The sequence below is a fragment of the Haloarcula argentinensis DSM 12282 genome, assembly GCA_000336895.1.
Lineage (GTDB): Archaea > Halobacteriota > Halobacteria > Halobacteriales > Haloarculaceae > Haloarcula > Haloarcula argentinensis.
In genome coordinates, this window is record AOLX01000017.1 from 278935 (window position 1) to 334133 (window position 55199).

Here is a 55199-nt window from a genome sequence, read left to right on the forward strand (position 1 = left end):
CCAGCCTGGCAGGGGTTTCTGGTGCTCGTCGGTAGCGGCGTCGCGCTCGCACTGGTCATCCGCGTCCTCGGTGACCGACTGCTCAAGCAGGTCACGCCTCACATCGAGGGCGACATCGACGACATCGTCTTCCGTGGAATTCACACCGCCGTGTACGTCACAGTCGGCCTCGGCGGTGCGTACGCCGGCGCGCAGATTTACGACATTCGCCCGGCCGTCGCTGTCTCGCTGGAGGCTGGGACGCTCTCGCTGGTCGTCATCGTCTGGATGGTGACACTGCTTCGAATCGGTCGTCAGGCGTCCGCCATCGCGACAGATTCAGCATACATTGACCGCCAGATGGTCCCCATCCTCCAGAACGTCTGGAGCGCACTCATCTCGGGCGGAGGCGTCCTACTGTTGCTGATTCTGTGGGACATCGACGTGACGCCGCTACTGGCCTCGGCGGGAATTATGGGTATCATCGTCGGCCTGGCGGCTCGGGACACGCTGGCGAACTTCTTCGGCTCGCTGTCGCTGTATCTGGACGGGACATACGCAGTCGGCGATTTCGTCGTCCTCGAAACTGGCGAACGTGGCCGCGTCGAGGACATCTCCGTCCGGTCGACGGTCATCCGCACCCGCGATGACATCCTCGTCACCGTCCCGAACTCGAAGCTCAACAACGCCGCCATCGTCAACGAGTCGACGCCGCGGCGCAAGCGCCGGATTCGCGTCCCTGTCGGCGTCGCCTACGGGACGGATATCGACCGGGTTGAGGAGATCCTCCTGGAACTGGCCGAAGCCGAGGACCTCGTGCAGGACCGGCCGAACCCGCGGGTCCGGTTCCGGGAGTTCGGCGACTCTGCGCTGAATTTCGAACTGCTGTGCTGGGTCAGCAACCCGGCCCTGACAGCCCGTGCGACACACGAACTCAACAGCGCTATCTACAAGCGGTTCCGAGCCGAGGCCATCGAGATCCCGTTCCCCCAGCGGTCTATCTCCATCGCAACCGATGAGATTCCGGGCGAGCTATTCGACCAAGCGCCGCCGACGGGCGCGGATGACGAGACCGTTACCGGGGAGTGAGGCCGACTCTCTCCCACGACCGAGAGGTCGAAACGCAATTACGGAGGCGACGCGTCGGCTCAGGCAATGAGTATACTCGAGGACGCCCGTGCGGCGCTTGCCACCGGGCCGCTGTGTGATTCCTGTCTCGGCCGGCTCTTCGCCGACCGAAGTTTCGGGCTGGCCAACGCCGAACGGGGCCACGCCCTGCGGGTGACACTTGCACTTGCAGACGACGACCCCTTCGAGGAAAGCGAGGACTGCTGGGTCTGTGAAGGAGAGTGTGACCGCTTCGACTGGTGGGCCGAGCAGGCCGCAAGCGCCGTCCGCGGTTACGAGTTCGACACCTACCAGGTCGGGACGAAGGTGCCGCCGCTACTCGAAGAGAACGACGAACTGCTCCGGGAAGACGTAGGCTTAGACCCCGACGCTGGTGAAGCGCTGAAGACCGAACTCAACCGCGAGGTTGGCAAGCGGATCGGCGACCTGACCGACGCGGAAGTGGAGTTCGGCCGTCCAGCAGTCCAGCTCACGCTCGACCTCGCAACGGACGAAGTAGAGACACACGTCAACTCGGCGTTCGTCTACGGCCGCTACCGGAAGCTCAAGCGCGACATTCCCCAGACGAAGTGGCCCTGCAACGACTGCAACGGGACCGGGCTGTGGCAGGGCGAGCCCTGTGACGGCTGTGACGGCAGCGGCTACCGCTACGACGAGAGCGTCGAGCAACTGTCCGCGCCCGTCGTCCGTGAAGCGATGGACGGCGAGGAAGCCGTGTTCCACGGCGCCGGCCGCGAAGACGTCGACGCACGGATGCTCGACTCCGGCCGCCCGTTCGTCATCGAGGTGATGGAGCCGCGCAAACGCGACGTGGACGCCGACGTGCTGGAATCCGACATCAACGCCTTCGCCGACGGGAAGGTCGAAGTGACGGACCTCCACCTGGCGACCCACGAGATGGTCGAGCGCGTCAAGGAACTGGACGCCTCGAAGACCTACCGAATGGACGTGGAGTTCGGCGACGCGGTCGACGCTGACGCCCTGCAGGACGCACTGGCAGAACTGGACGGGGCAACCATCCAGCAGGAGACGCCTCAGCGAGTGACCCACCGACGGGCCGATATCACCCGGACGCGGACGGTGTACGACGCCGAGGGCGAACTGACCGACGACCGCCACGCCGAACTCCGCATCCACGGCGAGGGCGGCCTGTACGTGAAGGAACTCGTCTCCAGCGACGGGGGCCGCACGGAGCCGAGTCTGGCCGGCCTGCTCGACACCGACGCCGTGGTGACCGCACTCGACGTGATCGACGTGCAGGGCGAGGACGAACCGTTCGCGACAGACGAGTACCTCAAGGAGTAGCGCGCTGGGTCACTGTCCAACCGGAAGCTGTTTTTGCGCCGCCACCGAGGAGACAGCCATGCGATTCGGCGTCGACGAAGCCGGGAAAGGACCGGTGTTGGGATCGATGTTCGCCGCCGCCGTCAGAGCCGACCCCGTGACCCTGCCCGATGGAGTCGGCGACTCGAAGGACATCAAGCCGGAGCGACGCGAGCGACTCGCCGAGGAAATCCGCGAGTCGGCAGACGCCGTCGGTGTCGCCGAGGTCCCGGTCGAACGCATCGACGCCGACGAGACGGACATGAACACACTGACCGTCGATGCACAGGCAACGGCGCTCTCGACGGTAGCCCGAGACAACCTCTCGGGCACGGTCGACGCCGGCGACACCGACGCGACGCGGTTCGGTCGTCGGGTCGCGGACGCGGTCGACGCCGACGTGACCGTGACCGCGGAACACGGGGCCGACGAGACGGACACGGTGGTCGGTGCAGCCTCAATCATCGCGAAGGTGGCCCGCGACGCACACGTCGCGGAGCTGGCTGTGGAGTACGGTGACGTGGGTTCAGGCTATCCCAGTGACCCGACGACGCGGGCCTTCTTGGCGGACTATGTCGATCGCCACGGAGAACTGCCCGCGTGTGCTCGCCGCTCGTGGTCGACGTGTGACGACGTGCTGGCGGCGGCGTCACAGTCGACGCTGGGCGACTTTTGAACGAGGCAGGCCGACAACGAGCGTGGTGTTCCCGGAACGAACTAGTCCTGTGTAATAGGCAGAAAATAGGAACCGCCCATACTGTTGGGTGTAACTGGGACAAAGTACTCGCGGTGGCGGTGTTCGTGAAAGGCGTACAGCCGACGGCCTCAGTCCTCGTCCAGCACGAGGTTTCGCAAGATGTCACCGTAGGCCGGGCGCGTCACGAGCACGCCGATGAGGACGCCGACGATCGTGATGATAGCGAACCCGGAGAGGTCGCCAAGGGGCAGGACCATTAGCGGACTCATCGCCATGATCGTCGTGGCTGCGGCCGCACCAATGACCCAGAACGCCTTGCGGAAGCGGCTCTGGAACACGCGTCCCGTCTCGACTTCCCCTTCCTGCAGGATCTCGTCGGCGATGATAATGAGGTCGTCTACCCCCGTGCCGATGACCGCGATGAACCCGGCCAGATGCGAGAGGTTCAGCGGATACTGCACGAAGGCGACGAACCCGAGGAGGATGAACACCTCGGACAGCGCCGTGACTACCATCGGGACGACAACCTCAACCCGTTTGTATCGCACGTAGACCACGAGACTGACTGCAAGGACTGCCAGCAGTCCGGTCAACAGCGAATTCTGCTTGAACTGCTCGGCAAGTGCCGGGTCCAGCGACGCGCCGGAGTCTTCCGAGAGGTCGAGCGGCGCGGGTAGCTGGCCCGCCTTGAGGTTCAGTTCGATCTCGTTGGCCTGTTCGGCGGGGTCCTGAGCTTCGTTACTGATCGGAATTACGTACACCGGGTCGTTGGCGAACTCCCCGTTCGCGAAGCTCTCACCGAGGTCAGTTCTCACCCCGCGGGCCGTGACCACCTCGCCGTTCAGCGTGTGGACCAGACAGCCATCGCCGGTGGTTTGCTGGATATCCGAGTGATTGTAGTTTTCGCATCTCGCGCCGTTGCCGAACCCGGCGTCGACCATCCGCTGGGCGAACTCGTCCGCGGCGTCTCGTCTGACAGTGATGTACACCGCCCAGCCGACGCCCTCCCTGTCCGCGGCCGAGACATCGTCCATCTGGGAGCGCTGAAGGACCTCCTCGCGAACGTACGAGTCGTCCTCACCGCCCTGATAGACAGCGTAGATCTTGACCACACCACGCTCGTTCAGGATGTCGACGAGTTCCTCGCGGTCCCGGTCGGGGGCGGTGATACTGACGAAGTGCTCCCCACCGGGGACGTTGACGATCTGGACCGACGCCCCGCTGAGCGCCGAGGTCCGGAGCTTCTCGTCGATCGTCTCGACCATCTCCTGGCGGGTCTCCCGCGTCACACCGTCACGGACGGTCTCAGGCTGATGCCCGCTGGCTTCGAGCGCGGCACGCAGTTCCTGCTGGGTGACGTTCTCAGTGACGACTTCGACGGCCCCCATCTGGCGGTCGTTGCTGATGGGGCGGACCCGAATATCGATAGTGTCGATACCGAGTTCGTCGGCCACCGTCTGCTCGAGTTGGGTCGCGTCGTTCGCGGTCACGTTGACGCCTTCGGCCGTGATGCCCACGATTGGCGCGCGGAGACGGGTCCCGCCGCTGAGCTGGATGCCGTAGTTGAGGTTAGTTAGCTGGGTTGCGCTCTCTGTCTGCGGACCGCCGACAGTCGTTCCCTCATCGGCGCTCGTTCCCGGCGGGACTCCAGGGACGAACAGGGCCGTGGCGCTGACCACGAGGAGGACGACCAGCGCGACGACGCGCCAGTTCTCACGGAGTGTGCTCATCGGTTCACCCCCTCGTACTTGTACCAGCGAAGCAGCGTCACGTTAAGCATGTACGTGTTCATCAGGTCAGCAGTCAGACCGAGTACCAATATCAGCCCGATGTCGGCCATCAGCCCGATTCCGAAGAACGTCGCCGAGATGGCCATCACGGCCATCGCCGCGATAGAGGTCAGCGTCATCGTCACACCGGTCCGCATCGCGCGGTAGGTCGACTCGTAGAACCCGCCTGAACGTCTGAGAACATGGTTGTTCAACAGAATATCCGAGTCGACCGAGTATCCGATCAGCATGAGGAAGGCCGCGACGATGCCGAGCGAGAGCTTGATTCCCAGCAGATTCATGATCGCGAGCGGGATCATGATGTCAGAGAACGCCGAGATGACGATGGCGATGCTGGGGACGAACGTCCGGAAGAACGCGAACGCGAGCAGGCTCATCCCCACGAACGCGACAGCGACGCCGATGACGGCGAGGCGCTGGTTCTGCGACCCGAACAGCGGCGACGTGGTCCCGCTCCCCAGCAGCGTCATCCCGTCTGTCGACTGGACAGCGGATCGGACCGCCGACACGTCGGCCGAGTTGTCGAACGTGACGACGTACTGGTTCTGGTAGGTGGCGTCCGAGGTCGTGGTGATACCCTGAATGGAGACCACCGGTTCGTTGAACGTTCCGGCGATTTCGTCGTTCGTGAGCGTGGAGTTCGACCCGATCGTCAGTTCCGTCCCGCCAGTAAAGTCGATGCCCCGGTCGACTGGTGCCCCGGTGACCGCCCACCAGCCGCCGATAACGGCGAGCGAGAGGACGAGCACCGCCAGCGGAACCGCCACCAGTTGGCGGTTCGAATACCGGGTGTAATCGACTTCCGGGACCTCGAACTCGAACATGACCGAACGATGTGAGACGGGCCCGAATAAGCCTTCTCAATCACTGCCGCTGACATCCAGCATGGCCGTACATCTATGGCATTCTATCACGTAGGTCTGGTATGTCCGAGCGCGCAATCAGGGTCGAACTCTCCTACCCGGCAGACCTCAGCGGGTGGGGCCGCGACAAAATCGACGGCTCGCCGTTCCGTGCGTACCTCGGGAAGACACACGACACCGCCGCGCCGGGCGACGTATGGACGGAGTTCGTCGGCGTCGGCTGCTGTGGCGACACGCTAGACTTCCCGCTCCGGGTCGAATCCGTCGACGGTGGCACGGCGGTGACCGAAGACACCGAGTTCGTGTACACTGAGCGCGAGGCGTGTGGCGTCGCTGGCGGTTGGCAAGTCCAGAGCGCCGCCGGGCCGACCGAATAGGAAGAGAGGAGTGAGAGAACGCGTCAGTCCGGCAGGTAGCGCACGCTGACGACGCCTTCTGCAGTCCGAACCTCGACACGGTCGACGCCGAGCCTAGCCGCCCGCGAGAGGGTCGCCTCGTCGTCGACGATATCCGCCGCGGCCTCGGCTGTCTCGTCTTCCGGGACCGTCAGGACGTGTATTTCACCCTCTCCGGCGCGTTCGACCGTCGTCAGCTCGCCGGTGGCCTGCTCGGCCGCGATTTCGGTCGCCTGTGTCGTCGGCGCGAGATCGGCTGTCTCGACGGGGATCGTTCGCCGCTCGGCGACTTCGGTGACGGTGTACGTGACCTCCATCGGCGGCTCCGGTTCGACTGTCCCCTCTACTACCTCGCCGGCCTCGATGCCGGGGTTGTCCGACACTGTCAGCACCTGTGAGTCCGCGACGTTCCGAAGCGTCGCCGACGCGTCGTCGGCGTTCGTGACAAGAAATGTCCCTTCAATCGCTGTCATAGACACAGATTCGTGGCGGGCGTTCTTGCCCGTTTCGACCCGGGGACGGACTGTCATGTCATCTCAGAAGAGCGGACAGCCGGGGGCCTGCACCGCTACTTCAATAGCCGGTGTGTGAGATACATCAGGACAGTCGCGAGCAGTGGCGGGGCAACGCCGGCAATCGGCGGCAGCGAGTAGAAGAACTCGACGACTGCGCTCTGTGTCGGCTCGCGAAGCTCCGCCGGGGCGGAGGTCAACAGCGCGAGGTATATCGACCCGATGAACAGGAACGCCGAAACGGCGAAGGCGCGGTCGTAGGCGACCGAGGACCCGGTCCGTCGGTGGCGACGGGCGACAGAAAGGACTGGGGCCAATAGCGGCGCGACCAGCAACAGTCCGATGAACAGGAAGAAGCTCCGCGAAAACGTGAACGTTCCGCCGCGGACGCTCCCGGTTTCGGCGAGTTGCGTTATCAGGCCGAAGCTGAACACGAGCGTAATCGCCACAGACAGCAACAGCGCGACCGGGACGTAGGCTTTGAACAGCAGCGAGTCGCTGGCCCGGAACGCGTACGGGAACGCGCCGGGGAGCCCGTTGTACGGTTCGGGCTTGTCGTCGGCTGTGACGGACTGTTCTGCCGTCGCGTCTGTCATACCTGTAGGTTAGGCGAGCGCGTGGTTAAGCGCGGTGTTGTCCGACCAGTGGTGGCAACGGAGCCACGTCTGCTGCTCGCCATGCCGTCCGGGAGTTGTTTGTACCCGCCCGTCGACACCCCCAGTATGCACGTCGATATCGGAGCCGCGCTCGCCAGTGCTGCCGACCCGGGCGTCGAGCGAGTGACGCTCGACGAACTTGACGAGCGGGTGGCCGCGGCCCACGACCGTATCGAGCAGGGGCGAAACGACGACGAGTTCGGCTACACGTCGCTGAACCTCCCCGAAACAACTGACGCCGAGGCCATCCGCGATGCCGTCGCGCCGGTCGCCGACGCCGAATCGGTCATCACCGTCGGGATCGGTGGCTCAGCGCTGGGAGCGAAAACCATCACAGAGGCGCTGGCCGAGGACCCGAGTAGTCACGTCGTCCTAGACAACGTCGACCCGGAACACGTCCGGCGGACACTCGACAGGCTCTCGCTCGCCGACACCGCTATCAACGTCGTTTCGCGTTCGGGGACGACGGCCGAGACGCTGGCGAACTTCCTCGTCGTCCGCGAGGCCTACGAGGACCGCGGCGTCGACTGGACCGAGCGCATCGTTGTGACCACGGGCGAGTCCGGCCCGCTCCGGGCGCTCGCTGACCAGCACGACCTCCCGACGCTGCCGGTCCCCGAGGGTGTTCCGGGCCGCTTCAGCGCACTGTCGGCAGTCGGGCTCGTCCCACCGGCGATTCTTGACATCGACATCGAGGGGTTGCTTGCCGGCGGTCAGCAGGCGGCTGGCGACCTCGCGCCGTCGCTGTATGACTCGCCGGCCTACGCCTACGGCGCGATGGCCTACGCGCTCGAAGAAGCGGGCGCGACGGTCAACGCCGTCATGCCCTACGCTGAGCGGCTGGAGTCCTTCGGCGAGTGGTTCGCACAGCTCTGGGCCGAGAGTCTGGGTAAGGACGGGCGGGGCCAGACGCCGGCGCGAGCGCTGGGCGCGACTGACCAGCACTCCCAGCTCCAGCTGTACCGCGCTGGCCACCGCGACAAGGTCGTCACGTTCGTCCGGCCGCGCGAGCGCACCGACGTGGCGATTCCCGACCCGGACCACGAGGACCTGTCGTATCTCGCCGGAACCGATCTCGGCGGCCTCATCGACGCCGAGTACGAGGCGACGGTGGCGAGCCTGCCGGCGACCGACCGGCCCGCCTTGGAGGTGGAGATCGACCGCCTCGACGCCGAAAGCGTCGGCGAACTGCTGTACGCGATGGAGGCCGCCTGCGTCCTTGTCGGCGAACTCGCGGATGTAGAGACGTTCACTCAGCCGGCCGTCGAGTGGGGCAAAAACGCCACGCGGGCGCTCATCCGCGGCGAGGATACCGACGAAACGGCGGTCATCGAGGAGCGCGAGCGGCTTCGGATCGGCGAAACGGAGTCCATTTAGGCCGGCGCAACGGACTGCCGATAATGGACGACACTGCCGCGAACTGGGGTGTTCTCGTTGCTGGCCTCGGTCTCGTCGTACTCGTCGCCACAGAAACTGGCGTCGTTGGCTGGATGACACCGGGGACGACGGTCGGCCCAGTCACCGCCCGACAGGTCGCCGCCGCCGGCTTCGTCGTCGCCGCACTCACCTTCTCACTCGTCCGTCATGGCGCACTCGACCGCAGACAGGCGGGCTTGGGCGCAGCAGGCGCGAGCATCGTCGCAACCCTCGCGACGCTCGTCGCCTTCTTCGGGCCGGAGTTCCGTACTGGCGTCGAGGCGACCGTCGGCATCGCGGTCTATCTCACGGTGCTGGCCGGAGGTGTGACGATTGCGCTGGGCTGGGCGCTAGCGACCGACGTTCCGAACGACCGGTTGTACACGGTTGCCAGAGCGCTCTCGGTCGCAACAGGAATCGGGCTGGCCGGCTTCCTCGTGGGCACGGTGTTCGCTCAGTTCGTCGTTCTCGGGGCCGCGGCGGGAGGGCTGGTCAGCGCCGCGGCGCTGGAAGGCGGGACTGTCACCGGCCCCGCGTATGTTACGCTCACTATCGGCCTCGGCGTCGGCTTCGTCGGCTTTGGGGCAGCCGTCGCCAGCCGACTAAACCGGACCTGGACCGATCTGGACCTGCAGCGCCCCAGTCTCCGTGACATCGGCTACAGCGTCGGCGGCGTCGTCATTCTCATGGTCGCGCTGTTTGGCTTCAGTTACCTCATTCAGGCGCTCGGGTTGGAAGCCGCGCGGAGCAGCGTCGAAGAACTGGCCCGCGAGGACCCGTCGTTCCTGCTCGTGATGGTCCCGCTCGCGTTTCTGACTATCGCACCGAGCGAGGAGTTCATTTACCGGAACCTCATCCAGAAGTACCTCTACGATGATTTCGGTGAATTCCAGGCGATTATACTCACCAGCGCCGTCTTTGGCGTTGTCCACTTCGGACAGTACGCCGCCGGCACGCCGACACAGACCGTTCTCTCGCTACTGCTAGTGTTCGTCCTCTCGACGCTGCTGGGCCTGAGCTATCTCAAGACCGAGAACCTGCTCGTGCCCATCTTTATTCACGGGGCGTTCAACGCCATCCAGTTTCTCACATTGTACATCGAGATTACAGGAAATACGGCAATTTGAGCCGTCTGACCCCTGTCTGACGGGTATTTATCCAAACGACTGCTGTAGGCGATGGCATGGCTCGGCGGTTCACTATCGTCTGTGATGACGACCAAGCGCGGATTATCGAAACGCTTGCGCGCCGCTACGGCATCACAGAGGAAGAAGTGCTGTCGCAGCTGGTCGACCTCGGGCTCGAAGCCCGGGACGAACAGACCGTCTAAGCCGGGTTCTTTCGCGAGAGTGAGCTCCCACAGATGGGACAGCGGTCGCGATTCTCGTCGAACTCGCGGCCACAGCCGGCACACTGGAACAGCCACTCACGCTGTTCGGAGATCCCCTCGCGGGCGATGACTTCGACCGCCACGTCGAGTTTCTCCGCGACGTTTTGCATCGCGTAATCGTCTGTGACGAGACGGCTGTCGAGTTCGAACGCGGCCGCGATCAGCCGGATGTCAGTTTCTGAGAGTTCCGCGAGGTCACCAGTTTCGCTGGCGGCGCGCTCGATGCGCTCGACAGTGTTGTCCTCGGGAATATGGAGATGCATCCCCGACCCTTCGAGGGCGTCGAAGCGATAAGCGGCCTCGTCTTCTAGTTCTTCTCTGACGAGTGGAATCGTCGCTATCTGCTCGTCGGTATGATACTCGTTGATAAATGCCGAGGAGTCAAGAACGTACATCTAGCGTTTGACAATCATGTGGTCTTTCACCGCCTTGACCCGCTCAACCGGGACAAGCAGGCGGCCCTGGTCACTGTACTCGAAGTTCGTGTTGCGGAGCGACTCCGCGGGGTCGATGACGAGGTTGTGCAGCGCGCCCGAGGAGAAGTCCATCGTGATGTTGTAGAGACTGCCGATCTCAGCGCCGTCAGTCCCCATCACGTCTTTGCCCGACAGGTTTTCCGCAAGTATCGCGGCCATACCCCCTTGTTCCGAACGAGGTTACATAAACGCCACGGGGATGTCCGAGAGGTGAGCGACGATCTCCAGCGATAGCGACGGTCACCGATAGAAGCCATGCGTCAGCGAGTGTCGAGATCGCCGGTGAAGCCGCTCCGTGACCGGGATCGGCACAGTCTCAGCAGGCAGCAGCCCTAAGCGACAGGCACCCCAGGAGTACGACATGGACCGGAACAGGCGTCAGTTCCTCGGCGCGCTCACGGCCGTCGTCACCGGGACTGTCGCAGGCTGCAGTGGTGGCGACAGCGGTGAATCAGCTCCAACAGAGACAGCCACCGCTACGCAAGCACCGACCCGGACTGCGACGGGAACGCCAACTGATTCGGTGACGTCACCAGCGGAGACCGCCACCCGAACTGAAACATCGACTGAGACGGCAACACCGACTGCCACGGCCACTGAGACACCGACACCCACCGAAACGCCGGTCGACGGCGACCAGGAAGTCGCCGTCGCGCCGGGAAGCTTCAGCTTTGACCCGGAAACGTTCGAGGTCCCTGTCGGAAGCACCGTCCTGTAGGTGTGGGAGGCCGGCGGCCACAACGTCAAGCCGACAGCGACGCCGTCCGGTAGCGACTGGTCCGGGACGCCCGGGGACGACGGGAAGACGTACAGTTCGGGCTACGAGTACGCCTACACGTTCGAGGTTCCCGGGGAGTACGAGTACCACTGCGTCCCCCACCAGAGCGTGGGCATGACGGGGTCGTTCACTGTAACCGAGTGACGCCCGCTTAGCCCCACGTTCGGTCGCGCGCGTCTGATGACGACGAACTTAACTGCCACCGACGACTCGGTTTTGACAACTTCTGGAGCCATCTATGTCTGACACGGACCCCACCACAGCCACCGACGACACCCTGCGGACGCCCATCGTCGCCGTTCTGGGCCACGTCGACCACGGGAAGACGAGCCTGCTCGACAAGATCCGCGGTTCGGCCGTCACTGCCGGCGAATCGGGCGCGATTACACAGCATATCGGCGCGACAGCCGTCCCGCTGGACGTGATTTCGGAGATCGCGGGCGATCTGGTCGACCCGACGGACTTCGACCTGCCCGGACTGCTGTTCATCGACACGCCGGGCCACCACTCCTTCTCGACGCTCCGCTCCCGTGGTGGTGCGCTCGCCGACATCGCCATCCTCGTCGTCGACGTCAACGACGGCTTTCAGCCCCAGACGCTGGAAGCCATCGACATCCTCAAACGAACCCAGACGCCGTTTATCGTCGCCGCAAACAAGATCGACACCGTCCCCGGCTGGAATCCCAACGAGGGACAACCGGTCCAGCAGACGATGGACGCCCAGTCCGACCGCGTCCAATCCGACCTCAACGAGAAGCTGTACGAGATTATCGGCGAACTCTCCGACAACGGCTTCTCCGCGGATATGTACTGGCGCGTCCAGAACTTTCAGGCCAACATCGGCGTCGTGCCGGTCTCGGCCGAAACTAGCGAGGGCATCCCGGACCTGCTAACGGTGATGATGGGGCTGTCCCAGCGGTACATGAAAGAGGAGATGGAGATCGACACCAGCGGTCCCGGCGTCGGGACTGTCCTCGAAGTGAAAGACACCCAGGGGTTCGGGACAACGCTCGATGCCATCATCTACGACGGGACGATACGCAACGACGATACCATCGTCGTCGGCGGACTCCAGGGGCCAATCGTCACCGACGTGCGCGCCCTTCTCCGTCCGCGTCCGCTCGAAGAGATCCGGACCGAACAAGAGTTCGAGCAGGTCGAGCAGGTCGCGGCCGCCGACGGTGTCAAAATTGCCGCGCCGGAGCTCGGCGACGCGATGGCCGGCGCGCCGATCCGCGTCATCCGCGACCGCGACCGCAGCGAGGTCATCGCCGAGGTGGAGGAGGAACTCGCCGAGATCGAGGTGACGACACAGGAAGAAGGGGTCGTCATCAAGGCCGACACGCTCGGGTCGCTCGAAGCTCTTTCAAGTACGCTCGAAGAGGAAGAGATCCCGGTGATGCGGGCCGAAGTGGGCGCGGTCGCCCCACGGGACGTACGAGTCGCCGAAACCGCCGGCGAGCCGACCAACCAGGCGATTCTGGCGTTTAGCGTCGACGTGCTCGACGACGCGCGGGACCTCGCCGAACAGGAGGACGTGGAACTGTTCGAGGACGACGTCATCTACCAGCTCGTCGAGTCCTACGACGACCACGTCACCGCCATCGAGGAGGCCCAGCAGGAGCAGATTCTGGAGAACATCACGCGTCCCGCGAAGTTCCGGATTCTGCAGGACCACACCTTCCGCCAGTCCGACCCGGCCGTCGTCGGCGTCGAAATCCTCTCCGGTGAGCTCCGCCGGAACGTCAACGTCATCAGGTGGGACGGCGGCGAAGCGAACCGCGTCGGGACCCTCAAAACGATTCAGGACGAGGGCGAGGACGTCGACTCGGCCCGCGCCGGCGAGCGCATGGCCGTCTCGATTCAGGGGCCGACCGTCGGCCGCCAGATCGAGGAGGGCGACGACCTCTGGGTCGAGATCCCGGAGAAGCACGCGAAAATTCTCGAACAGGAACTGAAGGAGGACATCTCCGTCGACGAGCGCGAGGCGCTGTCGATGTATCTGGAGAAACACCGGAACCGCGACCCCTTCTGGGGGAAGTAACGGTTATTTTCCCGACAGGATTTTGTACTGACCCAGTGTAGCGGAGCGTATGGTCTCCCGCGAGAACAAAATCGTCGGCGGTTTCATCATCGTAGCCCTCGTCCTCGGGTACGCGAGCACGATGTTGACGGATGTCCCGTCGACTGTCACACTCGCTATACTCCTAGGCGTCGGGGTCATCGCACCGATGCTTGTGACTAACTACCTTGATAGAACGGGGGCCGTCTGACGAGTGCTGAGCACCGAGTAATAATATTTAATTAGGAGGCGTGTCTCTGTACAGACACGAATGACCGGGTCTCCGTCGATGCCCGACCTCGTGCTTGCCAGCATCGCCCTCTCGATGCTGCTGGCGTCGCTTGGCGCAGTCGTCACCTCGATCAGTTTCGTGACTGCACTGAGTGCCGGCAGCCTCCCAGCGACCGGCTCCATCGGCTACGCGCTGTTTTACGACCCGCCGGTCCCGGACGGACAACGCTCCTGACGGCTGAGTGTCTCTGTCTACCCACCGCTTCGGCTTGAGCGTGTGATAGGATTATTAACAAACGAGTCGTCCCCCGTAGCTCCGATCATATTTCTAACAACATTTCCCGGGAATTGTTCATCACCACCTCTAAGAGACAGTGCCAGAATTGGATAATATGGCAAGAAAATTTGATAAATTGGTTCGAGACAAGATTCCAGAAGTGATCGAGGACAACGGGGAAACGCCAACAGTCTCGCTTGCAGGCGAAGACGAGTACTCCGAGCGGCTGGTCGATAAGTTAGAAGAAGAGGTGGCAGAGTATCGAGAAAGCCACGAGATCGAGGAACTAGCAGATATTCTGGAAGTAATCCACGCGATTCGAAAAGACAGAGGTCTAACCCGTGAGGAATTACAGGACGAGCGAGCACTGAAAGCCGAACAAAGAGGGCGCTTTGATGAGGGTATTGTTCTCGAACGAGTCGACGAGTAGAGGTTCTATATTACGTTCCTTCTGTGGGCTGAAATAGGAGTGTTTTGAGGGCTCTATTTGTCCATCTGCAACGACAAAAATAGCGGCTGTTACTGTGCTGTCGGCGACGTGTCGTCGCCCATCACTTGCTTGACCTGCAGCGCAGCGGAGGCAGCGATACCCTGTGCGAGGTCGTCGCGCTCAGCGTCGGAGATGCTCGCGCTCTCCGGGTCCTCGGGCGTGTAGTCGGCACTGACGACCGACCCGACCGGGGGCTGGACCGCGATTGTGGCCCGTGGGCCTGTCGTGCTGTTGCTGATTTCCGAGCCGACGACGAACTCGCCGGGCAGGAGTTCGCGGGTCCGGGCGGCGACGCTCGAGAGGTCCCGGCGAAGGTTCTCGCGCTGTTCCGCGGTCAGCGTCACTTCTTCCGTCTCCCCACCAAACGACGTATTACCGTACATGAACGTTCTCTGTTTCTATGGGGGGGAGCACTAAAAACCCAGTGTCGAGCACAGTCCTGACCGGCACCGTCGGCACACGCACTACACGACGGGGTGGCTCTCGCCGTAGGTGGCGAGAACGACGGCGCTCGCGTACTCGTCCTCGTCGGACGCCGACTCGACGTACACGTTCTCCTCAACGAACTCCCAGTCTCGGAGGTCCCGACCAGCGGCCAGTCCCTCGCGGATTTCCATCCGGACCGTGTCCTCGCTGGTGCCGTCGACCTCGTAGAAGATACCCGGCCCCTCCTCGCTACGGGCCCAGCCGATACCCGCCGCGCCGTGTTCACCCGGAGCGGCGGTTGCCGAGGACTGGACGACCTCTAGCGCTTCGCCGGGCGGTCCCAGGTCCGGCGCGGTCTCCACCACCTCGATAGTCGGCTCGGCGGGAATGACCGACGAAAGCGAGATGAGGTTGTAATTGTGGACGCCCGCCTCGGCGAGTGCCGCGTCGTACGCGGCTAGCGCGGTCGGGCCGGTCGCAGTCCCCCACACGACCCGGATAGTACTCATAAGCGGTTGTCGACGGTCCGCGGGCTAAGGGGTTTCGCTTCGCTACGTCGGGGTGAGCCCGTAGCACATCCCTGGACGGTCCGGGTCACCATCGGCGGCGCGCTCCGTGTAGTAGATGCCGTCGGCGGTCACCAGCGGTGCACTCGTTACGTGGCCACGGTTCTCGGTGGTCCAGGCCACCGCACCCGAATCCCGCTCCAGTGCGTACAGTCGCCCGTCGTAGGACCCGACGAGCACGTGGTCCCGGGTAGCGACGACACTCCCGATAACCCACCCGCCGGTGTCGTACCGCCACTGCTCCTCACCGCTTTCGAGGTCGAGTGCGTATACCCGGTCATCGTGGCTACCGATGTAGACGGTGCCGTCGTGAACCGCCGGCGCACACATCACGTCGGCGTCGGTCTCGAAGGTCCACAGTTCCGAGCCGTCAGTCACGTCGACAGCGGTGACCGTCTCGGCCCACGACGGCACGATGGCTGTCCCGTCGGCGACGGCAATGGGGGCTTTCACGTCGCCGCCGGTGTCGTACCGCCAGACCCGTTCGAGGCCCGGAAACGACCACGCGTAGCAGTAGCCGTCGTTGGAGCCAAACAGCAGGCGGCCGTGTTCGCGGTCCAGCGCTACCGTCGAGTGCGGGTGGTCGGTCGGGCGACTGTCGCGCCACTGCACGTCGCCGGTCGCGGCGCTGACAGCAACGATGCTGCCGCTCGGAGCCGCGTGCTCGACAGCGACGTACAGCGACCCGTTGTAGTAGGTCGGACTCGCACCGATCGCATCACCCAGTTCCGTCCCCCAGCGTCGCCGCCCGGTTTCGAGATCCAGTGCCGACAGCGCGCCGTCGTAGGCCCCGATGTAGGCAGTGTCGTTGGCGATGGCTGGCGTGCCGTGGCTCCCGCGCGTCGCCTGTGTAATCGTCGTCACCCACTGGACCTCGCCGTCCGGTTCGATGGCCCGCACGCGGCCGGTATCGTCGGCCAGAATCAGGTCGCCTGTCGGTGCCAGCGCAGGACTGCCTTTCGCAGCGGTGTGGTCCCCGCGATTGGTCGGCAGTTCCCAGGCCCGCGAAACGGCGTCCGGAACCGACACGTCCTGATATCCCTGGTTCAGGAGCCCCTGCCGGAACTGCGTGGCGGCGTGTTCATCGAGCGCCGTCGATGCAAGCGGATTGAACTGTGACTGACACCCCGCGACTGACCCGACTGTTGTCGCTGCGAGCGTCCCCAGAAACGCCCGCCGCGTCCGTCCGCACTCTGTCACGGGCACCGATACTGGGCGGGGTGGCTTAAATCGCGTGGGGACAAGCCGTGTGAGCAGATTGGACCATACATCGCTCAGCGTTCGTGGCGACTGTATAGTGGCGAGATTATATTCAAAGGAAGCATCCGCGAGCGTAACGAGCGGTTCACCGCGCTCGAACGCCGTGAGAGCGCGGCCTTTTTCGCCCACGTTTTTCGAGTCGAGCGGAACCTCCGGTTCCGCTGACCATGCGAACGGGCGCTTTGCGCCCGTGTGCAGAGAGCGGGTCGCGCGCTCAGCGCGACCCCGACGCTGAAAAAGGTGGTTAGGCGAACGCGACCGGAACGCTACTGGCGTCGTCGTCGGCCTCGATCTTCTCGAGGGCGTCGTGAAGGTCGGACTGCTGGACCGTCGTCCGGCCGTCGCGGATGGCGAACATCCCGGCTTCGGTCGCCAGCGAGGCCAGTTCCGCGCCGGAGAGGCCGTCAGTTTCAGTGGCAAACGCGCCCAGGTCCACGTCGTCGTCGAGGTTCATTTCCTGCGTGTGGATTTCGAGGATGCGCTCGCGGCCCTCGACATCGGGGTTCGGGACTTCGATGAGGCGGTCGAAACGGCCGGGGCGGAGAATGGCCCGGTCGAGCATGTCAAAGCGGTTCGTCGCGGCGATGATGCGGATTTCGCCGCGCTCGTCGAAGCCATCCATCTCCGAGAGCAGTTGCATCATCGTCCGCTGGACCTCGGCGTCGCCAGAGGTCTTCGACTCCGTCCGCTTGGCCGCGATTGCATCGATCTCGTCGATGAAGATGATAGCCGGTTCGCGCTCGGCGGCAAGCTCGAACAGGTCACGGACCAGTCGCGCCCCCTCGCCGATGAACTTCCGGACCAGTTCGGAGCCGGCCATCTTGATGAACGTCGCGTCGGTCTCGTTGGCGACGGCCTTCGCCAGCATCGTCTTCCCAGTGCCGGGCGGGCCGTGCAGCAAGACGCCACTCGGTGGTTCGATACCGACCTCGCGGAACTGGTCGGCGTTGACCAGCGGCTCCTCGACGGCTTCCCGAACCTCGCGGATCTGTTCTTCGAGGCCGCCGATGTCCGAGTAGGAAACGTCCGGCGAGCCGTCGACCTGCATCGCCTGCGCGCGGGCGTCGGTCTCGGGGTCGAGGATCTGCTTGACGCCGAAGGAGTCGTTGATCGCGACGCGGTCGCCAGCCTCCAGCCCGTCGCGGATGGACGGCGAGACTTCCGTCAGCACTTCCTGATTGTTGCCGTGCTGTTTGACGACGACGCCGTCGTCAGTCAGCTCCTCGGCCGTCGCGATGTACAGCGAGGAGGTCTTGAGTGTCTCGTTTTCCCGTTCGAGCTGGTCGACCTCGTCGGTAAGGTCGTGTTGCCGGTCACGGGCAGCGTCGAGCTGCTCAGTCAGCTGTTCGTTGACCTGTACTATCTCTTTGAAATGTTCCCGGAGTGCCTCCAGACGCTCGTCAGGCGTCATATCGGGATCAAGTTCCAACCGTGGTCGTTCCGGAAGCGAGGGACTGCGCGACATTTGGATGGTCGGTACTATACGGTTGAGACACAAAGTGCCTTCGGGTCACAAGGGGTGGAACAGTTATCCGTGTCGAGACGGGGCTATAGCGTTCGGTTAGGCCGGTGGCTCGAACAGCCGGCCAAACACCGAATAGCTACTGGCCACCCTACAACAGCTCGGCAAACTCGTCGAGGTAGTCGCCGTACGTCGAGAGCGCGGACTCAACGGGGTCCGGACTGGCCATGTCGACGCCGGCGTCACGAAGCAGTTCCAGCGGGTACTGCCGCGACCCACTCCGGAGGAAGTCGATGTACCGCTGGGCGGCGGGCTCGCCTTCGTCGAGGATACCGTCGACGAGCGCGACGGCCGCCGAGATGCCGGTCGCGTACTGGTAGACGTAGAACGCACGGTAGAAGTGCGGGATACGCATCCACTCGCGGGCGATGCGGTCGTCGAGCACCGCCGGCTCGTAGTAGTCGCCTTTCAGCTCCCGGTAGAGGTCGTCCAGTCGGTCGGGAGTCAGCGGCTCGCCGGCCTCGGACATCTCGTGGGTGCGGTGCTCGAACTCGGCGAACATTGTCTGCCGATAGAGGGTGGAGCGGAACCGTTCGAGGTACTCGTTGAGGATATGCCGGCGCAGGCGCTCGTCCTCGACGGTGTCCAGCAGGTGGTGAGTCAACAACGTCTCGTTGACCGTGCTCGCAACCTCGGCGACGAAGATCTCGTAGCCGGAGTAGACGAAGGGCTGCTCCTCGCTGGTGTACTCCGAGTGCATCGAGTGGCCGAGTTCGTGGGCCAGCGTGTACATCGACTCCACGTCGTCCTGATAGTTCATCAGGATGAACGGCTGGGAGTCGTAGGTGCCGCCGGAGTACGCACCGGACTGCTTGTGCTCGGTCTCGTAGACGTCGACCCACCGTGAGTCCAGCCCCTCGGCGAGCCGGGACTGGTAGTCATCGCCCAGCGGCGCGACGGCCTCGGTGACGTACTCGCAGGCCTGTTCATACTCGATTTCGGGCGATTCCTCCTGCACGAGTGGGGTGTAAAGATCCCACATCCGAAGCTCGTCCGCACCGATTGACTGACGTTTGAGGTCGGCGTGGCGGTGGAGCGTATCGAGGTTGTCGTGGACGGTGTCGACCAGCGTGTCGTACACCGCAACGGGGACGTTCGGGCCGTCCAGCGCGGCTTCGCGGGCGGTGTCGTAGTTGCGGGCGTTAGCCATCTTCACGTCCATCTTGACGGCGTTCTTGTAGGCCGTCCCGACAGCGTTGCGGACGGTCTCCCACTCGTCGTAGAACGCCTCGTAGACGCGCTGGCGGAAGTCGCGGTCGGGGTGTTTCTGGAGCGTCGTGAAGTTGTTGAGCGTGATCGGCTGCTGGTCGCCGTCGGGGTCCTCGACGGTCGGGAACGTCATGTCGGCATTGGCCAGCATGTTGTACACCTCGCCGGGCGCGCCGGTGACCTCGCCGAGTTCGGCGAGCAGGTTCTCGACCTCGGCCGAGCGGGTGTGGTCTTTCATCCGGAGCACGTCGTCGAAGTAGTGCTCGTACGGTTCCAGCGCCGGTTCCTCGTCAATCATCGCCCCGATGTCGTCGTAGTCCAGGTCTTGGAGTTCCGGGTCGAGGAACGAGGCCGCCGAACTGGCCTCCGACGAAAGCGACTGCGAGCGGGCGGTCAGTGCCTGATAGGTGTCGTCTGTCGTGTCCTCGTCCCGGCGCATCCGGGCGTAGGCGGCGACGTTCGACACCGTCCGCATCAGTTCCTCGTACGTCTCTAGCGTCGCAAGCAGGGTGGCGGCGTCCTCTGTGGCCCGTCCCTCGTAGGCGGACAGGTCCTCGATTAGCGCCTCCGCCTCCTCGTAGGCGGCTTCCCAGTCCTCGTCGCTGGCGTAGAGGGAATCGAGGTCCCACTTGTACGCCTCGTCGATGTCGCTCCGTGCGGGTACCGAACTCATAGCCCGCTCTTGGGACGGGGCCGAAGTAAGCCTTCGTTTCGGGAACTACAGCCCGTCGGTGATGTTGCCGGCAACCCGTGCAGTCGCGCAGGCGTTCGCACGCCGGTGTGCAAAGACCGTTCGGGCGTCAGCCACGGCGTCCTCGTCGCGGATGAAGTGCACGTTCGGATAGCGAACGTCGGTCAGCACCAGCGGTTCGGGCGCGGCCGGCGGAACCCCGTCAGGGCCGCTAACAGGCTCGGGCGAGAGGATGCGGTCTACCTTCGACAGCGGTGCCGAGCCGTCCGCGACAGCCGCCGCGAGTGAGACGAGTCGACGGACCAACTGACGGCAGAATCCACCAGCCGTGAACTGGACGACGAGGAACTGGCCGTCCCGTGCCCAGTCGATGTCGACGGTTCGATGAGTGCCGGTGTCGTCGGACGTGAGGTTGTGGAAGTCGTGTGTCCCAGTGAGCGCATCGACAGCGTCGGCCCACTGCCCGTCATCGACCGGTTCGTGTCCAGGTCGGTCGGTGTCCGTCGGCGCGTACAGGTAGTAGGTGTAGGTGCGCTCGGCGGCGTCGTGGGTCGCGTGGAAGTTCTCGGGGACATCAGCGCTTGCCCACACCCGAATGTCGTCCGGGAGTTCGCCGTTGAACGCCGCCGGTGAGAGCCACGCGGGCGCGTCGAAGGCAATTGTCTGTGCCCGCGCGGAGACGCCAGCGTCAGTCCGGCCTGCAGCCGCGTACCGTCCGGGCAGCCCCTCACCGCGCTCACAGACACTGAGGCGAACGAGCGCCGAGCGCAGTCGCCCCTCGACGGTGTCGACGTCGGGCTGGCGCTGGAACCCGTGATACGGTCGACCGTCGTAGGCCACGCGATAGGCGCGCATACAGATTTGTCGGCTGCGAGCCACTTGTCTCACCCGAATCTCAGTCGCTGGGAAGGATAGACGAACTTAGGCGTCCTGAGGACAAAGACAGGAGCATGTCCAACGCCGCCGCGGCGGATCACGACTTCCCTCGCCCGCCCGAAACGTTCACCGACCACGACGGGCGGACGGTGACAATCGAGGCCTATGAGGGCGACATCGACCCACTGGTGGAGATGTATGCTGATTTCGGGACTGAGTCCCGGTCACAGGGCGTCCCACCCCGGACTGAAGCGGACATCCGCAACTGGCTGCCGAACCTTGTCGAAGACGGCCTGAACGTCGTTGTCTGGCACGAGGATCGGGCCGTCGGCCACGCCGTCCTCGTCCCGTACCAGGACACCTCGGAACTGGCAATTTTTGTCCATCCGGAGTATCAGCACGCCGGTATCGGCTCACAGCTCATCCGCGTGCTCCTCGGATACGGGCAGGAAAACGGGCTCGACCGCGTCTGGCTCTCCGTCTCGAACACGAACCACGTCGCCCGAGCGCTGTACGAGTCGGTCGGCTTCGAGACGATCGCCAAAGAGCGCGTGGAGATGGAGATGGAACGGACGCTCTGACCGGACTGTCTCCCGAACGGCCTCAGGCAGGGATCGTGGTCACACGAAAGTAGTGGCCGGACTCCGTCTCATTCGGTTTCGAGACTGACTTCTCTGTTGGTTTCACGGACCTCGTTTTCAGTTCCGCTGTTCGCCGAGAGTGATTCGGTTTCCAGCAATCGGTCCAGTCGCCGCTCGAACTCGCTGTCAGTTAATTCACCGCGGGCGTACCGCTCCCGGAGCTGGTCGACCGGGTCTACCGTTGATTCCGAAGCCGTGGCCATGTCAGCTTCGTCCGAATCCGGCTCGGCCGCCGGCGATTCGATCATCGGGAGTTTCGATCCCAGAAGCGCGACAAGCGGGGCCAGGATGAACCAGCCGAGGATGATAAATATCGGAGCAAGCACGTTTCCGAGGCCAGCCGCACCTGCGAGCATGGCAAAGCCCATCGACAGTATCGCGATGGTTGCGACGAGCTTCCACCTCGGGAGGGCAATGGAGGGGAGCGTCATGTCGTCCACTCAACACGCCGGTCGCAAAAACTTACTGTCACAATCCGACCGCTAGGTCGCGCTACTCCGCGAAGTCTTCGAATGTCGGCCGGTCGTGGTCGCCGGGGAACTCGGAGATCGGGACGCTGATCTGCTCGCCGTCGTCCATCTCCTTGAGCGTTACCTCGTCGTTTTCGAGATCCTGCTCGCCAACGATGACGACCGTTTCGGCGTTGATACCGTCAGCGTAGCCCATCTGCGCGCCGAAGGACCGGTCGGCAACGTCGCTCTCGACGACGTGACCCCGCTCGCGCAGGTCACGGGCGATGCGGGCCGCGGTCGGGCGCGTGTCGCCGACCTGCAGGACGTAGTAGTCCGTCGACAGCTCCTCGGCGGGCCAGACGCCGGCGCGCTGGCAGAGCAACTGAAGCGTGGCGTGGCCGGGCGCGAACCCGACGGCCGGCGTCGGCTGGCCGCCGAAGCCTTCGATGAGGTCGTCGTAGCGACCGCCGCCGAACACCGAGCGTGACACCTCGCCCGTCGAGTCGAAGCACTCGAAGACGACGCCGGTGTAGTAGTCCAGCCCACGCGCGGTCGTTAGCGAGACAGTGAGGTGTTCGCGGACGCCGAAGTCCTCGGCCGCATCGAGCACTGCCTGCAGGTTATCGGTTGCCGCGCGGACGTCTTCGGAGCCGGTGAGGTCCGCGAGCGTTTCGATTTCCGCGGCGTCGATCTGCAGCATCTCGTCGAACTTGTCGGCCTGCCCGTAGTTGAGCCCCGCCTCGACAAGCGCGTCGAGGTAGTCGTCGTGGTCGACCTTCGCCCGCTTGTCAACCGCGCGAATCGCTTCGGGCACGTCCACGTCGGCCCCGAAGGACTCCAGCACGCCCGCGAGGATGTCTCGGTGGGAGACACGGATCTCGAAGTCCTCGGCGGTGAGCCCGAGGTCGGTGAGCATGTCCACGGCGACGGCCAGAACCTCGGCGTCAGCCGCCGGCTCCGCCGACCCGAATATGTCGACGTTGGTCTGGTAGAACTCGCGGAACCGCCCCTGCTGGGGCTCCTCGTAGCGCCAGAACGGTCGCGTCGACACCCACTTGATCGGCTTCGAGAGTTCCTGCTGCTTGGCGACGAACATCCGCGCGACGGTCGGCGTCAGCTCCGGCGTGAGCGCGACCTCGCGTCCGCCCTTGTCCTCGAAGCTGTACAGTTCCTCGACGATCTCCTCGCCGCTCTTGTCGACGTACATCTCGGTCGGTTCCAGCGCCGGCGTGCCGATCTCCCGGAAGCCGTAGCGCTGTGCGACGTCTTCCAGCGTGTCCATGGCCCACCGCCGAGCCTGCATCTCCTCGGGATAGAAATCGCGAAAGCCCTTGACGGAGTCGTACATACCCGCGTCTACAGCGAGCGCTCGCTTGAACCTGTTTGTTCACGCTGGCTACGACCAACAGACCGACGGCTGACACCTACCGGTAGAGAGTCGCTAAGAGGGGGCGACCGCTGCTCTTGCCAGCGGTCTACCCATAACTGTCGGGCGTGACTAACACCTGCCGGTAGGGAGCGGGCTAGAGGCCCACTGTGTAGAAGACGATCCGTGGTAGACGGTGGACAACAAAGCCACGCGGTACTGAGTCCCGTTGTATGGGATGGGCAGTGAACCGGTGGACGCCACGCGGGGTGAGACAGTGACGCAACGATTCGAGACGGGAGTTCGGGCGCTGGACCGGAAGCTCGATGGCGGCATTCCAGCTGGCAGCCTCGTCACATTGCTCGCTGAGCCGTCGAGCCAGGCAGAGCTGTTTCTCTCCGAGTTCGTCGCCCGGCAGGAGACGGTGTATCTCTCCGGCGAACAGGCACCCACGACGGTCACGTCGGCGCTACGGTCACAGCAAAGAGCCTACGACGATCTCACAGTCAGCCAACTGGACCGGGAGGCCCCGGTCAGTGATGCGCTTACTCATGTCGAGGGGCTGACGGAGCAGTCGCTCCTCGTCGTCGACCCGGTCGAGCCGCTTGAGCGCGCCGACACAGGGGAGTTTCGTGCCTTCCTCGAAGCGCTGCAGGCTAGACTCACACAGACCGACAGCGTTGCGGTCCTGTACGCGCTCAAACACAGCGCCACGCCGTCACAGCGCCACCGGACAGAGTACACAAGCGACGTCGTACTCGACCTCGAAACGAAGCGAAACGACGACGCTATCGAAAACAGGCTCTTCGTCCCGAAGTTCCGCGGGGGCCGCGCGCTTACCGAACCGATATGCCTCGACCTCACCGACCGCATCAGGGTGGACACCACGCGAGATATCGCCTGAGATGGCGAGCTACGTAGAGTAGACACCCGACACGGCTACCGCAGGCCCTGCACACGAGATTGCGTGTGCTCGGGGAAGATATCGGCTACAGCACCCTCACCATAGCGCTCCCGCAAGAGCGTGCGGAGTTCGACTTCGTAGTCGGCCTTCGGAATCTCGGCGCTGGGGCCGCTCTCGACGACGAGTTTGTCGGCGGCCATCGCGTCGATAGCGCCGCGGCCGATGCCCGCAAGCGGCGCGAGGTAGTCCACGTCGAAACGGTCCTCGATGCTCTGGGCGAACGGGCGGTCCACCGTCGGCACCCGGTCGTCGCGGCGGGTGCCGTCAGCCACGGCATCGACTGTGTCGATACCATCAGCATCGGCGACCCAGTCACCACGGGCAACGGTTTCGACGGCGTGTTCGTGGATCTGCTGGATGCCGTTGCGCGGGTAGCCGTCGTCGTACATCTGCTCGACGGCGTCGTGGGCCACGTCCGGGTCCAACTCGACCGTCGCGTGGTCGAAGCCGACGGCCGTTGCGCTCTCCTGTGCAGGGTCGGTGTCACAGACGCCGAAAGAGCCGCTGACGAGCGTCACGTCGTAAAAGGGGCCAAGCAAAAGCGCCGCCAGCGTCGAGTCCTTTCCGCCGCTGTACAACAGAGCACAGCGCATCTACCGGCGCTTGATATCGAAGCTCTTGGAGTCGGGCGTCAGCTCCGAGAGGAGTTCTTTCATCTGGTCCTCGTCGATCTGGCCCTGCACGCGGCCGCTACGGGCCAGCGCAACGACCTGCTGTTCGACCTGTTCGCCGACCTGCGGTTTCGACATCTTGACCGTGTTGAGCCGCTTGCGCGCGCCGTCAGTAAGGTTCTGTTTGAGGACGGCCTGTTTCTGGGCTTCAGCCTGCTGTTGCGCGGCCTCTTGGCCCTCGCCCTCACCGCCCTGCTGTTCCTTGAGCTGCTCCATCTTCTTTTTTCGGAGCTCGTCGAGTTCTTCCTCGCTGGGGTCGCCACTCATAGTTGTATAGAGATACTGGAGTCGGTCGGAAAACGATTTCGGAGCAGGAGCTACGGGGCGAGTGAAAAACAGCGAAAAAGGCGTCAGTTACGCGTAGCGTTCGAGTTCTGGACGGTCGAGTTCCGTCAGGAGGTCGCCTGCGGTGTCGTCGAGGAGGCTGCGGCCGTCACCCGTGACACGGCGGCCGTCGTTTTCGCTGGTCTCGACGTAGCCGGCGTCTTCGAGCTGCTGGAGCGCCGTCCGGATGATGTTGCCCGAGCCCTTGGTCTTCTGGTGTGGGCGGACGCGGTAGCGGGTCGTCCCCTGCTTCGAGGTGCCGTACTCGGAGCGGAGAGCGTTGACGCCGACAGGACCGTCGACGGCGACCTTTCGGAGGAGGCTGGCGGCACGTCGCGTCCAGAAGTCCTCCTGCTCAGGTGGGAGTTCGCGGTCGACACCGGTCTTGGTGAACTCGGCCCAGTCCGGCGCTTCGATGTCGTCTTCGTCTGCGAGCGTCTCCGTGAGCGCCTCGATGAGTTCCTCGGGGGGAACGTCGTAGAGTGTAGCCATTGCAGATTTCTTTCCGTCGCCGTCATTTAAACGCGTCGTTCGCAGTCGGCGGGCGTGAACCGTTCACTCGCCCATAGGCCAGCGATGCTCTCACTTCTGTCGGGAATCGTGGAGTCACTCCTCGGGCGCTGCAGCCCGGTCGACGCCGAGCGCAGCGGCGACGCCGCCGCCGAGAACCGTCGGCAACAGGTAGCTCCCGACGCGGTGGATCAGCACCCCTGAGGTGGCCAGCGCGGCCGAAACCGGGGTCGTCGAGACCAGCAGCGTCACGAGCACCGTCTCGATAGCGCCGGACCCGCCGGGAAGCGGTACGACGCTGGCGATACTCCCGACGGGGACGACAAGCAGGACAACTTCGACTGGTACTGGTGCCCCAACGGCGTACAGCGATGTCCACAGCGACGCCGACAGGCAGACCCAGCCAACGGCCGAGAGCCCGAAGGTCTGGAGAACGGTCCGCCGGTCGGTCGCGATGCGCTCGATGGCCGAAAAGAACCCCTCAATTCGTGCCTCGATGTTGGCCGCAGACGGCGGTGACCATCGGGGCACGACGTTCGACAGCGCGGCCAGAGTCGGTGCGACACCGCGAATGACCAGCGCTTGAACCCGGTCCCGGTGTCGCCAGCCCAGGACAGCAGCAGTAGGGATACCGACCGCGAGTGCCGCGACAGCACCGGCGGCAAATGCCAGATTCCGTGTTAGCTGGACCGCACCGGCGGCGACAAACGTGAAGCCGATGATGGCGTACCCGACCGACGGGAGGAAGTGGACTGTGTCGACGGTGGCGATAGCCGCCAGTCCGGTCTCGTACTCGGTGTCGGCGGCCGTCGAGATGAGCAGTGCGCTCACTGGCTCGCCGCCGGCCTGACCAAAGGGCGTGACGTTGTTCGAGAACACTGCGGCGACGAACACGAGCACGGCTGTGTGTGGCGCTACTGGTGCGCCGAGCGCTTGCAGGACCGTCCGCAGCGCCAGCCCCCACGAGACGAGCCAGAACATGGCGATGCCCGCAACAGCGAGAAGCGCCCACGGATCTGCCGTCGCGAGCGCGTCCACGGTCTCGCTGATGCCGACAAGCCACACCAGCCCTGCGAGGACGGCGAGCGCCGCCGCGAACCCGACGACAGTCGCCATCCGGTTCCCATCCATGTGGGTGGAATTGGCAGTCTCCGGTTTCAACCCACCGACCCTGTCCCGCCGGCGGATATCCCCGGAGGTTTTGCCCCGGGAACCCGACGACGGGGTATGGACGAGCGGGCCGCACTCGCCGAGATGGCCGACCGGCTTCCCGACGCAGGCGACGACTGCGCTATCGTTGACGGGCAGGTCATCACGACCGACATGCTCCACGAGCGGACGGACTTCCCGGCGGGAACGACCCGCTACACGGCAGGCTGGCGTGCTGTCGCGGCCTCACTGTCGGACGTTGCGGCGATGGGGGCCGAGGCAACGGCGGCGGTGGCCGCGTACGGCGCGCCGTCGTTCGAGGCGGACGAACTCGGGGCATTCGTCGACGGCGCACAGGACGTGTGTCACGCGGTCGGCGCGGAGTACGTCGGCGGCGACCTGGACAGCCACGACGAGTTCACCGTCGCGTCGACGGCTATCGGCTCCACAGCCAACCCGGTCCGGCGCTCGGGCGCGTCGGCCGGTGAGGTGGTCTGTGTCACCGGAACGCTGGGCCAGTCAGCCGCCGCCCTCGAACTGTTCGACCGGGGCGACACCGACCAGGCGAACGAGCTATTCCAGTTCGAACCCCGCGTACGTGCGGGCGTTGCGCTCCGACCGCACGCGACAGCGATGATGGATTCGAGCGACGGGCTGGCCCGCTCGCTCCACCAGTTATCCGAGGCCAGCGGCTGTGGCTTCGCTATCGAGGAGCCACTGCCGATGGACGCGCAAGTCGACGCGCTTGCGGAGACTGAACAGGAGCGCAGGGAGCTGGGTGTGTTCTTCGGCGAGGACTTCGAGCTGGTCTGTACGCTGCCCGAGTCCGACGTGCCCGAAGCCAGAGAGGCAGTACCGTGCCCGCTCCACCGGATCGGCACGGCCACCGAGCGCGGCGTGACACTCGATGGCGAGACGCTGCCAGACCGAGGGTACTCACACTGAGAGCGGTCCAGTCTCGACGCGGGCTACCGGTCAGATCGCGCTGATCTCGAACGGGACCGGCGTGAAACAGGCCAGTCCAAGCAGGAACGTAAACACGCCGAGCAGCGTCCGCCGCCGGTCCAGCGTCGTGTCCACGGTCGGTCTGGCAGGACCCGCATACGCGAGCCCGGTGGCGAACAGGCCCCAGAACACCCACAGCCCCCAGACGCCGAAGCCGATCGGCGGCGGGTCGCGGGTGAAATACAGGTAACCGGCGAGTGCGAACAGCGCGCCGGGCACCGCAGCGGCGACGGTCTCCTGACGCTGCCCGACGATGGACCGCACGATGTGGCCGCCGTCGAGTTGCCCGACTGGGAGCAGATTCAGGAACGTGAAGAACATCCCGGCCCAGCCAGCGAACACAATCGGATGGACTGACTCGCCGGGGCCGACCTCGGTCCCAAGCCCCAGCGCATTCACCAGAGCCTCGAGCGTCTGGAACAGGAGCGGATAATTGAACGTGATGATGACGCCGGTGTCGCTGTTTGCCACCCGTTCCGGGACCGTGATCGGGTCTATCGAGAGGCCGATGACCGTGACGATCGTCGTCGCGACAAGACCGGCCAGCGGACCGGCGACGCCGATATCGAACAGCGCCGTCCGGTCGGGGATGCGCCCCCGGATGTTGATGACCGCCCCCATCGTGCCGAGATACGACGGGAAGGGGATGAAATACGGGAGGGTCACGTCGACGCCGTGGTAGCGGGCGGCGGCGTAGTGACCCAGTTCGTGAATGCCGAGTACGCCCAGCATCGCGACCACGAACGGCCAGGCCTCGAACACGCGAAGCGGGTCCTCGGCGACCGGAATGTAGTACCAGGCGGTCGCGCCGACGTACAGCGTCGACGCGATAGTCGCCAGCAGGAGCCCGATGTTGAGCCACGGGACGCCGGAGTCCGTGTCCATGGGTTCCGCAATCAACGCGTACTGGTTCTGGCGTGCGTTCAACGAACCATTGGGAGTAATTGGGTCATCGGCGTCCAGATCGCCGACAACAGTAGTGCCCCCATTGCTCGTCGCAGCAGCCGTCGCAGCCGATTCGAGACCGAGTTCTTCGAGCCGAACGTCGTAGCCCTGCTGTCTGAACACCGGCCTGAGTTGCTCAGCGACGGCAGCTGGTGGCACTAGCGGGTCGCCAATATATTGGACCGTTCCGTCCACCCGCCGCACTGACGAGACGGAGAACACGCCGGCCAGTCGGTCAGGCGACGGCGGGTCGGCGGCGGAGCCACTCATCGACTATCTGTAAACGATGCGGGCACAAATACTCCGCGAACAATCACATGGGTTGCAGAGGTTCCGTCGGAAAACTGTACACGGGGACCAGTCGCCTACGCCGGCTCAATACGCCAGGTGGTCGCGCTCGTGTACGACCACTTTTCGACGTTGATCTCGGACGCGCTGTCCTTGAGCTTGACCATCAGGGCACCGATCTCCTTCGGGGAGAGACCGACTTCGTCAGCGATGAACTTGCTCTTGAAATACATCTCGCCGTCACTCGCCTTCTCTGCGAGGAACGACTTCAGTCGCTCTTCTTTGGAGGGCTCTTCCTCGCCGGAGGGCGTTGCAGTAGCGCTCATCTTTGTCACCTCACTTCTTCGTAACCCCGCCGGGAGTATATAAAGGGGGGAACCTTCAGGCCACTTCGGTCACTTTCAGGAGAAATCGAGCTAAAACGCATTTTTTACGACCGTTCCAGATTCTTTTAGACATTTTACAAAGGCCTCTAAGCAGATGAATTGGTTCTGGTCTCGTGGTGGTTTGAACGGTCTGTGAAAGAGAGATATCACCCTTTGTGACCCCAACAAACAGCATCATTCACTGGTAGCACAGCAGGTCTGTCAGACGTGCGTCAGCACGTCGGGCACACGTCATACGGGGATTCCTACCGGTGTGCGGCCGACAGCGGTCGCTGTGGGGACCAGAAGGGACCGAGTATAGAGACGGGAGTCAGTGGGCTTGACAACCCTTAAGAGTGCATCGCGGTTACGGCGGGCTAATGAAAGTCGTCGTCTCCATTGGCGGAAGCGTACTGGCCCCGGATCTCGACGCGGACCGGGTCGCCGACTACGCCGACGCCATCCAGTCGCTCGATGCACAGGGGCACACGCTCGGGACCGTCGTCGGCGGCGGCCCGACCGCACGTGACTACATCGGCAGCGCCCGCGATCTCGGCGCGAACGAAATCGAACTCGACCAGCTCGGCATCGCCGTCACGCGGCTGAACGGCCGGCTACTCATCGCTGCTCTAGACGACCGCGCCGCGCCGACGCCCGCGGAGAGCTACGACGAGGGCCGGGAAGCCATCCGTCGCGGAGATATCCCCGTACTCGGGGGCATCGTCGCCGCACAGACCACCGATGCCGTGGCGGCCGCTTTCGCGGAGTACGTCGGCGCTGATCTGCTCGTCTACGCGACATCCGTTCCGGGCGTCTACGATGCTGACCCGAACGAGGACGACGACGCGACGCGGTTCGACGAACTCGGCGCGAGCGAGCTCGTCGATGTGATTGCCGATATCGAGATGGATGCCGGCAGCAGCGCACCGGTCGACCTGCTGGCGGCGAAAATCATCCAGCGGTCCGGCATCCGGACAATAGTGCTCGACGGCACTGACCCCGAGCGCGTCGTGCGCGCGGTCGAAGACGGCGAGTACGAAGGGTCCGAGATTCTCCCGGAGGCATAGATGGCGGAAGACCCCTACGAGGTCGGCCGCGGCGGTTCCCGGGCGTTCTGGGCCGACTCCGTCGCCGACGCCATCGAGGAACGGGACCCCGACGAGCCGATCGTCATCAAGGGCGGCGTCTCCCCGTCGGGCGTCCCCCACATCGGCCACTTCAACGAGATTATGCGGGGCTACTACGTCGCCGAGGCCCTGCGTGACCGCGGTCACGAGGTTCGGCAGGTGTTCACCGCCGACGACAAGGACCGTCTCAGGGCGGTCCCCCGCCAGCTCGCCGACCTCGACTGGAACGTCGTCGGTCTCGGCGAAGTCGACGCTGGCGCGCTCGGGCGGAACCTCGGGAAGCCCTACACGGACATTCCAGACCCTTTCGGTTGCTGTGACTCCTACGGCGCTCACTTCACGACCCTTCTCCGGAAAAGCGCCGAACTGGTCGGCGTCGACGTGGAGTTCGTCTCGAACACCGAGCTGTACGCCGACGGCGAGTTCGAAGCAGTCACGCGCCGTGTGCTCGAACGTGCTGACCGAGCCCGTGACGTGCTCTCGGAATACCAGAACAAGGTCGACGACGACTACGTCCCGTTCCTGCCACAGTGTGCAGAGTGCGGGAAGATCACCGAGGGCGTCACGGCGGTCGACCTCGACGCCGGCGAAGTCGAATACGTCTGTGAAGACGTCGAAGCCGGCGACCAGACTATCGAGGGCTGTGGTCACGAGGGGACGGCGACGCTCCGGGATGGGAAGCTCCCGTGGCGGTTCGAATGGCCCGGTCAGTGGGAGATTCTGGGCGTCGACTTCGAGCCGTTCGGCAAGGACCACGCCGAGGGCTCCTGGCCCTCCGGCGAGGACGTCGCCGAGAACGTGCTGGACATCCAGCCCCCGGTCCCGATGGTGTACGAGTGGTTCACGCTCGACGGCGAGCCGCTCTCCTCGTCGTCGGGCAACGTCATCACCGTCGATGAGGTGCTCGACATCCTCGAACCGGAGGTGTTCAAGTACTTCTTCGTGAAAGACCCGCGGAAACAGCGGGACTTCTCCGTCGAGAACGTCGACCAGCTCGTCGACGAGTTCGACCGGTTCGAGCGGCGGTACTTCGAGGAAGTCGAGGCCAGCGAGGACGACGCCGAACTCGCCGAGCGGGCCTACCCGATGGTCGTAGACGAACCGCGCGAACAGCGGGTTCGGATTCCCTACACGTTCGCAGCCGTGCTCGGGATGACTGACGACCCGGAACAGCGGGAGCAGATCGCCCGGAAAGAGGGTCACATCCCGGACGATGCGCCAGAGTGGGCCGTCGAACAGGCGCTCGCTCGCGTCGAGCGTGCTCAAGAGTGGGCCAGCCTGACGAACAACGAGTTCAACTACGAACTCAAGCGAGCGGAGATGCCCGACGTGTTCTTCGACGACGCGACGGCGGCCGCACTGGACGAGCTGGCCGATTTCATCGCCGAAGGCCACGACGGCGAGACGATTCAGTCTGAAATATACGAGACGGCAAAGCGAAACGACATCGACATCAGCGAGTTCTTTTCGGCCGGCTACCGGCTGCTGTTCGACGATACCGAAGGCCCACAGCTCGGAACGTTCATCGCGAAACTGGATCAGGAGTTCGTTGTGGAGCGGTTCCGTCGGAACAAGTAGTCCGGAGTAGGACGGCCCTACCCGACCGAACGCGCCATCGAAACGGCGCGTTCAGGGCGACTGGTCCTGCGTGTCGACCCGCTCGAACATCGGTCCGAGCCGCTCGTCGTAACAGTCCTGACAGACGTACACGTCAATGACGCCCGTCTCGCTGTGCGTGTGAAACATCGCGTGGACGGTAGCGTCGAACGGGACCGTCTCGCCACAGATCCCGCAGGTTTCTGGCATTGTCCGGCACCGGGTTGTGATATGTTTCCACGATACATAGAACGGATGGTTTGTCCACTCGCTCAGGTCGAGCGGGGCGTCACTAGCACGGAGACATCGACAGTTCGGAGCAATTGCGACGTAACGCTGCCGAGCAGCTGGCGTTTCAGATTCGAGCGGCCGTGTGACGCCATCACGACGAGGTCGGTGTCGTTATCGGAGACATACTCTTGAATGCCGGCGGCGACGCCATCGAGCGAGGTCGTCTGTTCCACGGCAGTTTGGACTGATACGTCCGGAGCTATCTGTCCGAGTTCGTCAGCGGTTGCTGCGACGGCGTCACGTCCGCTGTCTTCCAGTCGTTCGATGAACGCCTCGTTCAGGCCACCAGCGTTGAACGCGCCGCCGGCGGCCTGGATATCGACGATATTGAGGACGTGGACTGTCGCATCGTACCGGTCTGCTACCGCCGCGCCGTGTCGCGTCGCCGTTTCGGCGTTCGCGCTGCCGTCAGTCGGGAGGAGGATCTGCGAGTAATCGAACTCATCCCTTTTCGCCTGTGTCCCGTCGGAAACGACGAGTACAGGCACCGCAGTTCGGTGCAAGATCTGTTCAGTGACCCCACCGAGGAGTCGCTTCCCGAGACCGGTCATTCCCTGTCGACCGAGGACGATGAGCTCTGCGTCGGTTTCGTGGGCGTACTCGTCGATCTGCACACTCGGTTTTCCTTCCAGCAATTCCGTCGTGACGGGCTGGCCGATATCGGCGGCGAGCGACTCGATGTCAGCGAGGACGGACTCGCCGTGTTCGCGGAGGCGTCCGCTCTCGCGGTCTGTTCGCGTGAGCCTGCGTGCTCGCTGGTCGACGACGTGAACCGCCTCGGCAGTCGCGTCGAAGTCCCTGGCCAGTGCAAGGCCACGCCGTGCGGCTGCCGTGCTTCGTCGCTCCCGTCGACGGGAATGAGAACGTGGTCGTACATTGCGTGGTCGTTTGCGGCGCGGTCACTTCACCGTTGGCTGCTGTGCCAGCAGTGTGTCCCAAACCAAACCCTCTTGCTTGGCTAAACCTATTTTCTGACAAATGGTGAGTACGCTGACGTGGGTCCTCGCGGGCCTTGTCGCCTACACCCTCCTCGCGATGGCGCTACGGACCCGCGGCGTTGTCCCCGAATATATTCGTTTTAGCGGCCCGATTACGACAATTCACACACAGAAGGGCAAGGCAGTCCTCGACTGGCTTGCACGGCCAAAGCGGTTCTGGCGCGCCTGGGGGAACCTCGGCGTCGGGTTCGGACTCGTCGTCATGGTCGGCTCGTTCCTCCTCGTTGCGCTTGGAGCCTACCAGGCGCTCGTCAACCCACAGCCCTCCGCACTGAACGAACCGCGGAACGCGCTGGCGATTCCCGGCGTGAACGACTTCCTCCCGCTGTCGGTCGCACCGGAAATCGTGCTCGGACTGTTGCTCGGCCTCGTCGTCCACGAGGGTGGCCACGGATTGTTCTGTCGCGTCGAAGACATCGACATCGAGTCGATGGGGCTTGCCCTGCTGGCGATCATCCCGATCGGAGCGTTCGTCGAACCAGATGAAGACGAACTCCTCCGCACCGACCGCGGCTCACAGGCCCGGATGTATACGGCCGGCGTGACCAACAACTTCGCGCTCGCGATCATCACGCTCCTGTTGCTGTTCGGACCGGTCGCCGGTGCTGTCGCCGTCGTCGATGGCGTGCCGGTCGGGAGCCCAATCAACGGAACCCCCGCCGCCGATGCGGGTATCGAGTCCGGTGACGTCATCACGGCGGTCGACGGCCAGTCTGTCGAGAACCAGCAGGCACTCGAATCGGTGCTGGCCGAAAGCGACGCACAGACTGTCGAAGTAGCCCGCAAAGACGCCGAAACCGTCAGCGTTGAGCGGTCCGTCGTCGTCTCTGCGGCCCTCCAGAGCGCGCCACTCGGGACTGGTGAGACGATTGTCTCTGTCGATGGAACTGCGGTTGCTACCCGAAGTGAGTTCGAACAGGCAGCCCAGAACCATCCCGTAGCCACACTCGAAACCGAATCCGGGGAGACGGTCACGACCCCGCTCGGTGCGTACGTGCTAGTTGCCGAGGACGGCCCGCTCGCTGGAGAGGGAGCACCAAGCGGCGAGGGCATGATTATCACCGAAGTCAACGGGGAACGAACACACAGCGGGGCGGCGTTGATGCAGGCCCTCGAGGGCGGCGAACCCGGTGACCAGGTGACGATCACCGGCTACGTCGACGGTGAGCGCGAGACCTACGAGGTGACGATGGCCGAAAGTGAGCAGGTGGACAACGGCATCATCGGTGTCAGCATCCAGCAGGGCATCAGCGGCATTCAGGTCAGTGACTTCGGCATCGACGCCTACCCCGCGGCGGCGTTCCTCGAATTCATCGGCGGGTCCCCGGACACGCCCACGTCAGTCTCCGAGTTCTCGTTCGCCCAGCGGATTTTCAGCACGCTCTTGCTCCCCTTCATCGGCGTCGCCGGCGGCTTCGGCTACAACTTCGCCGGCTTCACCGGGATCGCGACGAACTTCTACACTGTTCAGGGCCCGCTCGGGGCGCTCGGGACGACGCCGGTGTTCCTCCTTGCGAACGTCCTCTTCTGGACCGGCTGGATCAACCTCGTCATCGGCCAGTTCAACCTCATCCCGACGTTCCCGCTCGATGGTGGGCACATCCTGCGGGCATCGACCGAATCGTTCGTCTCGCGGCTGCCCGTCTCTGATGGGCGACGGGTGACGACGGCCGTCTCGATCGCGATCACGGTATCGATGATCAGCGGCCTCCTGTTGATGGTGTTCGGGCCGCGGCTTCTGACCTGAGGGGTTTCGTTACCCATTTACTCCCCGCCGCGAAAGCCGGGCGTATGTTCCTGCAGCTCCGTGCGGAGGTCGAGGACGCCCTCGCCGACGCACTCACAACCCTCGACCTGCCGGCCGAGGACCTCGGTATCGAGGAACCCCCGGAGGACGTTGACGCCGTATTAGCATCGAGCGTCGCCTTCCGGCTGGCCGGCGAGGTCGGTACTGCGCCGCCAAACGTCGCCGGCGACATCGCCGACGCGATCGACACCGACGACCTCACCTACGTCAGCGACGTGACGACACAGGGGCCGTACGTCAATTTCCTTCCGAGCGAAGCGTACTTCGCTGAAACTCTGCAGTCGGTCACAGAGAGCGAGTTCGGGCAGCTTCCCGACCGCGACACCAGCGTCGTCGTCGAGCACACCTCCGCGAATCCGACCGGCCCGGTCCACGTCGGACGAGCGCGCAACCCCATCATCGGTGACGCCGTCGCTCGCGTACTTGACTACGCCGGCTACGACGTCGACCGCCACTACTACGTCAACGACGCGGGCCGGCAGATCGCGGTGTTCACCTGGGCCTACGAGACCTTCGACGAGGACGACCTGCCCGAACCCGAACGGGAGTCCCCGGAGTACGAGATGGTCCGGTACTACCGCAAGGGCAACACCGTCCTCGAAGATGGCGACCCCGAGGAGGTCGAGGAAGCAGAGACCGAGATACAGTCGATTCTGCAGGGCCTCGAAGAGGGCAACGAAGAGACCTACGAACGGGTCTCCGAGGTGGTCGACACCGTGCTGGGCGGGATGCAGAACACACTCGGTCGCCTCCCGGCGGAGTTCGACGAGTTCGTCAAGGAGACGCGGTTCATGCGCAACGGCGACACGGACGACCTGGTCGACCGGCTGCAGGAACTCGACTGTGCCGTCTACGAGGAAGACGCCTGGCAGCTTGACCTGCCCGACTTCGAAAAGAACCTCGTGTTCCTGCGCTCCGACGGGACCTCGCTGTACACCACTCGGGACCTGGCCCACCACGAGTGGAAGTTCGACACCTACGACCGCGCCGTCACGGTGCTCGGCGAGGACCACAAGCTGCAGGCCGACCAGCTCTCGGCGGCGCTCGAACTGCTCGACAACGATACTGACCAGCTCCGGCAGGTGTTTTACTCCTGGGTGAACCTTCCAGAGGGCGGAATGAGCACGCGCGAGGGGACCGGTATCGACCTTGACGACCTGCTCGATGAGGCTATCGACCGTGCGCGCGAAGAGGTCGAGTCCAGACTCGACGACCGCACCCGTGGCGACCTCGACGAGGACGATATCGACCGCATCGCTCGTCAGGTCGGTATCGGCGCGGTTCGCTACGACATCGTCTCGAAACAGCCGACCAAAGGCATTACCTTCGAGTGGGACCGCGCACTGGACTTCGAGGCCCAGTCCGCGCCCTACGTGCAGTACGTCCACGCGCGGTGCTGTGGCATTCTGGGCGACGTGGAGACCGACATCCCCGACGAGCCGGATCTCGACCCGCTGTCGGAGCCGGAAGAACGCGATCTGCTTCGCGAACTGGCTCGGTTCCCCGCCGTCATCGAGGCGGCCGCGGACGACCTGACGCCCCACACCGTCGCCACCTACACCCGCGACCTCGCCGAGACGTTCAACGCCTTCTACCGGGAGTGTCCGGTACTCGATGCCGACCCAGAAACCCGCGCCGCGCGGCTCGCGCTCGTCGACGGGACCCGAACGGCGATTGCGAACGCGCTGGACGCGCTGGGCGTTGAAGCGCCGACTTCGATGTAGGCCCGGCCCACGCCGCATATTCGATGTGACAAGCGATAAGCGGCGAATCAGTCCGGCTGACCGAGCTATTTTTCGAGGACCGCGTCGACTTCAGCTGCGATCAGATCGGGTGCCTCGCCGGGACCGCTGTGGCTGACGCCGTCGAACTCGACGAATCGGCTCCGTGGCAGTGCGTCGTGCACGTTTCGCGCACTCCGCCGGAGGAAATCCGGCCCGTCGGTTCCGGAGAGAACGAGCGTGGGCGCGTCGACATCGAGACGGTCCGGGAGCCGGTACTGTTCGACAGAGCGGTTCATCCGGACGACCTCCTCGGCGAGGGCCACACAGTCGGGCCAGACGGGCCACTCCGCAAGCCAGGCGTCGAGGTCCTCAATACCGTCGGGGTGGAGAACCTGTTCGATGTAGCGTTTCACTGCTTCCGCTCGCTTTCCGTCCTGAATGAGCGACGCCATTCGGTCGGCGAGATCAGCGTCGGCCCGGTAGTCACCGGGGAGCACCGCCGGCTCGTAGGCAATAACCGCCTCAACCGACGTAGCCGTCGCGGCCTCGATAGCGGTGAGCGCGCCGTAGGAGTGGCCAAACAGGATCGGGTCTCCGTCGACAGTGTCGACAAGCGCCTGAACGTACTTGACTTCGCGGTCCAGTACCTCGTCAGCGCTCGTTTCCGTGGCGGAGTCGAGACAGGTACCGAACCCCGGCCGCTGGGGAACGACAGCGCCGTATCCTTCGAACGCCGGTACGACCGGTCCCCAGTACTCCGTAGGGGCCATCCCACCGTGCAAGAGAACGAGTGGCTGGCCGTCACTGTAGCGCTCGAATTCGACTTCGATCTCGTCTGCAGATTGTGTTTGCTGCATACAACAGTACGGTCGCGCGCCGTCGGGCTAAGCCGTTCTCTCAGTGATGGGGCCGTTTAAAAGGGATTGGTTTAGTAGGGGATACACTGTTCCGACAGGCGCTTTTGCATCGACGTAGAGCGAATTCGTATGGGGCTGACTGCAGAGTTTCAGATAGAATGCGGTGCGTTGCCGCTCGTGTCGGTTGCAGAGACGGTCCCCGAAGCGTCGATTACCCTCTCCCTCCAGTATAACCACGGTCGTCGGCCACTGTTTATCGCAACCGTGACCGGTGGCTCCGAACAGACTGTCGAGCGGGCACTCACCAACGCCTACGACGTGCAGGAATGGACGCGCATCGGGAGGGCCGGCGACACTCGACGGTATCAGGCAGTGCCGGCACTGAGTTTCGAGGAGCAACTCGGCGACCAAATCGACGACTTGGACGGACTTGAAGCACTTGCTACGGCAGACGCCATCATCGAACAGGTAACCGTGACTGCTGACGGGTGGGAGCAAATGGGCTGGTTCGCCGACCGAACAGCGTTCACCAAGTTTTCCTCGTTCTGGCAGCAGAACGCTGAGTTCGGCCTGGAGCGACTGACCCGGGATGCGGAGCCGAAGCCGCCCGGGAACGGGCTCACCGACCGACAACTCGAAGCGCTACGGACGGCGTACGAAATGGGGCATTTCGAAATCCCACGACGTGCATCACTGGACGCCGTGGCAAAGGAACTGGACATCTCTGCGTCGTCGCTCTCCGAGCGACTGCGCCGGGCACAGACCCAGCTCATTCAGGAAACGGTCGCAACGCTGTGGCCGCCGCTTCCGGAAACCCAGGAACAGTGAAACGCCGGCGGAGCAGCGGGCTGAGGCCGGAACAGCAAGCAGGCGCGGAGAGGTCAGTTAAAGATCCCGAACACACCGCCTGAGTCCTCGTCGTCGTCGACATCAGAGTGGTCCTCGGTATCGTCGCGGAACCACTCGTCGTCGAGTATCGTCTCCAGATCCACTTCTGGACTCTCGCCGCGGAAGAACACACCCTCAAGCGCCTCGGTCAGCCGCTGATAGGCGTCTGCAGCCGTGCTCTCGGGGGCGTTAAGCACGAGCGGTTCTTCGGTCGTCGCTTGCGGGTCGTCCGGGATGACCGCAAGTAGCGGGAACTCCATCTGCTCGGCGATGGACGCAACATCAGTGTGGCGGGTCGCACGGTTGATGATCGCGCCGAGAACGGTCCCATCGATACGGTTCGCTAGTTGGGCTGTTTTGACCGTATCACCCACCGCAACGTTGTCGGGAGTCGTGACGAGGACGATTCCATCGGCCAGCCCGAGCGGCACGGCGACTTCGTGGCTTAGTCCGGCCCCGGTGTCTATTAGCACCACGTCGTAGGCATTTCGGAGCGTCTTGATTACTTTCCGAAGCTTTGCGGGGTCAGCGTCCGCGAACGCCTCCAGCGACTGTTCGCCCGGAATTACCGTGAGCCCACCCGGTGCATCGGTCAGGGCCTCACTCACCGCAGCCTCGCCAGCCAGGATCTCGTGGAGGCTCTTTTCGGGCTCCACGGAGAGCATCGAGCCGAGATTCGCCATCCCCAGATCGGCGTCGACGACAGCCACATCGTAGTCCATCTCCTGCAGGACGGCTCCGAGATTGACCGCGGTCGTCGTCTTTCCGACGCCGCCCTTGCCGCCCGCAATCGTACACACATACCCCGCCATAGTCTGATTGCTTGGGTACAATGCAGGCAGTCATATAAATGCGACTGTCATTTGTCGAACCGCTACGTGACTGATCCCCCGGGATGAGTCGGGTACGGCCACTCAGATCAGCAGAAGGGTACGTCTGCCATATCGACAGCCCTATCTCCTCTCCCAGTTGTGCCGGAACGCTTCGTTTCGCTCCCGTTCACCACAGCTCCCATCGGTCGCCATTCCGGCACAAGGACCGCTCACTTCGTTCGCGCCCCTTGCTGCTCGCGCGCCCTTCGCTCCCTGTCAACAGGTTCTTACGCCACCTCGGCCAACATAGAGTAATGAGCGAGCAGCAGGAACAGGAACAATCTGACAAGCAGAAATACGAGTTCCGGAAGGTCATCGAGGAACTCAAGGGGTACCAGGGTTCAGGCACCCAACTCGTCTCTATCTACATCCCCGAGGACAAGCTGATCAGCGACGTTGTCGCTCACGTCACGCAAGAGCACTCAGAGGCTTCGAACATCAAGTCGAAGGACACGCGGACAGCGGTGCAGGACGCACTCACTTCCATCAAGGACCGACTCCGATACTACGACGTGCGGCCACCCGACAACGGACTGGTCGTGTTCTCGGGCGCGTTCGATACCGGCGGCGGCCGGACTGACATGGTGACCAAGGTCCTCGAATCCCCGCCGGACCCCATCGAGTCGTTCCGTTATCATTGTGACTCGGAATTCCTCACCGAGCCGCTGGAGCACATGCTGGCCGACAAAGGGCTGTTCGGCCTCATCGTGCTCGACCGGCGCGAGGCCAACGTCGGCTGGCTGAAGGGCAAGCGCGTCGAGCCCGTCAAGTCCGCCTCCTCACTGGTCCCGGGCAAACAGCGGAAAGGTGGCCAGTCCGCCCAGCGTTTCGCCCGTCTCCGGCTGGAAGCCATCGACAACTTCTATCAGGAGGTCGCCGGCATGGCAAACGATCTGTTCGTTGCCGACCGCCACGAACTGGACGGTATCCTCGTCGGCGGCCCCTCACCGACGAAAGACGAGTTCCTCGACGGCGACTACCTCCACCACGAGCTACAGGACATGGTGCTGGGGAAGTTCGACGTGGCCTACACCGACGAGTCAGGGCTGTACGACCTCGTAGACGCGGCCGACGACGTGCTGGCCGAACACGAGATGCTCCGGGACAAGGAGCTCATGGAGGACTTCTTCAAGCAGCTCCACAACGGTGACAAGGCTACCTACGGATTCGACCAGACCCGCCAGAACCTCAACATGGGGGCTGTCGAACAGCTGCTCATCTCCGAAGACCTCCGGAAAGACGTGGTCGCTTACACCTGCGAGAACGGCCACGATGAGTACGAGCTCATCAACAGTAACGCCGGGACTGACGACCACGAGTGCTCCCGCTGTGGGGCCACCGTCGACGCCGATGACGGCGAGCGCGAAGACGCCATCGACCACCTGATGCAACTGGCCGAGCAGCGTGGCACCGAGACGGTGTTCATCTCGACTGACTTCGAAAAAGGCGAACAGCTACTGACCGCGTTCGGCGGCGTCGCCGGCCTGCTGCGCTACTCGACCGGCGTCTAACGCGCCCGTTCTCTTACTTCTGGTACGTCTTCGTGAAGGCGGTGTCATGATCGATGCCACGAAGCACGTTAGACCATTGCCGTCTGCTGTAACTCGGGAAACGGTCGATTTGCCGACTCAAAGCAACTGTTCGAGTTGCTGACGGCGACGACTGAGGTCGACATGAGCCGCCTCTCCGTAGCTGGCGTCGAGACGGTCAAGTACCAGTAGCGGATCGACGCCTTCGCGCTCAATTCGCTCTAGCAGCGCGGTAATCTCTTCGCGGTGCATTGCGAGTGAGTCGAGCAGCCCGACGAGTAGCACCAGCGGGACCGCTGCGCCGTCGGCATCGGGAACTGCATCGTCAAGCTCCGTGAGGTCGGGCACAGCAGCGGGCGGGTCCGTCTCCGGGTGAAGCGCCAGGCACGATCGGCAGACGCTGGCCCCCGGAGCGTCTCCGGGGAGAAATTGCTGGAGGTCAGACGGAACTGGGAACGAAACGAAGTCGCCACCGCAGTCGGGACAGGACATACTCAAGCACGAACGGGAAAGCGCAAAAACGATACCGGTCAGGACGGGGTTCCTGTTCAGTCGTCAGCAGTGACTGCTTCGGGCTCTTCTTGTGCTTCCTCTTCAGTCGCGAGCGCGTCCTCCTCTTCTTCCTTCTTGGCTTTGATCTTCTTCATGCGGAAGATCTCTTCGCGCTCCTGCTCTTCGAGTTTCTGCTCGATGTACTCCTGATTGTCATAGAGATCGGGCAGGAGTTTGAATTCGAGGGCGTTGACACGGCGCTTCGTGGTTTCGATCTCTTCGAGCATCTTCTTCATCGCCGTCTCGACTTCAGCGGCGAGGATGATGTTCTCGAGGAGTTCTTCGTAGGCCTCGGCGGCCTCGTCGATGCGGGCCGACGTCCCCATGACGCCATATCCACGCTCATCCAGCGACTTCCGGACCTTGCTGGACTCGATCTGCGGGACGACGACACCCATGATGTTCTTGGATTGGGTCGTCAGTTCCGGGTGTTCTTTCAGTGCTGCGGCGGCCCCACGGACAGCCACGTCACCCTCCATCGCCCGGGCCATATTGATCGCGCGCTGGGCCCGATCGTAGGAATCGTCGAGGTCCTCACGGACGTCCTGCGCCTGATCCAGAATGTCCATGAACTCCATGATGAGGCCGTCACGCTTCTTCTCCAGCGTGTCGTGCCCACGCTCGGACAGCTCAATGCGGTCCTCGATCTGCATCAGATTCTTGCGCGTGGGTTTGACGTCCTTAGCCATTACGGGTCCTTTTTCGACGTAGGCAGTTAACGGTTTCCAGTTATTTCGGTTCGAGCGCCGCCGCTTCCGGACTGACACGCAAAAAACGAAGTCGGCGAACGGTAGCGTTAGTCGTCTGCAGGCGTTGCGCCAGTTCCGGTCGTCTCGGCCGCGCCGTCGAGCACACCGTGGCTCCGGAGCAGGATGATACCGAAGCCGACCTTGGCGGTCAGGTCGATGACCATGAAGCCGGCCGTCTCGATACCGATCCCGACGAGGCCGATCCCCTCAGTCCCGATGAGCCACCACACCGGGTACACCAACCACACGACAGTCACGAGGTTTCGTAGCGTCTTGAAGGTGCTACGCGTGTCACTGGGCAAGTCTGCGACTCGACCGGACAGCGAGCTGAACAGGAAGTACAGCAGGACCAGCAGGAAGGCGGTACTGATGCCCCACCAGACCAGCCGTTCTGCACCGGCCGACAGCACGCCGCTTCCTGCGCTCAGCGTCGCGACCAGCCCGGTCCCGATCATCAGCACGTCGAGGCTGACGAGCGAGGTGATAGTGTTACGATCTGCCCCGGCAAGCAACCCGAGGTCGTACAACAGTAACGGCGTCGTGAACAACCAGTCACTGTATCGGGCCCAGTAGATGGGGTGCTCTTCGCCGGCGAACTCGACGATCGTCAACCCGAAGCCAAGCGCCATCGCGAGGTAATTCACGAACGCGATTGCCGTGATGAGTATTGTCGCGATGTAGAACTTTTGACGCCTACTGTCGGTCTCACCCCAGCCGCGCGCGATGAAGTAGAGCATGCCGAGGAACATGCCCGCTGTACCTAACCACAGCCATATCGCTTCACTCCCTGGTTCTGGCATAGTGCGTTCTAGTGTAGGAGGGCAACGCTAAACAGTCGCATACCCAAAATATATGGTAAAAATTGCGAGCGGCCGTGAGATATAGGGCCGTTGTCAGGCTTCGGCTTCGACGGTTTCGGCGGTCTCGTCCTCGCGGTAGTGCTCCTCGATGAGGTCCTCGTCGATGCGGTTCAGCGCATCTTTCGGGAGCATCGAGAGCAGGTCCCAGCCGAGTTCGAGCGTCTCGTCGATGCTGCGGGCCGTGTCGGTCCCCTGATCGACGAACTCCTCCTCGAAGCGGTCGGCGAAGTCCAGATACTTGTTGTCCAGTTCCGACAGCGCCTCGCGGCCGACAATGTTCACGAGGTCACGCAGGTCTTCACCTTCCGCGTAGGCGGCGAAGATCTGGTCTTTCACGTCGGCGTGGTCGGCGCGGGTCAGCCCCTCGCCGATACCGTCGTCCATCAGCCGCGACAGGCTGGGCAAGACGTTGATCGGCGGCTGGATGCCCTGGCTGTTGAGGTCGCGGTCGATGTAGATCTGGCCCTCAGTAATGTACCCGGTCAGGTCCGGAATCGGGTGCGTGTCGTCGTCGCCCGGCATCGTCAGGATCGGGAGCTGGGTCACGGAGCCCTCGCGGCCCTCGATCCGACCGGCACGCTCGTAGAGCTGTGCCAGGTCGGTGTACATGTACCCGGGGTAGCCACGCCGGCCCGGGACCTCCTCACGCGCGGCACCAATCTCGCGCAGTGCCTCGCAGTAGTTGGTCATGTCCGTCAGGATGACCAGCACGTGGTAGTCCTTCTCGAAGGCGAGGTACTCGGCGGTGGTCAGCGCCAGCCGCGGCGTAATCGTCCGCTCGACGGCCGGGTCGTCTGCGAGGTTCATGAAGACGACGGAGCGTTCCAGCGCGCCGGTGCGCTCGAAGTCGTCCATGAACTCGTTTGCCTCTTCGGCCGTGATACCCATTGCGCCGAAGATGACGGCGAACTCTGATCCTTCGTCGTCGTCGCCTTCCTCCTCCTCTTCCGGCACCGTCGCCTGTCGTGCGATCTGGAGCGCCAGGTCGTTGTGTGGCAGGCCGGAGGCGGAGAAGATCGGCAGCTTCTGGCCGCGGACGAGCGTGTTCATGCCGTCGATGGCCGAGACGCCCGTCTGGATGAACTCCTCAGGGTACTCCCGGGAGAACGGGTTGATTGCCTCACCGACGATGTCACGGCGTTCGTCGGGGACGATTTCCGGGCCGCCGTCGATCGGCTGGCCGGTCCCGTCCATGACCCGTCCGAGGAGGTCCTCAGTGACGGGCATCTTCATCGTCTCGCCGAGGAAGCGAACCGAAGCATCGCGGTCGATACCTTCGGTGCCCTCGAACACCTGAATGGCGACGTAGTCGCTCGCGGATTCGAGCACCTGGCCACGGCGGGTCTCGCCGTCGCTGAGCTCGATTTCGACGATGTCGTCGTAGCCGACCGGTTCGTCGGTCTCGACGAACACCAGCGGTCCGCTGATCTCTGTGATTGTCTGATACTCTTTCATTGTTAGTACAGCTCCCGCAGTTGAGACTCGATGTCGTCTTCGAGGTCGTCGATGTACTCGTTGTAGTCTTCCTGCACGCCGATACGGTTGAGCCGCGGCGCGGCGTCGATGTCGGTGATCTCCTCGACGGGGACACCGGCATCCAGCGCCTCGAAGGCCGCATCGTTGTACGTCTTGGCGGCGTCCATGATGCGGTAGGTCTTCTCGGGCTCACAGAACGTGTCCACGTCGTGGAAGGCGTTCTGCTGAAGCCACGCCTCGCGCAGGTAGCGGGCGATCTCGAGCGTCAGCTGCTGGTCCTCCGGCAGCGCGTCCTTCCCGACGAGCTGGACAATCTCCTGCAGTTCCGCTTCCTCGTCCAGCGTGTCGATAGCCCACTGGCGCGTCTCCGGCCAGTCGGCTCGGACGTTGTCCTCGAACCACGGGTCGAGCTGGTCGCGATACAGCGAGTACGACTCGTTCCAGTTGATAGAGGGGAAGTGCCGGCGTTCGGCTAGATCCGCGTCCAGCGCCCAGAACGTCTTGACGATACGCAGCGTGTTCTGGGTGACCGGCTCGGAGAAGTCCCCACCCGGCGGCGAGACGGCCCCGATAACTGAGACGGAGCCCTCGGTGCCGTTGATGTTCTCGAAGTACCCGGCGCGTTCGTAGAACTCGCTCAGGCGAGCGGAGAGGTACGCGGGGTACCCCTCCTCACCCGGCATCTCTTCGAGTCGGGACGAAATCTCACGCATGGCCTCGGCCCACCGGGAGGTGGAGTCGGCCATCAGCGCCACGTCGTACCCCATGTCGCGGAAGTACTCCGCGATGGTGATCCCCGTGTACACGCAGGATTCGCGTGCCGCGACGGGCATGTTCGACGTGTTGGCGATGAGGCAGGTCCGGTCCATCAGCGCGTTGCCGGTGGTCGGGTCCTCGAGTTCCGGGAAGTCCTCAATGACCTCAGTCATCTCGTTGCCACGCTCGCCACAGCCGACGTAGACGACGATATCCGCGTCGGCCCACTTGGCGAGCTGGTGCTGCGTGACCGTCTTCCCGGACCCGAACGGACCGGGAATGGCGGCCGTCCCGCCTTTCGCAATCGGGAACAGGCCGTCAAGCACACGCTGGCCGGAGATGAGCGGTTCCGTCGGCGTCTCTTTCTCGACGGTCGGCCGCTGCTGGCGCACCGGCCACTCCTGGTGCATCTGGATCTCTTCGCCGTTGTCCAGTTCGACGACGGTCTCTTCGACATTGAAGTTGCCCGATTCGATGGCGACGACCTCGCCACCCTCGGAGTCGGGCGGGACCATCACCTTGTGGTCGATACTCGGCGTTTCGGGGACGGTGCCGACGATGTCGCCGGCCTCGACCTCGTCGCCTTCCTCGACTTCAGGGGTGAACTCCCAGGTCTTCTCCAGGTCGATGCCCGGCGCGTCGACACCGCGGTCGAGGAACGCCGACCCCATCTTCTCTTCGAGCACATCGAGCGGGCGCTGGACACCATCGTAAATGGCGTCGAGCATACCCGGCCCGAGGTCCACGGAGAGGGGCGAGCCCGTCCCTTCGACGGGCTCGCCGGGGGAGACACCGGAGGTCTCCTCGTACACCTGAATCGTGGTGATGTTTCCTTCGATCTCGATGACCTCGCCCATCAGCCCTTCCGAGCCGACGTAAACGACGTCGTTCATCCGGGCGTCGAGGTCCCGAGCCGTTACGACCGGTCCCGAGACGCTTTCGATAATGCCGTCCTCGCGGACGTCTGTGTCTGTTGCTTGACTCATGGTTAGTCCTCGTCCATCAGGTCGATACCGATGGCTCGCTTGATCTGTTCACGCAGTCCGCCGCTCCCAGTGCCGCCGCCGAGCGTGACCATCACCGGCTCGACACTCGTCTCCGCGTCCTGCCTGACACCGCGTGAGAGATGCGACAGGTCGTCGTCGTGCATCACGACGATGCCGACGTCGTCGTCGTTGAGCATCTCCTCGACGGCGTCGTCGAGCTGCTCGTCTTTCTCGTCGGAAGGCACGTCCGCAAACTTGCGGACGCCAGCTAGCCGAAAGCCCGTCGTGAACTCCGGGCTTCCGATGACAGCGATCTCCTGGCTCATAGTATCACCAGCTCCTGTTCGATCTCGTCGGGGCCGAGACCGGCCTCGCGACCGCGGGCGATGGCCCGGATGTTGTCAACCTCGCGTTCCTTTTTGAGGACGTAGGACAACACCGGACAGACCGACAGCGGATAGCGGTTCGAGAGCCGGTCGGCGTATTCGAGCAGCGCCGCGTCCAGCGCCCGCTCGAAGTCGATGAGGTTGTCGGCCTCCTCAAGCGACGACAGCGCCTGATCGAGATCCTCGCCGTACTTGCTTTCGCGAACGGCGCTGACCAACTGGTCGAGGTTCGTCGACAGCTGTGCGACCTCCTGTTCGTCGAACAACTGGCCGCCCTCGATAAAGTATTCCGAGGGGTCGATGTCTGCGCCACTGCGGGCCAACCGGAGCGCGTTCCGGAGATTCCGGAAGTCGACTTCTGTCTCCAGGAACTCGACGTACAGCCCAGTCGGGCTGTCGATCTCTGGGTTATCCGGCAGCCCCGACAGCAGCGTTTCGTAGAACGCGCGGTCGAGCGCGTTCTCAAGCGGCACGAGAACGCCGCTTTCCTCGTACACGTCGAACGCTTCGGCCAGCGACTCGCCGAAGATGGTGTCGTCGAGTTGCTCGACGACCTCCTCGACAGAACCAGCGTTCAGCAGGTCCTCGACACGCCGTTCGGTGAACTCGCCGGCCTGAATGAGGTCGTCTTCGACCTCGGTCCGTTCGGCGTCGGAGTAGAGCCCGCGGATAACGGTCTTGACGTTCCACACGTCGAACTTCCGCAGGTAGCGGGCAATGTAGTCGTACAGCGCCCCTTCGGACCAGCGAAGCAGGTCGTCGAAGTGTTTCGCGAGATTGCGGTTCAGCGCGTACTCGACGAGGTCGACGCCGTCGTACCGGGAGCCGAGCGCGTTCATCTCGGTCTCGTACTCGGTTTCCTCCATGAAGCGGGCGATTTCGCCCGTCCCCATGCGGACCAGCTTCCGGTAGTCGTCATCGTCGAACAGGGATGCGCTGCGGGCACGAACCCGTGCGATGACGTACTCGTAGTTGCTTCCCTGGCCGCTCGTTCCCGTTCGCGAACTCATTGGTCTTCGAACAGGCGGTCGCTGATTGCTTTCAGATTGTCCTCCCAGACGTCCTCAAGAATGGAATCGAACGTGTTGTTCACACGGACTCGTGACTCGCTGCTCTCGACGACGACGCCACCGAGGCAGTCCCGCTCACCGGCGTACGTCGCGCCGTCGTAGTCATCGAGTACATCCTCGAGAAGCGACTGGTCCGACGCACGGCCGTACACCGATAGCTCGTCGCTGTCGTCGAATTCATCGACGGCGGCGTCAAGCAGTGCGCGTGTCAGTTCCTCTCGTCGGTCCCCTTCGAGGGCCGCAAGCGCGTCCTCGACGTCGCCGTGAACGTCTTCGAGGATGTCTCGCCGGGCGTTAAGTCGAGCCTGTTTGGCCTCGAGCTTCGCGGAGGAGAGTCGCTGCTCCCGCTCCTGCTCGATGGTCCGCTCGACCTCGGCTTCGCGTTCCTCGTGGATCTGCTCGGCGTCAGCCTCGGCGTCGGCGATAATCTCCTCGGCACGTTCGTCGGCCGCGTCGCTAATCTCCTGAGCACGCGCGCGGGCCTCGTCGCGGATGTCCTCTACGACTGTTTGAAGGCTCATTATTGGAAAAGACGGAGTGTTGTTAGACGACGAAGACGACGACAAGCGCAAGAATGACGAGCGTTTCCGGTAGGACTGTCAGGATGAGTCCGCGGCCGAACATGCTCTCGTCCTCTGCGATTGCGCCGACGGCGGCGGCCCCGATCCCACGTTCCGCATACCCCGAACCGAGCGCGGCGAGTCCGACTGCGAGCGCTGCGCCGGCTGAAGCCGGAATAGCTGGAGCACTGGCGGTACCTTCCTGCAGTACTGCGTTGACAAGGAGTGCGATGGTTTCGATCATGGATGTGTAGTCTCTGGAATTGCTCGTGTCCGAACAGGCGTATGTGAATCCACGTAGTTCATAAAGCTTCCCAAAACGGTTCATCAGCGTGCTGTTCGGGCGGTTTAGGGGCTCAGCTGTAGTCGGTTGTGAGCGTGTAGCAGTCGACACCCGCGATGCAATTGGCGAAACAGGCAGTAAACAACGACGATTAGCCCGAAGAGAAAGGAAGCGCGCGATCAGTCCTCAGTCGTGTAGTTGCGTTCGTAGCCGAACGGGTTGTACCGCTTCCCGCCGCCTTCGAAGAACTTGCCGAAGAACTCCACGTACTCGAGTCGGACGCCCTGAAGTCCGGCACTGGTGATACCAAGCACCAGCACGAGCAGGTGACCGATCACGAGGATGAGGACCCCGACCAGCGCGGCGGCGATCCCGGAGTGGACGAGCCCGGGGAACATGATCGCTTCCGCGCCGTATTCGGAGATCGCCCACTCGGGCCCGTGCCCGATGAGGAAGTGGAACTCGCCGTGGTGTGAGTAGGCCCCGAAGAACAGCAGATTGACAACGAAAGCCATCCCTGCCTTGGCCAGCAACACGGCGGCCAGTCGAGTGTACGACAGAACGTTCACCAGCACGTTGAGGAACTCGACGACCTCGATAGGGTCGGCAAGTGCCAACAGGACGAGACCAGCGAAGAAGAGGACGAGCCACGCCGAGAACGGCGCGCCCAGTCCCGGAATCGTGAAGAGGTTTATCGCTGGCAGTCCCGTGAAGCCCCATGCATACGGGTTCCCGGCGAAGACGCCTGCCTCGGCGGTGTAGAGGAAGTCAGGCGCTGCGCCGTTCGCGCCGGAGAACACCCACGCCCAGAGGCCGAATAGCATCAGCAGCCAGGACCCGCTCTCGGTGATCGCGTCCCAGAGGCCGTGACTCAGGTTCTCGATGAAATCGAAGATCCAACCCGCAGCGAGGTGAACCGTCCCGGCGAGCAGGCTCATTGTCAGCCAGGCCAGCGCGTAGCCGGAGTAGGACGGCTGGAGACCTTTGTGCATCGGTGGGTGACCGCCCCAGACGACTTCACCGAGCTGGTGGAGCCCGAAGACTTCGCCGTACAGCACACCGAACAGCGCGGTGAACCCACCAGCCCACATACCGACGCCACCGAGGCTCTTCAGCACGTCACTGTCGACCTTCGAGTACAGCCCATAGCCCAGTGCTAGGTACAACAGCCCGTAACCGAGGTCACCGATCATGAACCCGAAGAAGGCCGGGAACGTTAGGAAGAAGGCGACTGTCGGGTCGAACTCGCCGTACTTCGGTCGGTTGACGACCTCGACGAGGTCCTCGAAGGGTCGGACACCGCTTGGATTGTCCTGAATAACCGGCGGGGCGTCGTCACCCATCGTGATGACGCCGCCGTCAGCGACGGTTTCCTGCGGTTGGCTCTCACTCTCCGGCTCGGGGGCGTCGACGGAACTGCCGACAGGTTCACCGCCGTTGCCGCCCTCGCGCTCGACTTCTTCGTGAGACTCCGCGTGACCCTCGCTATTGTACTCGGCAATCTCGATTCGGTCGATGTCGACAGCATCGCCGACAGCACTCGAAAGGGCCTGCTCGAACGCCTCGTAGCGCTCGTTCGGAATCCAGCCCTCGGCGATGAAGGCGTTTTCCGTCGTCGCGAAGGTGAGCGGCGCTTCGCCCTTCTGGGCCTCGATAGCCAGTTTCTCCTCGGCGGCGAGCAGGAACCCGGCGTGGTCGAGGCGGAGTTCGTTGAGTTCGTCCTCGACGGTCGAGAGCTTCGATTCGAGCTGTTGTTTCTCGTGTTCCAGCTCTTCGAGATATGACGTCGGGTCGCCGTCGCCCTCCGGCACTTCGAGCCGGGAGAACGTCGCCCCGACCAGTGCGTCCTGCAGGGCGTCTTCGTCGGCCTGTGCGAACACGGCAACGACACCGTCCTCAGTGAACAGCTCGAACGTCTCGATGTCGCTGTCCGCGAGAACGGCATCGATCTCGTCGCTATCGCCCTCGCCGACGACGACTGACAGCGAGTCGTAGCCACGGAGCAGGTCGAGATCAATGCCAAGCGCGACGAACGGCGCCATCGTGTTGATCTGGTCCTCGACGGCCCGGAGTTCGTCACGGACCTCGTCGCGCCGGTCGTCGAGTTCGTTGACTGCCGTCCGAACCTCATCGAGTTGCTCCTCGATCGCCTCGTCGGTGACAACTCGGGTCGGGCCGGCGTCCTCCTCACTGACGTCCAGAATGGACTGTAGCGAGCGAACCGTGACGAGCTTGTCCGAAACCTCGTTGGTTCCGGTAAGCGAGTTCCCCGGTTCGAATCCGTCCCAGGAGCCATCATACTCGGTGACGTGGAGCATATCGAGGTCGTGGACGGCCTCAATAGTCTGCTCCATCGCGCGTTTCGACCCCGTCACCGAGACGCGGCACATCTTCTCAGGTCTGAGCATGCACCGCCTCCTCGAACAGGTCTGTGACGTATTCGACTACCTCGTCGATCTGTTCACTGGCCTGCTGTTCGAGGTCGTCGCGAGCGGTCTCACCGTCTTCGATGATCTGCTCGCGTTCGGCCTCGATCTCTTCGCGAGCCGCTTCGAGACGATCCTCGGCGGCCGCTTCTGCCTCTTCCCGCGCAGATTCGCGTATCTCCTCGGCCTCCTCGCGAGCTTCCGCGATGCGGTCTTCGCGGTCTTGTTCGGCCTCTTCGACGATCTCGTCGGCCTCCTGCTCGGCCTCCTGTATCCTGTCAAGAACTTCTGGCCGTGGCATTCTCTAATCATGTGAGCGTTGCCAGAGCGGCTATTTGGTAGTTGCGAAGTTTCCCCGTGTGATACAGCGGCCGAAATCCGGGGAATTATGACCGCCAAGTCCTAAGCTGGCAGTAATGGGAGTCCTCGAGAACAAAGCCCGCGCGCGGACGTTCTACAAGTATCTCTCGAAGGTGTACGACCAGATCAACCCCTTCATCTGGGACGAACGGATGCGCGACGAGGCGATCGCAATGCTCGACCTTTCGCCCGACGACAAGGTCCTCGATGTCGGCTGTGGCACCGGCTTCGCCACTGAGGGGCTGCTCGAACAGGTCGATACGGTGTACGGGCTCGACCAGAGCCCCCACCAGCTCTCAAAGGCTTTCGAGAAGTTCGGGAAATTCGGCGACGTACGCTACCACCTCGGTGACGCCGAACGACTCCCGTTCAAGGACGACAGTTTCGACGCGGTGTGGTCCTCGGGGTCAATCGAGTACTGGCCCAATCCCGTCGACGCGCTTGCTGAGTGTCGTCGACTGACCAAGCCCGGCGGCAAAGTCCTCATCGTCGGCCCCGACTATCCAAACTCGACTGTCTTCCAGAAGATGGCCGATGCTATCATGCTGTTTTACGACGAGGAGGAGGCCGACCGGATGTTCACCGAGGCCGGGTACGAGGAGTTCGAACATCACATTCAACAGTCCCGGCCGGGGAGTCCGCGTGCGATTACGACGATTGCAGAAGTGCCTGAGTAATCCCTTCGGTCACGAGCGAAGCGAGTGGCCGCTTTTTCGCCCACGTTTTTGCGGTGAGTGGTGACCAAAGGTCACCCGAACCGGAAAAAGGTGTCTGGTAGTCCCGACCAGGGAGTCGCCGGGCGATTACAACAATTGCAGAAGAACCAGAGTAACAGCGACTATAGAACCGCTCTTTTTCCGTGCTACGCCGAACCACTGACGGGAACCCGTACTCGGTCTCCGTCCTGTGTGGTTGCGGTAACCGTGTACTCCCCACGGGGTTCGACAGTCCAGAGGGAGCCGTCTGTAACAGTCGTCCCGATCCGTTTACCGTTTATTCTGACAGTCGCATCCACCCTGGATCCCGTACTGTTGTCGGCGACTGTTACGAGCAGCGGCCCAGACTCGAAGGACTGCTGGACCCGGACGCGAACTGACTGGTTCACGTTCGTCGCGACTTCCGACCGGTCGACCGTCGTCAGTTTGAGGTGCTGGGTCTCGTAGAAGACGTTCGTCGTGCCACCGTCGAGATACGCAGTCAGTTGTCCGTTCGAGTGGTCAGCCTGAATCTGGTAGATCGCACTCCGACCGTATGCCTGAACGGACGGGTACTGCTCGCTGTAGAGCCACGGGTAGAGGTTCTCCGCCCGCGTGTTGACCGCACCGAGGGAGTCGTTGGTCCGGGCGAACTGGTCGATTGCCGTCTGTTCGCGGTCCTGTCCGAGATACGTCTCACGCGCGTACTGGCCGTCTGAGACCGTCGACAGCATATAGCCTTCCGAGGACGCCTCGACGTACACCGCGTTTGGCTCAGTTTCACCGGCAGTTTCGACACTGATACGCTGGCTTATCGGACCGCGGTACGTCTTGAGTACGCCCCTGTTGTTTTCCAGCCGGAAGCGCTGGTTCGGTGACAGCGAGTAGTCCGGTGCAGTGCCAGCGGCCGTCCGAACCCGTTCAAGACGGTCGGTCAGTTGTCGGGACTCAGCGTCGATCAGTGCCCGTTGTCGCAGGAACTCCGTGGCGGTTATCGTACCGCTGGCGTATTGCTGGATTGCGGCCTGATTCCGTCGTTCCAGACTCGTTCGTTGGCGTTCGATATCGGTCAACGTCTCGTCGACAAGCCGGTCGCGAGCGGTCTCGCTGTCCCGCTGGAAGAACTGCTGTTCGAAGGTCGTCGTCGCGTAATCGCTCCGAAGATCACTAGAGCCGGCTGCAACCGCGACGCCCACATCGATCGATGACCGGTTGTACGTCGTCGACCTGACGTCGCTGGCCGGGATAGCGAGGTGGTTCGTCGTATTTGCGACGGCCGTGATCTGTGGTAACTGGTCGCTGCCGTCAGCGGTCTGGGTCGGCGAGGCGAACCCAGTCACCGGGGCAGCCACGGAGACGAGCATAAGGAGGATCACACCGACTGCAGGGAGGGGACGCATCAGCCGTAAATACTCACCCACCGTACAAAAATCCCCCCATTCTCCATGCCTCAATAATCGTCTGAGAGGACACTAGACCTTTCAAAGCGCCCGCTGACGTTTTATTCTCGGATGGAAAGGGTTTTGCCCCCAGAACGTTCATCGATGAACGAGAATGACCCCGCGGGTATCAGGTGCCCTCCTCCTCCTCGTCCTGTTTGCCCTGTTGGCGACCCCACCGCATGCGACAGCGGCGGCGATTGATACTCCTCACGCCCAGCAGACGACCGGGACGCCGGCACCGGTCGCGGAGAATACGACGTTCGCTCTCCAGATTCAATCGAACGGCGACGCCAAGTGGACGATAACAGACACCTACGCACTTGAGGAGAACGATACTGAGTCGTTTAGAAACATCGGTGAGCAGTTCGCGGAGGGAGGCAACAGGGCAGAGTGGCTGCCAGCGTTCCGGGAGGCAAAAAACGAGGCCAGTACGGTTACCGGTCGCGGGATGGAGATTACCGATGTCGACCGTCGGTACGAGGTGTCAGACCGAAAGGGTCAACTGATACTCGAGTTCACATGGACGAACTTCGCAGTTGTCACCGGTGAAAACATCGTCGTCAGAGACGCGTTCAATTCCACAGACGGTACATGGTTCGGGACGCTAACTGCGGACCAACGCCTCGTTATCTCGCCACCGCCAGAATACGGGGTTGAGAGCGCCCCGAGTGCCGTCGACGACGGAAAGTTGGTTTTCGAGGGGCGACGGACGTTCGAGCCGGGGTACCTGTCCGTCGTGTACACTGGCGAACAACCGACTACCCAGACACCAACAGAAAGCCCGGAGTCGATGTTCAGCGGCGTCGACTCGACCTGGATCGGCGGGGTCGTACTGATGCTTCTGCTCGTCGGGGCCGTCGGTTACATGTTCAAGACTGGATACACTGACGCGCTGCCATCAGTCGCAGCCGGGACCGACGATGGGGACGACAGTGCCGGGACGGCAGCCCAAGTGAGCGACACCGCAGCCGCGGATGACGTCGACGTCGAACTGCTGAGCGACGAGGAACGCGTCGAGCGGCTCCTCGAAGAAAACGGCGGTCGGATGAAGCAGGCCCGTATCGTCTCCGAGACCGGCTGGTCGAACGCGAAGGTGTCGCAGTTGCTCTCAGCGATGGACGAAGAGGGTCGCATCGACAAGCTCCGCATCGGTCGGGAGAACCTCATTTCATTCCCGGACGAGGATATCACCGACTTCGACGAGTAACTGTCCGGA

At 63.4% G+C, this 55199-nt stretch carries 57 protein-coding genes and 2 pseudogenes (1 of these 59 running past the window's edge); 23 read left to right on the forward strand and 36 right to left on the reverse strand.

The window, feature by feature from the left end:
• From C443_RS10345 to rnhB, 3 genes are all read left to right on the forward strand, one after another.
• A protein-coding gene (locus C443_RS10345; RefSeq protein ID WP_005536143.1) for a mechanosensitive ion channel family protein crosses the window boundary here: on the forward strand, positions 1 to 1068 show its 3' portion. 42 nt of this gene lie to the left of the window's left edge; 1068 of the gene's 1110 nt are visible here — the last part of the coding sequence; its start codon lies off the left edge, out of view; its stop codon occupies positions 1066 to 1068.
• A gap of 66 nt (positions 1069 to 1134) precedes the next feature.
• On the forward strand, positions 1135 to 2412 hold the full coding sequence (locus C443_RS10350; protein WP_005536145.1) for a tRNA pseudouridine(54/55) synthase Pus10: 1278 nt from the start codon (positions 1135 to 1137) through the stop codon (positions 2410 to 2412).
• A gap of 58 nt (positions 2413 to 2470) precedes the next feature.
• The gene (gene rnhB, locus C443_RS10355; RefSeq protein WP_005536147.1) at positions 2471 to 3106 is read left to right on the forward strand and encodes a ribonuclease HII; all 636 of its coding nucleotides are present in this window, start codon (positions 2471 to 2473) and stop codon (positions 3104 to 3106) included.
• A 149-nt stretch (positions 3107 to 3255) separates the two neighbouring features.
• On the opposite strand, the gene C443_RS10360 is transcribed toward rnhB, so the two are convergent.
• Positions 3256 to 4857 (reverse strand): MMPL family transporter, encoded by a 1602-nt coding sequence (locus C443_RS10360; protein WP_005536149.1) that lies wholly within the window; start codon positions 4855 to 4857, stop codon positions 3256 to 3258.
• On the reverse strand, positions 4854 to 5741 hold the full coding sequence (secF, locus tag C443_RS10365) for a protein translocase subunit SecF (protein WP_005536151.1): 888 nt from the start codon (positions 5739 to 5741) through the stop codon (positions 4854 to 4856). Before secF ends, C443_RS10360 begins: the two co-directional genes overlap by 4 nt.
• A gap of 101 nt (positions 5742 to 5842) precedes the next feature.
• On the opposite strand from secF, the gene C443_RS10370 reads away from it, so the two are divergent.
• Complete coding sequence (locus C443_RS10370; protein WP_005536152.1) at positions 5843 to 6157, forward strand: hypothetical protein; 315 nt, start codon at positions 5843 to 5845, stop codon at positions 6155 to 6157.
• A 23-nt stretch (positions 6158 to 6180) separates the two neighbouring features.
• On the opposite strand, the gene C443_RS10375 is transcribed toward C443_RS10370, so the two are convergent.
• Both C443_RS10375 and C443_RS10380 read right to left on the reverse strand, forming a co-directional pair.
• Positions 6181 to 6648, reverse strand: a complete 468-nt coding sequence (locus C443_RS10375; protein ID WP_049944017.1) for a DUF5812 family protein — start codon at positions 6646 to 6648, stop codon at positions 6181 to 6183.
• Positions 6649 to 6743: 95 nt separating this feature from the next.
• Positions 6744 to 7283 (reverse strand): hypothetical protein, encoded by a 540-nt coding sequence (locus tag C443_RS10380; RefSeq protein ID WP_005536155.1) that lies wholly within the window; start codon positions 7281 to 7283, stop codon positions 6744 to 6746.
• Positions 7284 to 7409: 126 nt separating this feature from the next.
• Between C443_RS10380 and C443_RS10385 the strand changes: the two genes are divergently transcribed.
• Genes C443_RS10385 through C443_RS10395 form a run of 3 tightly spaced genes read left to right on the forward strand, consistent with a single transcriptional unit; the run spans position 7410 to position 10089 of the window.
• Positions 7410 to 8720 carry a hypothetical protein gene (locus tag C443_RS10385; RefSeq protein ID WP_005536156.1) on the forward strand — a complete coding sequence of 437 codons (1311 nt, stop codon included), beginning with the start codon at positions 7410 to 7412 and terminating at the stop codon, positions 8718 to 8720.
• Positions 8721 to 8743: 23 nt separating this feature from the next.
• Entirely contained in the window at positions 8744 to 9886 is a 1143-nt protein-coding gene (locus C443_RS10390) for a CPBP family intramembrane glutamic endopeptidase (protein WP_005536158.1), read from the forward strand.
• Positions 9887 to 9942: 56 nt separating this feature from the next.
• Positions 9943 to 10089, forward strand: coding sequence for a CopG family transcriptional regulator (locus C443_RS10395; RefSeq protein WP_005536159.1), 147 nt, complete (start codon positions 9943 to 9945; stop codon positions 10087 to 10089).
• On the opposite strand, the gene C443_RS10400 is transcribed toward C443_RS10395, so the two are convergent.
• Together C443_RS10400 and C443_RS10405 are read right to left on the reverse strand one after the other, a co-directional pair.
• On the reverse strand, positions 10086 to 10544 hold the full coding sequence (locus C443_RS10400; protein ID WP_004518436.1) for an NOB1 family endonuclease: 459 nt from the start codon (positions 10542 to 10544) through the stop codon (positions 10086 to 10088). The two genes, C443_RS10395 and C443_RS10400, sit on opposite strands and share 4 nt — an antisense overlap.
• The gene (locus C443_RS10405; RefSeq protein ID WP_004518435.1) at positions 10545 to 10784 is read right to left on the reverse strand and encodes a PRC-barrel domain-containing protein; all 240 of its coding nucleotides are present in this window, start codon (positions 10782 to 10784) and stop codon (positions 10545 to 10547) included. It lies immediately after the preceding gene.
• A gap of 202 nt (positions 10785 to 10986) precedes the next feature.
• On the opposite strand from C443_RS10405, the pseudogene C443_RS10410 reads away from it, so the two are divergent.
• From C443_RS10410 to C443_RS10430, 5 genes and pseudogenes are all read left to right on the forward strand, one after another.
• Positions 10987 to 11547 (forward strand): annotated as a pseudogene (locus C443_RS10410) (plastocyanin/azurin family copper-binding protein).
• A 94-nt stretch (positions 11548 to 11641) separates the two neighbouring features.
• The gene (gene infB / locus C443_RS10415; RefSeq protein ID WP_005536161.1) at positions 11642 to 13447 is read left to right on the forward strand and encodes a translation initiation factor IF-2; all 1806 of its coding nucleotides are present in this window, start codon (positions 11642 to 11644) and stop codon (positions 13445 to 13447) included.
• A 49-nt stretch (positions 13448 to 13496) separates the two neighbouring features.
• On the forward strand, positions 13497 to 13676 hold the full coding sequence (locus C443_RS10420) for a hypothetical protein (RefSeq protein ID WP_049944001.1): 180 nt from the start codon (positions 13497 to 13499) through the stop codon (positions 13674 to 13676).
• Between the two features lie 60 nt (positions 13677 to 13736).
• Positions 13737 to 13931, forward strand: coding sequence for a hypothetical protein (locus C443_RS10425; protein ID WP_005536162.1), 195 nt, complete (start codon positions 13737 to 13739; stop codon positions 13929 to 13931).
• A gap of 157 nt (positions 13932 to 14088) precedes the next feature.
• Positions 14089 to 14403: a nucleoside triphosphate pyrophosphohydrolase gene (locus tag C443_RS10430; protein ID WP_049944002.1), complete on the forward strand. Its 315-nt coding sequence runs from the start codon at positions 14089 to 14091 to the stop codon at positions 14401 to 14403.
• An 89-nt stretch (positions 14404 to 14492) separates the two neighbouring features.
• On the opposite strand, the gene C443_RS10435 is transcribed toward C443_RS10430, so the two are convergent.
• From C443_RS10435 to truA, 6 genes are all read right to left on the reverse strand, one after another.
• Positions 14493 to 14846 (reverse strand): DUF5811 family protein, encoded by a 354-nt coding sequence (locus C443_RS10435; RefSeq protein ID WP_004593952.1) that lies wholly within the window; start codon positions 14844 to 14846, stop codon positions 14493 to 14495.
• A gap of 81 nt (positions 14847 to 14927) precedes the next feature.
• Positions 14928 to 15398, reverse strand: coding sequence for a pyruvoyl-dependent arginine decarboxylase (locus tag C443_RS10440; RefSeq protein ID WP_005536166.1), 471 nt, complete (start codon positions 15396 to 15398; stop codon positions 14928 to 14930).
• 42 nt (positions 15399 to 15440) lie between these two features.
• Entirely contained in the window at positions 15441 to 16655 is a 1215-nt protein-coding gene (locus C443_RS10445; RefSeq protein ID WP_005536167.1) for an outer membrane protein assembly factor BamB family protein, read from the reverse strand.
• Positions 16656 to 16959: 304 nt separating this feature from the next.
• Positions 16960 to 18180 (reverse strand): proteasome-activating nucleotidase Pan2, encoded by a 1221-nt coding sequence (gene pan2, locus C443_RS10450; RefSeq protein ID WP_049944003.1) that lies wholly within the window; start codon positions 18178 to 18180, stop codon positions 16960 to 16962.
• A gap of 148 nt (positions 18181 to 18328) precedes the next feature.
• Positions 18329 to 20119: an oligoendopeptidase F gene (gene pepF, locus C443_RS10455; protein ID WP_005536172.1), complete on the reverse strand. Its 1791-nt coding sequence runs from the start codon at positions 20117 to 20119 to the stop codon at positions 18329 to 18331.
• Between the two features lie 45 nt (positions 20120 to 20164).
• The gene (gene truA / locus C443_RS10460) at positions 20165 to 20992 is read right to left on the reverse strand and encodes a tRNA pseudouridine(38-40) synthase TruA (RefSeq protein WP_005536174.1); all 828 of its coding nucleotides are present in this window, start codon (positions 20990 to 20992) and stop codon (positions 20165 to 20167) included.
• A 95-nt stretch (positions 20993 to 21087) separates the two neighbouring features.
• Between truA and C443_RS10465 the strand changes: the two genes are divergently transcribed.
• A complete protein-coding gene (locus tag C443_RS10465) occupies positions 21088 to 21594 on the forward strand; it encodes a GNAT family N-acetyltransferase (protein WP_005536176.1) in 507 nt (168 codons plus the stop codon).
• 68 nt (positions 21595 to 21662) lie between these two features.
• On the opposite strand, the gene C443_RS10470 is transcribed toward C443_RS10465, so the two are convergent.
• Both C443_RS10470 and hisS read right to left on the reverse strand, forming a co-directional pair.
• Positions 21663 to 22085 (reverse strand): SHOCT domain-containing protein, encoded by a 423-nt coding sequence (locus tag C443_RS10470; protein WP_005536178.1) that lies wholly within the window; start codon positions 22083 to 22085, stop codon positions 21663 to 21665.
• A 61-nt stretch (positions 22086 to 22146) separates the two neighbouring features.
• Positions 22147 to 23454, reverse strand: coding sequence for a histidine--tRNA ligase (gene hisS / locus C443_RS10475; RefSeq protein WP_005536180.1), 1308 nt, complete (start codon positions 23452 to 23454; stop codon positions 22147 to 22149).
• Positions 23455 to 23710: 256 nt separating this feature from the next.
• On the opposite strand from hisS, the gene C443_RS10480 reads away from it, so the two are divergent.
• On the forward strand, positions 23711 to 24376 hold the full coding sequence (locus tag C443_RS10480) for an RAD55 family ATPase (RefSeq protein ID WP_005536181.1): 666 nt from the start codon (positions 23711 to 23713) through the stop codon (positions 24374 to 24376).
• Positions 24377 to 24411: 35 nt separating this feature from the next.
• On the opposite strand, the gene C443_RS10485 is transcribed toward C443_RS10480, so the two are convergent.
• The 4 genes from C443_RS10485 to C443_RS10500 form a co-directional block, all read right to left on the reverse strand.
• The gene (locus tag C443_RS10485; RefSeq protein ID WP_005536182.1) at positions 24412 to 25029 is read right to left on the reverse strand and encodes a DUF7411 family protein; all 618 of its coding nucleotides are present in this window, start codon (positions 25027 to 25029) and stop codon (positions 24412 to 24414) included.
• On the reverse strand, positions 25030 to 25374 hold the full coding sequence (locus C443_RS10490) for a DNA-binding protein (RefSeq protein WP_005536183.1): 345 nt from the start codon (positions 25372 to 25374) through the stop codon (positions 25030 to 25032).
• A gap of 87 nt (positions 25375 to 25461) precedes the next feature.
• Entirely contained in the window at positions 25462 to 25923 is a 462-nt protein-coding gene (locus C443_RS10495; RefSeq protein WP_004964492.1) for a 30S ribosomal protein S19e, read from the reverse strand.
• A 114-nt stretch (positions 25924 to 26037) separates the two neighbouring features.
• A complete protein-coding gene (locus C443_RS10500) occupies positions 26038 to 27072 on the reverse strand; it encodes a lysylphosphatidylglycerol synthase transmembrane domain-containing protein (RefSeq protein WP_005536184.1) in 1035 nt (344 codons plus the stop codon).
• 96 nt (positions 27073 to 27168) lie between these two features.
• On the opposite strand from C443_RS10500, the gene thiL reads away from it, so the two are divergent.
• Positions 27169 to 28035, forward strand: a complete 867-nt coding sequence (thiL, locus tag C443_RS10505; RefSeq protein WP_005536185.1) for a thiamine-phosphate kinase — start codon at positions 27169 to 27171, stop codon at positions 28033 to 28035.
• 30 nt (positions 28036 to 28065) lie between these two features.
• Here thiL and C443_RS10510 read toward each other — a convergent pair whose 3' ends face one another.
• Both C443_RS10510 and C443_RS10515 read right to left on the reverse strand, forming a co-directional pair.
• Positions 28066 to 29310, reverse strand: a complete 1245-nt coding sequence (locus tag C443_RS10510) for a site-2 protease family protein (RefSeq protein WP_005536186.1) — start codon at positions 29308 to 29310, stop codon at positions 28066 to 28068.
• Between the two features lie 95 nt (positions 29311 to 29405).
• Positions 29406 to 29654, reverse strand: coding sequence for a DUF7123 family protein (locus C443_RS10515; protein ID WP_004518404.1), 249 nt, complete (start codon positions 29652 to 29654; stop codon positions 29406 to 29408).
• 419 nt (positions 29655 to 30073) lie between these two features.
• Here C443_RS10515 and pyrH point away from each other — a divergent pair, with 419 nt between their 5' ends.
• Positions 30074 to 30760, forward strand: a complete 687-nt coding sequence (pyrH, locus tag C443_RS10520) for a UMP kinase (protein WP_005536188.1) — start codon at positions 30074 to 30076, stop codon at positions 30758 to 30760.
• Complete coding sequence (gene lysS / locus C443_RS10525) at positions 30761 to 32398, forward strand: lysine--tRNA ligase (RefSeq protein ID WP_005536190.1); 1638 nt, start codon at positions 30761 to 30763, stop codon at positions 32396 to 32398.
• Positions 32399 to 32449: 51 nt separating this feature from the next.
• Here lysS and C443_RS21695 read toward each other — a convergent pair whose 3' ends face one another.
• Both C443_RS21695 and C443_RS10530 read right to left on the reverse strand, forming a co-directional pair.
• Positions 32450 to 32626: a hypothetical protein gene (locus C443_RS21695; protein WP_005536191.1), complete on the reverse strand. Its 177-nt coding sequence runs from the start codon at positions 32624 to 32626 to the stop codon at positions 32450 to 32452.
• A gap of 62 nt (positions 32627 to 32688) precedes the next feature.
• A pseudogene (locus C443_RS10530) lies at positions 32689 to 33584 on the reverse strand (universal stress protein).
• A gap of 101 nt (positions 33585 to 33685) precedes the next feature.
• Between C443_RS10530 and C443_RS10535 the strand changes: the two are divergent.
• Both C443_RS10535 and argS read left to right on the forward strand, forming a co-directional pair.
• Positions 33686 to 35452: a site-2 protease family protein gene (locus C443_RS10535; protein ID WP_005536197.1), complete on the forward strand. Its 1767-nt coding sequence runs from the start codon at positions 33686 to 33688 to the stop codon at positions 35450 to 35452.
• Positions 35453 to 35496: 44 nt separating this feature from the next.
• Positions 35497 to 37236: an arginine--tRNA ligase gene (gene argS / locus C443_RS10540; protein WP_005536199.1), complete on the forward strand. Its 1740-nt coding sequence runs from the start codon at positions 35497 to 35499 to the stop codon at positions 37234 to 37236.
• Between the two features lie 65 nt (positions 37237 to 37301).
• Here argS and C443_RS10545 read toward each other — a convergent pair whose 3' ends face one another.
• Entirely contained in the window at positions 37302 to 38093 is a 792-nt protein-coding gene (locus tag C443_RS10545) for an alpha/beta fold hydrolase (protein ID WP_005536201.1), read from the reverse strand.
• A gap of 129 nt (positions 38094 to 38222) precedes the next feature.
• On the opposite strand from C443_RS10545, the gene C443_RS10550 reads away from it, so the two are divergent.
• Positions 38223 to 38921 (forward strand): helix-turn-helix domain-containing protein, encoded by a 699-nt coding sequence (locus C443_RS10550; RefSeq protein ID WP_005536203.1) that lies wholly within the window; start codon positions 38223 to 38225, stop codon positions 38919 to 38921.
• 53 nt (positions 38922 to 38974) lie between these two features.
• Here C443_RS10550 and C443_RS10555 read toward each other — a convergent pair whose 3' ends face one another.
• Positions 38975 to 39793: a MinD/ParA family ATP-binding protein gene (locus C443_RS10555; protein WP_005536205.1), complete on the reverse strand. Its 819-nt coding sequence runs from the start codon at positions 39791 to 39793 to the stop codon at positions 38975 to 38977.
• Between the two features lie 314 nt (positions 39794 to 40107).
• Here C443_RS10555 and prf1 point away from each other — a divergent pair, with 314 nt between their 5' ends.
• Positions 40108 to 41364, forward strand: a complete 1257-nt coding sequence (gene prf1 / locus C443_RS10560) for a peptide chain release factor aRF-1 (RefSeq protein WP_005536207.1) — start codon at positions 40108 to 40110, stop codon at positions 41362 to 41364.
• Between the two features lie 117 nt (positions 41365 to 41481).
• Here prf1 and C443_RS10565 read toward each other — a convergent pair whose 3' ends face one another.
• The 11 genes from C443_RS10565 to ahaH all read right to left on the reverse strand — a co-directional run bounded on the left by C443_RS10565 (position 41482) and on the right by ahaH (position 51787).
• Complete coding sequence (locus tag C443_RS10565) at positions 41482 to 41874, reverse strand: DUF6276 family protein (protein ID WP_005536209.1); 393 nt, start codon at positions 41872 to 41874, stop codon at positions 41482 to 41484.
• Positions 41875 to 41930: 56 nt separating this feature from the next.
• Complete coding sequence (locus C443_RS10570; protein WP_005536210.1) at positions 41931 to 42623, reverse strand: V-type ATP synthase subunit D; 693 nt, start codon at positions 42621 to 42623, stop codon at positions 41931 to 41933.
• A gap of 107 nt (positions 42624 to 42730) precedes the next feature.
• Positions 42731 to 43483, reverse strand: coding sequence for a cruxrhodopsin Cop3 (gene cop3, locus C443_RS10575; RefSeq protein WP_080505475.1), 753 nt, complete (start codon positions 43481 to 43483; stop codon positions 42731 to 42733).
• A gap of 93 nt (positions 43484 to 43576) precedes the next feature.
• Positions 43577 to 44998 carry an ATP synthase subunit B gene (locus C443_RS10580; protein ID WP_005536214.1) on the reverse strand — a complete coding sequence of 474 codons (1422 nt, stop codon included), beginning with the start codon at positions 44996 to 44998 and terminating at the stop codon, positions 43577 to 43579.
• 2 nt (positions 44999 to 45000) lie between these two features.
• Positions 45001 to 46761: an ATP synthase subunit A gene (locus C443_RS10585; RefSeq protein WP_004964538.1), complete on the reverse strand. Its 1761-nt coding sequence runs from the start codon at positions 46759 to 46761 to the stop codon at positions 45001 to 45003.
• Positions 46762 to 46763: 2 nt separating this feature from the next.
• Positions 46764 to 47087, reverse strand: coding sequence for a V-type ATP synthase subunit F (locus C443_RS10590; protein WP_004593990.1), 324 nt, complete (start codon positions 47085 to 47087; stop codon positions 46764 to 46766).
• Positions 47084 to 48157, reverse strand: a complete 1074-nt coding sequence (locus C443_RS10595) for a V-type ATP synthase subunit C (protein WP_005536219.1) — start codon at positions 48155 to 48157, stop codon at positions 47084 to 47086. The genes C443_RS10590 and C443_RS10595 overlap by 4 nt, the downstream gene beginning before the upstream one ends.
• A complete protein-coding gene (locus tag C443_RS10600) occupies positions 48154 to 48738 on the reverse strand; it encodes a V-type ATP synthase subunit E (protein WP_005536220.1) in 585 nt (194 codons plus the stop codon). Before C443_RS10600 ends, C443_RS10595 begins: the two co-directional genes overlap by 4 nt.
• Positions 48739 to 48760: 22 nt before the next feature.
• Positions 48761 to 49021 carry a F0F1 ATP synthase subunit C gene (locus C443_RS10605; protein ID WP_004518385.1) on the reverse strand — a complete coding sequence of 87 codons (261 nt, stop codon included), beginning with the start codon at positions 49019 to 49021 and terminating at the stop codon, positions 48761 to 48763.
• Positions 49022 to 49239: 218 nt separating this feature from the next.
• Complete coding sequence (locus tag C443_RS10610; RefSeq protein WP_049944004.1) at positions 49240 to 51468, reverse strand: V-type ATP synthase subunit I; 2229 nt, start codon at positions 51466 to 51468, stop codon at positions 49240 to 49242.
• Positions 51455 to 51787: an ATP synthase archaeal subunit H gene (gene ahaH, locus C443_RS10615; RefSeq protein WP_005536224.1), complete on the reverse strand. Its 333-nt coding sequence runs from the start codon at positions 51785 to 51787 to the stop codon at positions 51455 to 51457. The genes C443_RS10610 and ahaH overlap by 14 nt, the downstream gene beginning before the upstream one ends.
• 115 nt (positions 51788 to 51902) lie before the next feature.
• On the opposite strand from ahaH, the gene C443_RS10620 reads away from it, so the two are divergent.
• Positions 51903 to 52523, forward strand: coding sequence for a methyltransferase domain-containing protein (locus tag C443_RS10620; protein ID WP_005536225.1), 621 nt, complete (start codon positions 51903 to 51905; stop codon positions 52521 to 52523).
• Between the two features lie 185 nt (positions 52524 to 52708).
• Here the strand turns inward: C443_RS10620 and C443_RS10625 are convergent, their stop codons facing one another.
• Positions 52709 to 53941: a DUF7096 domain-containing protein gene (locus C443_RS10625; protein ID WP_049944005.1), complete on the reverse strand. Its 1233-nt coding sequence runs from the start codon at positions 53939 to 53941 to the stop codon at positions 52709 to 52711.
• 154 nt (positions 53942 to 54095) lie between these two features.
• On the opposite strand from C443_RS10625, the gene C443_RS10630 reads away from it, so the two are divergent.
• Positions 54096 to 55190 (forward strand): helix-turn-helix transcriptional regulator, encoded by a 1095-nt coding sequence (locus C443_RS10630; protein ID WP_005536228.1) that lies wholly within the window; start codon positions 54096 to 54098, stop codon positions 55188 to 55190.
• Positions 55191 to 55199 lie beyond the last annotated feature (9 nt).

Bases quoted from the DNA above. Each gene is read 5' to 3' on its own strand.
- C443_RS10435 (WP_004593952.1), bottom strand. From the start codon at position 14,846: ATGTACGGTAATACGTCGTTTGGTGGGGAGACGGAAGAAGTGACGCTG.
- pan2 (WP_049944003.1), bottom strand. From the start codon at position 18,180: ATGTCGCGCAGTCCCTCGCTTCCGGAACGACCACGGTTGGAACTTGAT.
- cop3 (WP_080505475.1), bottom strand. From the start codon at position 43,483: ATGCCAGAACCAGGGAGTGAAGCGATATGGCTGTGGTTAGGTACAGCG.
- pyrH (WP_005536188.1), top strand. From the start codon at position 30,074: ATGAAAGTCGTCGTCTCCATTGGCGGAAGCGTACTGGCCCCGGATCTC.
- C443_RS10515 (WP_004518404.1), bottom strand. From the start codon at position 29,654: ATGAGCGCTACTGCAACGCCCTCCGGCGAGGAAGAGCCCTCCAAAGAA.
- C443_RS10605 (WP_004518385.1), bottom strand. From the start codon at position 49,021: ATGATCGAAACCATCGCACTCCTTGTCAACGCAGTACTGCAGGAAGGT.
- C443_RS10510 (WP_005536186.1), bottom strand. From the start codon at position 29,310: ATGAGTGGCTCCGCCGCCGACCCGCCGTCGCCTGACCGACTGGCCGGC.
- C443_RS10420 (WP_049944001.1), top strand. From the start codon at position 13,497: ATGGTCTCCCGCGAGAACAAAATCGTCGGCGGTTTCATCATCGTAGCC.
- C443_RS10610 (WP_049944004.1), bottom strand. From the start codon at position 51,468: ATGCTCAGACCTGAGAAGATGTGCCGCGTCTCGGTGACGGGGTCGAAA.
- C443_RS10490 (WP_005536183.1), bottom strand. From the start codon at position 25,374: ATGAGTGGCGACCCCAGCGAGGAAGAACTCGACGAGCTCCGAAAAAAG.
- C443_RS10370 (WP_005536152.1), top strand. From the start codon at position 5,843: ATGTCCGAGCGCGCAATCAGGGTCGAACTCTCCTACCCGGCAGACCTC.
- ahaH (WP_005536224.1), bottom strand. From the start codon at position 51,787: ATGCCACGGCCAGAAGTTCTTGACAGGATACAGGAGGCCGAGCAGGAG.
- C443_RS10600 (WP_005536220.1), bottom strand. From the start codon at position 48,738: ATGAGCCTTCAAACAGTCGTAGAGGACATCCGCGACGAGGCCCGCGCG.
- C443_RS10400 (WP_004518436.1), bottom strand. From the start codon at position 10,544: ATGTACGTTCTTGACTCCTCGGCATTTATCAACGAGTATCATACCGAC.
- rnhB (WP_005536147.1), top strand. From the start codon at position 2,471: ATGCGATTCGGCGTCGACGAAGCCGGGAAAGGACCGGTGTTGGGATCG.
- C443_RS10465 (WP_005536176.1), top strand. From the start codon at position 21,088: ATGTCCAACGCCGCCGCGGCGGATCACGACTTCCCTCGCCCGCCCGAA.
- C443_RS10545 (WP_005536201.1), bottom strand. From the start codon at position 38,093: ATGCAGCAAACACAATCTGCAGACGAGATCGAAGTCGAATTCGAGCGC.
- C443_RS10380 (WP_005536155.1), bottom strand. From the start codon at position 7,283: ATGACAGACGCGACGGCAGAACAGTCCGTCACAGCCGACGACAAGCCC.
- C443_RS10580 (WP_005536214.1), bottom strand. From the start codon at position 44,998: ATGAAAGAGTATCAGACAATCACAGAGATCAGCGGACCGCTGGTGTTC.
- thiL (WP_005536185.1), top strand. From the start codon at position 27,169: ATGGACGAGCGGGCCGCACTCGCCGAGATGGCCGACCGGCTTCCCGAC.
- C443_RS10350 (WP_005536145.1), top strand. From the start codon at position 1,135: ATGAGTATACTCGAGGACGCCCGTGCGGCGCTTGCCACCGGGCCGCTG.
- C443_RS21695 (WP_005536191.1), bottom strand. From the start codon at position 32,626: ATGCCAGAAACCTGCGGGATCTGTGGCGAGACGGTCCCGTTCGACGCT.
- C443_RS10570 (WP_005536210.1), bottom strand. From the start codon at position 42,623: ATGGCTAAGGACGTCAAACCCACGCGCAAGAATCTGATGCAGATCGAG.
- C443_RS10500 (WP_005536184.1), bottom strand. From the start codon at position 27,072: ATGGATGGGAACCGGATGGCGACTGTCGTCGGGTTCGCGGCGGCGCTC.
- C443_RS10440 (WP_005536166.1), bottom strand. From the start codon at position 15,398: ATGAGTACTATCCGGGTCGTGTGGGGGACTGCGACCGGCCCGACCGCG.
- infB (WP_005536161.1), top strand. From the start codon at position 11,642: ATGTCTGACACGGACCCCACCACAGCCACCGACGACACCCTGCGGACG.
- C443_RS10620 (WP_005536225.1), top strand. From the start codon at position 51,903: ATGGGAGTCCTCGAGAACAAAGCCCGCGCGCGGACGTTCTACAAGTAT.
- C443_RS10480 (WP_005536181.1), top strand. From the start codon at position 23,711: ATGGGCAGTGAACCGGTGGACGCCACGCGGGGTGAGACAGTGACGCAA.
- C443_RS10495 (WP_004964492.1), bottom strand. From the start codon at position 25,923: ATGGCTACACTCTACGACGTTCCCCCCGAGGAACTCATCGAGGCGCTC.
- C443_RS10425 (WP_005536162.1), top strand. From the start codon at position 13,737: ATGACCGGGTCTCCGTCGATGCCCGACCTCGTGCTTGCCAGCATCGCC.
- lysS (WP_005536190.1), top strand. From the start codon at position 30,761: ATGGCGGAAGACCCCTACGAGGTCGGCCGCGGCGGTTCCCGGGCGTTC.
- C443_RS10395 (WP_005536159.1), top strand. From the start codon at position 9,943: ATGGCTCGGCGGTTCACTATCGTCTGTGATGACGACCAAGCGCGGATT.
- hisS (WP_005536180.1), bottom strand. From the start codon at position 23,454: ATGTACGACTCCGTCAAGGGCTTTCGCGATTTCTATCCCGAGGAGATG.
- C443_RS10430 (WP_049944002.1), top strand. From the start codon at position 14,089: ATGGCAAGAAAATTTGATAAATTGGTTCGAGACAAGATTCCAGAAGTG.
- pepF (WP_005536172.1), bottom strand. From the start codon at position 20,119: ATGAGTTCGGTACCCGCACGGAGCGACATCGACGAGGCGTACAAGTGG.
- C443_RS10390 (WP_005536158.1), top strand. From the start codon at position 8,744: ATGGACGACACTGCCGCGAACTGGGGTGTTCTCGTTGCTGGCCTCGGT.
- truA (WP_005536174.1), bottom strand. From the start codon at position 20,992: ATGCGCGCCTATCGCGTGGCCTACGACGGTCGACCGTATCACGGGTTC.
- C443_RS10595 (WP_005536219.1), bottom strand. From the start codon at position 48,157: ATGAGTTCGCGAACGGGAACGAGCGGCCAGGGAAGCAACTACGAGTAC.
- C443_RS10555 (WP_005536205.1), bottom strand. From the start codon at position 39,793: ATGGCGGGGTATGTGTGTACGATTGCGGGCGGCAAGGGCGGCGTCGGA.
- C443_RS10585 (WP_004964538.1), bottom strand. From the start codon at position 46,761: ATGAGTCAAGCAACAGACACAGACGTCCGCGAGGACGGCATTATCGAA.
- C443_RS10590 (WP_004593990.1), bottom strand. From the start codon at position 47,087: ATGAGCCAGGAGATCGCTGTCATCGGAAGCCCGGAGTTCACGACGGGC.
- C443_RS10385 (WP_005536156.1), top strand. From the start codon at position 7,410: ATGCACGTCGATATCGGAGCCGCGCTCGCCAGTGCTGCCGACCCGGGC.
- C443_RS10550 (WP_005536203.1), top strand. From the start codon at position 38,223: ATGGGGCTGACTGCAGAGTTTCAGATAGAATGCGGTGCGTTGCCGCTC.
- C443_RS10535 (WP_005536197.1), top strand. From the start codon at position 33,686: ATGGTGAGTACGCTGACGTGGGTCCTCGCGGGCCTTGTCGCCTACACC.
- C443_RS10630 (WP_005536228.1), top strand. From the start codon at position 54,096: ATGACCCCGCGGGTATCAGGTGCCCTCCTCCTCCTCGTCCTGTTTGCC.
- C443_RS10470 (WP_005536178.1), bottom strand. From the start codon at position 22,085: ATGACGCTCCCCTCCATTGCCCTCCCGAGGTGGAAGCTCGTCGCAACC.
- C443_RS10360 (WP_005536149.1), bottom strand. From the start codon at position 4,857: ATGAGCACACTCCGTGAGAACTGGCGCGTCGTCGCGCTGGTCGTCCTC.
- C443_RS10625 (WP_049944005.1), bottom strand. From the start codon at position 53,941: ATGCGTCCCCTCCCTGCAGTCGGTGTGATCCTCCTTATGCTCGTCTCC.
- C443_RS10405 (WP_004518435.1), bottom strand. From the start codon at position 10,784: ATGGCCGCGATACTTGCGGAAAACCTGTCGGGCAAAGACGTGATGGGG.
- secF (WP_005536151.1), bottom strand. From the start codon at position 5,741: ATGTTCGAGTTCGAGGTCCCGGAAGTCGATTACACCCGGTATTCGAAC.
- prf1 (WP_005536207.1), top strand. From the start codon at position 40,108: ATGAGCGAGCAGCAGGAACAGGAACAATCTGACAAGCAGAAATACGAG.
- C443_RS10565 (WP_005536209.1), bottom strand. From the start codon at position 41,874: ATGTCCTGTCCCGACTGCGGTGGCGACTTCGTTTCGTTCCCAGTTCCG.
- argS (WP_005536199.1), top strand. From the start codon at position 35,497: ATGTTCCTGCAGCTCCGTGCGGAGGTCGAGGACGCCCTCGCCGACGCA.
- C443_RS10485 (WP_005536182.1), bottom strand. From the start codon at position 25,029: ATGCGCTGTGCTCTGTTGTACAGCGGCGGAAAGGACTCGACGCTGGCG.
- C443_RS10375 (WP_049944017.1), bottom strand. From the start codon at position 6,648: ATGACAGCGATTGAAGGGACATTTCTTGTCACGAACGCCGACGACGCG.